47 protein-coding genes and 1 pseudogene (2 of these 48 cut by a window edge) are annotated in these 57,671 nt (G+C 62.1%); 17 read left to right on the top strand and 31 right to left on the bottom strand.

Annotation, left to right across the window (positions count from 1 at the left end):
• The 4 genes from CJD35_RS16750 to CJD35_RS16735 all read right to left on the bottom strand — a co-directional run.
• A protein-coding gene (locus CJD35_RS16750; protein ID WP_017181911.1) for a replication initiator protein A crosses the window boundary here: on the bottom strand, positions 1-1,111 show its 5' portion. It extends 170 nt beyond the left edge of the window; the window shows 1,111 of its 1,281 coding nt (coding positions 1-1,111); its start codon is at positions 1,109-1,111; its stop codon lies off the left edge, out of view.
• An 80-nt stretch (positions 1,112-1,191) separates the two neighbouring features.
• Positions 1,192-2,211, bottom strand: a complete 1,020-nt coding sequence (locus tag CJD35_RS16745) for a ParB/RepB/Spo0J family partition protein (RefSeq protein WP_017181910.1) — start codon at positions 2,209-2,211, stop codon at positions 1,192-1,194.
• Complete coding sequence (locus CJD35_RS16740) at positions 2,208-3,398, bottom strand: AAA family ATPase (protein WP_019053290.1); 1,191 nt, start codon at positions 3,396-3,398, stop codon at positions 2,208-2,210. The genes CJD35_RS16745 and CJD35_RS16740 overlap by 4 nt, the downstream gene beginning before the upstream one ends.
• Before the next feature lie 581 nt (positions 3,399-3,979).
• Positions 3,980-4,693, bottom strand: coding sequence for an arylesterase (locus CJD35_RS16735; RefSeq protein ID WP_017181908.1), 714 nt, complete (start codon positions 4,691-4,693; stop codon positions 3,980-3,982).
• On the opposite strand from CJD35_RS16735, the gene CJD35_RS16730 reads away from it, so the two are divergent.
• The 3 genes from CJD35_RS16730 to CJD35_RS16720 all read left to right on the top strand — a co-directional run bounded on the left by CJD35_RS16730 (position 4,692) and on the right by CJD35_RS16720 (position 8,721).
• A complete protein-coding gene (locus CJD35_RS16730; RefSeq protein WP_017181907.1) occupies positions 4,692-5,393 on the top strand; it encodes an ABC transporter ATP-binding protein in 702 nt (233 codons plus the stop codon). The two genes, CJD35_RS16735 and CJD35_RS16730, sit on opposite strands and share 2 nt — an antisense overlap.
• On the top strand, positions 5,390-7,903 hold the full coding sequence (locus CJD35_RS16725; RefSeq protein WP_017181906.1) for an ABC transporter permease: 2,514 nt from the start codon (positions 5,390-5,392) through the stop codon (positions 7,901-7,903). The genes CJD35_RS16730 and CJD35_RS16725 overlap by 4 nt, the downstream gene beginning before the upstream one ends.
• 110 nt (positions 7,904-8,013) lie before the next feature.
• Positions 8,014-8,721: a cupin domain-containing protein gene (locus CJD35_RS16720; protein WP_017181905.1), complete on the top strand. Its 708-nt coding sequence runs from the start codon at positions 8,014-8,016 to the stop codon at positions 8,719-8,721.
• A gap of 4 nt (positions 8,722-8,725) precedes the next feature.
• Here CJD35_RS16720 and copD read toward each other — a convergent pair whose 3' ends face one another.
• Both copD and copC read right to left on the bottom strand, forming a co-directional pair.
• The gene (copD, locus tag CJD35_RS16715; protein ID WP_244917310.1) at positions 8,726-9,586 is read right to left on the bottom strand and encodes a copper homeostasis membrane protein CopD; all 861 of its coding nucleotides are present in this window, start codon (positions 9,584-9,586) and stop codon (positions 8,726-8,728) included.
• A gap of 6 nt (positions 9,587-9,592) precedes the next feature.
• Positions 9,593-9,973: a copper homeostasis periplasmic binding protein CopC gene (copC, locus tag CJD35_RS16710; RefSeq protein ID WP_017181903.1), complete on the bottom strand. Its 381-nt coding sequence runs from the start codon at positions 9,971-9,973 to the stop codon at positions 9,593-9,595.
• Between the two features lie 144 nt (positions 9,974-10,117).
• Between copC and CJD35_RS16705 the strand changes: the two genes are divergently transcribed.
• Genes CJD35_RS16705 through CJD35_RS16685 form a run of 5 tightly spaced genes read left to right on the top strand, consistent with a single transcriptional unit; the run spans position 10,118 to position 14,047 of the window.
• On the top strand, positions 10,118-10,378 hold the full coding sequence (locus tag CJD35_RS16705) for a hypothetical protein (RefSeq protein ID WP_017181902.1): 261 nt from the start codon (positions 10,118-10,120) through the stop codon (positions 10,376-10,378).
• The gene (locus tag CJD35_RS16700; RefSeq protein ID WP_017181901.1) at positions 10,375-10,815 is read left to right on the top strand and encodes a periplasmic heavy metal sensor; all 441 of its coding nucleotides are present in this window, start codon (positions 10,375-10,377) and stop codon (positions 10,813-10,815) included. The genes CJD35_RS16705 and CJD35_RS16700 overlap by 4 nt, the downstream gene beginning before the upstream one ends.
• The gene (locus tag CJD35_RS16695) at positions 10,812-11,387 is read left to right on the top strand and encodes an RNA polymerase sigma factor (RefSeq protein WP_017181900.1); all 576 of its coding nucleotides are present in this window, start codon (positions 10,812-10,814) and stop codon (positions 11,385-11,387) included. The genes CJD35_RS16700 and CJD35_RS16695 overlap by 4 nt, the downstream gene beginning before the upstream one ends.
• Positions 11,388-11,393: 6 nt before the next feature.
• On the top strand, positions 11,394-13,133 hold the full coding sequence (locus tag CJD35_RS16690; RefSeq protein ID WP_095687270.1) for a copper resistance system multicopper oxidase: 1,740 nt from the start codon (positions 11,394-11,396) through the stop codon (positions 13,131-13,133).
• Entirely contained in the window at positions 13,130-14,047 is a 918-nt protein-coding gene (locus tag CJD35_RS16685; protein WP_017181898.1) for a copper resistance protein B, read from the top strand. The genes CJD35_RS16690 and CJD35_RS16685 overlap by 4 nt, the downstream gene beginning before the upstream one ends.
• 22 nt (positions 14,048-14,069) lie before the next feature.
• Here the strand turns inward: CJD35_RS16685 and CJD35_RS16680 are convergent, their stop codons facing one another.
• Genes CJD35_RS16680 through CJD35_RS16665 form a run of 4 tightly spaced genes read right to left on the bottom strand, consistent with a single transcriptional unit; the run spans position 14,070 to position 18,076 of the window.
• Positions 14,070-15,692: a GMC family oxidoreductase gene (locus CJD35_RS16680; RefSeq protein WP_017181897.1), complete on the bottom strand. Its 1,623-nt coding sequence runs from the start codon at positions 15,690-15,692 to the stop codon at positions 14,070-14,072.
• Entirely contained in the window at positions 15,692-16,144 is a 453-nt protein-coding gene (locus CJD35_RS16675; RefSeq protein ID WP_017181896.1) for a DUF3237 domain-containing protein, read from the bottom strand. Before CJD35_RS16675 ends, CJD35_RS16680 begins: the two co-directional genes overlap by 1 nt.
• A 12-nt stretch (positions 16,145-16,156) precedes the next feature.
• A complete protein-coding gene (locus tag CJD35_RS16670; RefSeq protein ID WP_017181895.1) occupies positions 16,157-16,615 on the bottom strand; it encodes a DUF3237 family protein in 459 nt (152 codons plus the stop codon).
• A gap of 9 nt (positions 16,616-16,624) precedes the next feature.
• Complete coding sequence (locus CJD35_RS16665) at positions 16,625-18,076, bottom strand: aldehyde dehydrogenase family protein (protein WP_244917256.1); 1,452 nt, start codon at positions 18,074-18,076, stop codon at positions 16,625-16,627.
• 236 nt (positions 18,077-18,312) lie between these two features.
• Here CJD35_RS16665 and CJD35_RS16660 point away from each other — a divergent pair, with 236 nt between their 5' ends.
• Both CJD35_RS16660 and CJD35_RS16655 read left to right on the top strand, forming a co-directional pair.
• Positions 18,313-19,242, top strand: a complete 930-nt coding sequence (locus tag CJD35_RS16660) for a helix-turn-helix domain-containing protein (RefSeq protein WP_017181893.1) — start codon at positions 18,313-18,315, stop codon at positions 19,240-19,242.
• A gap of 146 nt (positions 19,243-19,388) precedes the next feature.
• Positions 19,389-20,690: a spinster family MFS transporter gene (locus tag CJD35_RS16655; RefSeq protein ID WP_017181892.1), complete on the top strand. Its 1,302-nt coding sequence runs from the start codon at positions 19,389-19,391 to the stop codon at positions 20,688-20,690.
• Between the two features lie 215 nt (positions 20,691-20,905).
• On the opposite strand, the gene CJD35_RS16650 is transcribed toward CJD35_RS16655, so the two are convergent.
• The 4 genes from CJD35_RS16650 to CJD35_RS16635 all read right to left on the bottom strand — a co-directional run bounded on the left by CJD35_RS16650 (position 20,906) and on the right by CJD35_RS16635 (position 25,288).
• Positions 20,906-21,424, bottom strand: a complete 519-nt coding sequence (locus tag CJD35_RS16650; protein ID WP_095687268.1) for a nuclear transport factor 2 family protein — start codon at positions 21,422-21,424, stop codon at positions 20,906-20,908.
• A gap of 205 nt (positions 21,425-21,629) precedes the next feature.
• Positions 21,630-22,505, bottom strand: a complete 876-nt coding sequence (locus CJD35_RS16645; RefSeq protein WP_017181889.1) for a LysR family transcriptional regulator — start codon at positions 22,503-22,505, stop codon at positions 21,630-21,632.
• A gap of 19 nt (positions 22,506-22,524) precedes the next feature.
• Complete coding sequence (locus CJD35_RS16640; protein ID WP_017181888.1) at positions 22,525-23,142, bottom strand: nuclear transport factor 2 family protein; 618 nt, start codon at positions 23,140-23,142, stop codon at positions 22,525-22,527.
• Between the two features lie 43 nt (positions 23,143-23,185).
• On the bottom strand, positions 23,186-25,288 hold the full coding sequence (locus CJD35_RS16635) for a PQQ-dependent dehydrogenase, methanol/ethanol family (protein ID WP_017181887.1): 2,103 nt from the start codon (positions 25,286-25,288) through the stop codon (positions 23,186-23,188).
• Positions 25,289-25,663: 375 nt separating this feature from the next.
• Between CJD35_RS16635 and CJD35_RS16630 the strand changes: the two genes are divergently transcribed.
• From CJD35_RS16630 to CJD35_RS16610, 6 genes and pseudogenes are all read left to right on the top strand, one after another.
• Positions 25,664-26,953, top strand: coding sequence for an MFS transporter (locus tag CJD35_RS16630; RefSeq protein ID WP_017181886.1), 1,290 nt, complete (start codon positions 25,664-25,666; stop codon positions 26,951-26,953).
• Between the two features lie 37 nt (positions 26,954-26,990).
• Complete coding sequence (locus CJD35_RS16625) at positions 26,991-29,249, top strand: arylsulfatase (protein ID WP_095687267.1); 2,259 nt, start codon at positions 26,991-26,993, stop codon at positions 29,247-29,249.
• A 188-nt stretch (positions 29,250-29,437) separates the two neighbouring features.
• Positions 29,438-31,189 carry an arylsulfatase gene (locus CJD35_RS16620; protein WP_244917255.1) on the top strand — a complete coding sequence of 584 codons (1,752 nt, stop codon included), beginning with the start codon at positions 29,438-29,440 and terminating at the stop codon, positions 31,187-31,189.
• Positions 31,170-31,472 carry a hypothetical protein gene (locus tag CJD35_RS23140; RefSeq protein WP_244917254.1) on the top strand — a complete coding sequence of 101 codons (303 nt, stop codon included), beginning with the start codon at positions 31,170-31,172 and terminating at the stop codon, positions 31,470-31,472. The genes CJD35_RS16620 and CJD35_RS23140 overlap by 20 nt, the downstream gene beginning before the upstream one ends.
• A 103-nt stretch (positions 31,473-31,575) precedes the next feature.
• Positions 31,576-32,562, top strand: a complete 987-nt coding sequence (locus CJD35_RS16615; protein WP_017181883.1) for an MBL fold metallo-hydrolase — start codon at positions 31,576-31,578, stop codon at positions 32,560-32,562.
• A gap of 100 nt (positions 32,563-32,662) precedes the next feature.
• Positions 32,663-35,002, top strand: a pseudogene (locus tag CJD35_RS16610) (TonB-dependent receptor).
• Positions 35,003-35,209: 207 nt separating this feature from the next.
• Here CJD35_RS16610 and CJD35_RS16605 read toward each other — a convergent pair.
• From CJD35_RS16605 to CJD35_RS16580, 6 genes are all read right to left on the bottom strand, one after another.
• Complete coding sequence (locus CJD35_RS16605) at positions 35,210-36,358, bottom strand: M20 aminoacylase family protein (protein ID WP_017181881.1); 1,149 nt, start codon at positions 36,356-36,358, stop codon at positions 35,210-35,212.
• A 29-nt stretch (positions 36,359-36,387) separates the two neighbouring features.
• Complete coding sequence (locus CJD35_RS16600; RefSeq protein ID WP_017181880.1) at positions 36,388-36,882, bottom strand: Lrp/AsnC family transcriptional regulator; 495 nt, start codon at positions 36,880-36,882, stop codon at positions 36,388-36,390.
• Positions 36,883-36,902: 20 nt separating this feature from the next.
• Positions 36,903-38,315 carry an aspartate aminotransferase family protein gene (locus tag CJD35_RS16595; protein WP_017181879.1) on the bottom strand — a complete coding sequence of 471 codons (1,413 nt, stop codon included), beginning with the start codon at positions 38,313-38,315 and terminating at the stop codon, positions 36,903-36,905.
• A 113-nt stretch (positions 38,316-38,428) separates the two neighbouring features.
• Positions 38,429-39,496, bottom strand: a complete 1,068-nt coding sequence (locus tag CJD35_RS16590) for a tartrate dehydrogenase (RefSeq protein ID WP_017181878.1) — start codon at positions 39,494-39,496, stop codon at positions 38,429-38,431.
• Between the two features lie 70 nt (positions 39,497-39,566).
• Positions 39,567-41,030 (bottom strand): NAD-dependent succinate-semialdehyde dehydrogenase, encoded by a 1,464-nt coding sequence (locus tag CJD35_RS16585; RefSeq protein WP_017181877.1) that lies wholly within the window; start codon positions 41,028-41,030, stop codon positions 39,567-39,569.
• On the bottom strand, positions 41,027-41,884 hold the full coding sequence (locus tag CJD35_RS16580) for a GNAT family N-acetyltransferase (protein ID WP_037514131.1): 858 nt from the start codon (positions 41,882-41,884) through the stop codon (positions 41,027-41,029). Before CJD35_RS16580 ends, CJD35_RS16585 begins: the two co-directional genes overlap by 4 nt.
• 206 nt (positions 41,885-42,090) lie before the next feature.
• Here CJD35_RS16580 and CJD35_RS16575 point away from each other — a divergent pair, with 206 nt between their 5' ends.
• On the top strand, positions 42,091-43,563 hold the full coding sequence (locus CJD35_RS16575) for an aldehyde dehydrogenase family protein (RefSeq protein WP_026002177.1): 1,473 nt from the start codon (positions 42,091-42,093) through the stop codon (positions 43,561-43,563).
• Here the strand turns inward: CJD35_RS16575 and CJD35_RS16570 are convergent, their stop codons facing one another.
• From CJD35_RS16570 to CJD35_RS16520, 11 genes are all read right to left on the bottom strand, one after another.
• Complete coding sequence (locus CJD35_RS16570) at positions 43,564-46,215, bottom strand: carboxypeptidase-like regulatory domain-containing protein (protein ID WP_095687266.1); 2,652 nt, start codon at positions 46,213-46,215, stop codon at positions 43,564-43,566. It abuts the gene before it with no gap.
• Positions 46,216-46,239: 24 nt separating this feature from the next.
• The gene (locus CJD35_RS16565; RefSeq protein WP_026002175.1) at positions 46,240-47,058 is read right to left on the bottom strand and encodes a fimbrial biogenesis chaperone; all 819 of its coding nucleotides are present in this window, start codon (positions 47,056-47,058) and stop codon (positions 46,240-46,242) included.
• A 96-nt stretch (positions 47,059-47,154) separates the two neighbouring features.
• Positions 47,155-47,622 (bottom strand): DUF4402 domain-containing protein, encoded by a 468-nt coding sequence (locus tag CJD35_RS16560; RefSeq protein WP_086486117.1) that lies wholly within the window; start codon positions 47,620-47,622, stop codon positions 47,155-47,157.
• A gap of 66 nt (positions 47,623-47,688) precedes the next feature.
• Entirely contained in the window at positions 47,689-48,195 is a 507-nt protein-coding gene (locus CJD35_RS16555) for a DUF4402 domain-containing protein (protein WP_017181871.1), read from the bottom strand.
• 135 nt (positions 48,196-48,330) lie between these two features.
• Complete coding sequence (locus CJD35_RS16550) at positions 48,331-48,759, bottom strand: DUF4402 domain-containing protein (RefSeq protein WP_241763591.1); 429 nt, start codon at positions 48,757-48,759, stop codon at positions 48,331-48,333.
• Between the two features lie 139 nt (positions 48,760-48,898).
• Positions 48,899-49,549, bottom strand: a complete 651-nt coding sequence (locus tag CJD35_RS16545) for a response regulator transcription factor (protein WP_017181869.1) — start codon at positions 49,547-49,549, stop codon at positions 48,899-48,901.
• A 138-nt stretch (positions 49,550-49,687) separates the two neighbouring features.
• Positions 49,688-53,287: a CHASE domain-containing protein gene (locus tag CJD35_RS16540; protein ID WP_100215193.1), complete on the bottom strand. Its 3,600-nt coding sequence runs from the start codon at positions 53,285-53,287 to the stop codon at positions 49,688-49,690.
• A 48-nt stretch (positions 53,288-53,335) separates the two neighbouring features.
• Complete coding sequence (locus CJD35_RS16535; RefSeq protein ID WP_017181867.1) at positions 53,336-54,472, bottom strand: NAD(P)/FAD-dependent oxidoreductase; 1,137 nt, start codon at positions 54,470-54,472, stop codon at positions 53,336-53,338.
• Positions 54,469-55,839 (bottom strand): FAD/NAD(P)-dependent oxidoreductase, encoded by a 1,371-nt coding sequence (locus tag CJD35_RS16530; RefSeq protein WP_037514141.1) that lies wholly within the window; start codon positions 55,837-55,839, stop codon positions 54,469-54,471. The genes CJD35_RS16535 and CJD35_RS16530 overlap by 4 nt, the downstream gene beginning before the upstream one ends.
• Positions 55,836-56,141, bottom strand: a complete 306-nt coding sequence (locus CJD35_RS16525; protein ID WP_017181865.1) for a (2Fe-2S)-binding protein — start codon at positions 56,139-56,141, stop codon at positions 55,836-55,838. Before CJD35_RS16525 ends, CJD35_RS16530 begins: the two co-directional genes overlap by 4 nt.
• On the bottom strand, positions 56,138-57,671 hold the 3' portion of the coding sequence (locus CJD35_RS16520; RefSeq protein WP_095687265.1) for an ABC transporter ATP-binding protein. The gene runs 275 nt beyond the window's last position; 1,534 of the gene's 1,809 nt are visible here — the last part of the coding sequence; the start codon falls outside the window, past its right edge; it ends in the stop codon at positions 56,138-56,140. The genes CJD35_RS16525 and CJD35_RS16520 overlap by 4 nt, the downstream gene beginning before the upstream one ends.

Below are 57,671 nucleotides of genomic sequence, written 5' to 3'. Positions count from 1 at the left end.
CAGCATCGATCATTCGACTGGCTATAGCGCGACCGGTCGCCATGGTTCGGCGGGGCGCGGATGATCCGATCACACGTCGCGGCGTATCTTCTCCGCTGACCCGCATCCCCTTGGACAGACTAGAAATCATGCCCAGCGCCAGACGGGGATCGACCATATCCTCGTCATTTTCGACTGCGGGAGGAGGGGAGGGGAGGGCGTTGCGCCCCCGATTTCCAGCCCGTCTGCTCAAGTGGCGCCGCATCACCATCTTCATTTTGGGCCGCGGGCCATCGCCATCGATGACCTCCAGGCTGATATCGGGCAGATCATTCACCCGTGCCAGATCCAGCAACTTGCGCTTGAATACAGGGTATAGACTTTCGCTGCCACTCTTCTGATGGAGCGTCTCAAAGCCGATCGTAAAGCCTTCCGCGCCATTCCCCCCGGCATGCTTGCGTGAGGCCCGATACAGCCATTTGCCAAGGCCGCTCGTGATCTCAAAATAGAGCGGCGAAATCGATAGCACGTTGCGCTTGTCCATCACGCCATCGAAGAACCATTTGGAGAGGGTGATCTCCATACCGAGCGACCGCTGGGTGCGCTCGTCCACCAAATGGGTATAGCTGTCGATCCAGGAGAAAGTCGTCTCGCGGCTCTTGGCACTGGCCCGAATATTTGTCTTGATCGTTGTCGCCTGAAGCCTGTCGAGCGCACTGACCAACCGCTCATAGGCGCGGCCGCTGGTCCCCCAGCAAATGCGCTTGAGCAGATCGCCTGGCTGCAGCCGGATAACGGGAGACAGATCGTTAGCCCCACGTTCGCGCAACTCGTTGAGGTGGGACGCGAGATAGATCATGATGTCTGCGTCCCAGATCGTCGCCATGCCATAGGCAGGGTTGGGGGAGACATGGACGCTGACCGACTTATCGGGACTGGTATACTCTATCGGCTTTATGCGTTTGCGCTTCGACAGGCTGAAGAAGGGCCGTTGCATCGTTTCCTGATAATCACGCAACGAAATATCACTGAAATCGGGCAGGGTGAAGAACATTTCGAACTGGACCTTGCGCTCCTTAAGCGCCGTCTTTAGTTCGCCCTCAATCTCCACCCTATCTGCCTCGCCCTGCATTCCCCCCAGAGGGAAAACCAATATAACACTCTGAAATATAACGATAAAAGCTGATATTTCAGCTTTCTAATCTCACTTGCTCAGCGCCGACGCGCGCGCATAATCTTCGCCTGATCAATCACTGGCCGCAGCGCTTCCAATATCGCATCGGTGGACAGGTCCGATGGCATGAGCGTCAGCGTCAAAAGCTTCTGCTGGTCCTTCTCCACCTGTCCCACCGTCGCCCCGTCGGCACTCGCTATCGCGGCTTTTTGCACCCGGCCCTTGGTCGTTACCGACTTGAGCAGCCGGGCCAGCACTTCGGATCCGGCGATCGGCTGTTCGTCACCCGACCGACGAAAGCTTTGCTCCGATGCGATCTGGTCGGCGGCTGCCTCCAGCTTGCTGCGTGTGGTGGGATCACGCAGCAGGGGCAGAAGCTTCTCGGCATATTTGGCCTGCAGGTCCATCGGCGAATGAAAGGCGCTGACCAGCAAGGGCGGAATTTCGGTAAGGGCAATATAGCGGGACAATTGCGACTTGGAGATTTTGAGCCGTTCCGCCATGCGCAGTTGGACGCCACCATAAAAGCGATCAACCGCCGCCTTATAGTTGGCACCGCGTTCGAGATCGGAAATATCCTCCCGCTCGCGATTTTCAATGTCGGCCAGACGAAAGGCCGCCTCATCGTCCAGATCCTCGATGATCGCGATCAGTTCGATGTCGGGATAATGATTGGCGTTGAGCCAGGCGATGGCCCAGTGCCGCCGTGTTCCCGTGACCAGTTCATAGGGATGGTCACCCTGCGGCGTGCGTCGCACCACGGCAGGGATGCGATTGCCCCCCTCGGCCAGGATGGAATCGATCAGGCTGCGCAGTCGATGTTCGTCGAGCAGCGAATAGTCACGCGCGTTGCCCGGCCAGATCGAACATTCAGAAGGCTTCAACCGGATCGTCGGTCGCTTGACGATCCGCGCCGCCTCGCCAAAGGCTTCGAGCCGCTTGTTGGTGAAGTTCGACCGCTGAGCCGGAGCGCCCGCATCGCTCGCGACGACCGGCGCAGGTGCGGGATCGTTAAGCGAGGCGGCAAGAGCTTCGCTGATCAGGGAACGGCGGCTCATGCCGCGACACCCACACTGGCGTTGGCGGTCAGGCTTGTCGACGGCCATTGCTGACGGATCTGCTGCTCGACCTCGGCAAAGACGGCGTCCAGATTGTCGCGGCACCGCGTATATGTCTGGTGCGAGGCGGACGGCTTGGATTCATAAATTGAGCGGAATGCCTGGGTGGCGTTCTTGATCTCCTCGGACGCGAGGATCGGCTGGCCCAGCAGCAGGCCTGCATAGGTCGCCTGCATGATCCGCCACATATCATTTTCGCCCGGCTTGCTTGGCGAGAAGGCGGAACAGACCACGCGAATGAAGCCATAATCCACTGGCGTGCCATTTTCTTCGAGTATCTCGATATTATCTGCGATCGTCTCCATGAAATGGATGGTCGAAAGATAATCGAGCTGCCGCGCCGGCACGGGGATCAACATGCCCGTAGCCGCGGCCATGACGTTGAGGCCAAGGAAGCCCATGGCTGGCGGCGGATCGAGCAGGATCACGTCGAAATCCTTGGTCACACTGGCAATGCCGATGCGCAGCGCCTGCAGCCCTTCACGCACCGCCTGCCCGCCTTCGCGCAAGGTAGAGGTCAGATCCCATTCGGCGTCCTGCAGGCCAAGGCTGGATGGCACGATCTTGATCGTCGGCCAGGGCGTGTCGCGGATCGTCTGCGAAAAATCACTGAAGGTGCTGCGCGGCGAGAGGAAGGCGCCAAGTGTCTGTTCGTCGTCGATCAGCGTTTCGGGCTGGATGTCGAACATCGTCGTCGTTGAAGCCTGCGGATCGCAGTCGATCACCAGCACGCTGTAGCCATGCAGGGCGAGATAGTCGGCGAGATGCTTGGTGATGGTGCTCTTGCCAACGCCGCCCTTGAAATTCTGCACCGCCAGCACGACTGCATCTTCGTCCGGCTGCTTGCCGACCTGTATGCCAAGTGCGGCGCGAATCTGGGTGAGATCCTCCAGCGTGTAATAGCGGCGGCCATTGGGCAGTTGCTTGGGCTGGGGCAGGCGGCCTTTCGCTTCGGCCTTGGCCAGCGCTTCGGGCGTGCGACCGATCAGCTCGGCTGCAACCGTGGGGCCAAAAGTGATGTCGAGCGTCTTATGATTTTCCGGCCTGAACACGATCGTCTTGATATGATCGCGCATCTGTTGGCAAGCTGTGGTGACGTTACGCAGTGTGTTGACTGTAAACGACATGGTGCCTCGCATGGCCGAATCATGGGCCGTAAAATAGTTTGTGTTTAATGCTCCTATTTTACCCTGAAAGTCAAACCGATGGAGCAGGGTGCCGGTGATCCCAACTTGCTGCGCTGCATCAACGTCAAACCATAACCATGATCCTGCTAGATGCCGGATGGGCTTGGTGCTGCCTGATAGCCCGCGAACTTCAATCCTGTGCTGAGAGTTGCGTTGGGTAGCGAACCTGGAGCCATCCTCTTCTGCCGTGCCAAACCATCCGCTTAGAGATTTATTCTGGGATTAGCAGGGTTACGGTCCAGAGTTCTGATGATTTTCGCTTTAATTTCCGTCAGTTGGATAGGCTTAGCCAAATTCGATCGCACGTCCGATCCGGTTTGAAAACACGATGCCACGATTCTGAAATCACGTTGGATTGTCACTGATAACACGTCGGATTATCGGTATCGATCGGGCGCTGCGACGTCATCGGCATGGCCGGTGCTGATGCTCGTCAACGCCAAAGCCGAAACGGCGCGCAGCAATGGCACAGGCATATCCGTCCGGTGGGGGCATAGCCGACCAATCCGGCATGGATACCGTCAGCCACGCAACGCATCCTCGACCATTGGTTCCAGCCTGCCCACGATGACCCCAACGCCCTTGTCATTGGGATGAATGCCGTCGGGCAGTTGCAGCGCGCGATTGCCGATGACCCCGTCCAGCATGAAGGGGTAGAACGTTGTACCATATTTCTTCGCCAGTGCCGGGAAGATAGGATTGAATGAAGCGGCATAATCTGGCCCCATATTGGGTGAGGCTAACATGCCTGTCAGCAGCACGGGAATATCCCGCTTCTTCAGTTCAGCCAGGATCGCGTCGAGATTGTCGCGCGTGGTTTTCGGGCTCAAGCCGCGCAGCATGTCATTGCCGCCCAGTCCGACCAGCATCAGGTCGGGCTTGCGCGCGAGGCCGTCCAGCGTGAAGGCCAGCCGCGCCAGTCCCGCTGCGCTTGTATCGCCGGATACACCGGCATTGACGACCTGCGCGTTGACGCCGCGCGCGGCCAGGGCCCGCTCCAGCACCGGGGCAAGCCCCTTGCCCTGGTCCAGATTATAACCGGCATAAAGACTGTCACCAAATGCGACGATCAGCTTGGCATCGGCGGTTGGCGCAGTTGATGGCGTTGCCTGCGCGCTATTGGCGGCAGGGGGTGGGGGAGGGGCCTTGTCTGAACATGCCGAGCCCAGTTGGATAATGAGCGCCAGCGCCCCATATTGCCAATATCTGCCCGCCAAGGAGCGCTCCTTCTTCATGCACATGCCCATCGATCCGGCCACTATCGCGATCCGCGCGCATAATGTCACCCTCTCGCTTGGCACCCGCGATGCGCCGGTCGAGATTTTGAAGGGGGTCGACCTTGTTATGCTGCGTGGCGAAAGCATCGCGATCCTGGGCGCATCGGGATCGGGCAAAAGTTCGCTGATGGCCGTGCTGTGCGGGCTGGAGCGGGCCAGCGGCGGGGATGTGCATATCGGCGGGGTCGATTTCGGCGCACTGGATGAAGATGCGCTGGCCCGCGCCCGGCGCGGTCGCATCGGCATCGTCCTGCAAAGTTTCCACCTGCTCCCGACCATGACCGCTCTTGAAAATGTCGCCGTGCCGCTGGAACTGGCGGGCGATGTCGATGCCTTCGCCCGGGCCGCGGATGAATTGCGGGCAGTTGGCCTTGGCCACCGCCTCGACCATTATCCCGCCCAATTGTCGGGTGGTGAACAGCAGCGCGTCGCCATCGCCCGCGCCGTCGCGCCACGGCCGACCATCCTGTTCGCCGACGAACCGACCGGCAATCTTGACGCGACGACAGGCATCACCATCATGGACTTGCTGTTCGATCGGCAGCGCGCGGCTGGTGCAACCCTTGTTATCATCACGCACGATCCTTCACTGGCTGAACGATGCGGCCGGATCGTCGAAATGCGCGATGGCCAGATCGTCTCGGATCGCACCGCATGAACGCGCTGGATTGGGCGACAAGCTGGCGCATCGCCCGGCGTGATCTTGTGGGCCGTTTCCGGGGATTGCGGCTGCTCTTTCTTTGCCTGTTCCTGGGCGTCGCCACGCTGGCCGCAATCGGCAGCCTGACCTCCGCGATCACGCAGGAATTGAGCCTGCGCGGGCAGGGATTGCTTGGCGGCGACGTGGAAATCGCCATGACACAGCGCGAAGCAGGCGATGGCGACAAAGCTGTCTTTCGTGGTTTGGGCACAATGAGCGAAACGATCCGCTTGCGCGCCATGGCGCGGGGCGACCGGCCAGACGCGCTCGCCGTTCTGACCGAACTCAAGGGCGTCGATAATGCCTATCCGCTCTACGGCACGCTGGCGTTGCGGCAGGGCGATTATCGCGCGCCGCTTGCGCCCGACCGCATATTGATCGGCCCCGCCCTTGCCGATCGGCTGAATGTCGGTCCGGGCGACCGGCTGGTCTATGGCACAGCCACTTTCACCATCGCCGCGATCATTGCCGATGAGCCCGACCGGCTGGGCGAAGGCTTCACGCTTGGCCCGGTCGCGATCGTCTTGCTTGATGGATTGCGCCGTACCGGGCTGATCCAGCCGGGCAGTCTTTATGAAAGCAAATATCGTCTGCGCCTGCCTGCCGGCGTGGATGCGCAGGCCGTGCGGGAGCGCCTCGAACAGCAATATCCCTCGGCTGGCTGGGAGTTCAAGGACCGCGATCGGGCGGCGCCCGGTGCCAGCCGCTTCATCATCCGCATGGGCCAATTTCTCTCGCTGATCGGCCTTGCCGCACTCGTGATCGCGGGCATCGGCGTCAGCAACGGCGTTGCCTCCTATCTCGCCCTCAAACGGCCCGGCATCGCGACGTTCAAGGTGCTGGGCGCAACGTCGCGCGATATTGCGCGCATCTACCTGCTGCAGATCGGCTGCGTCGCACTGATCGGTATCGGCTGCGGGCTTGTCGTGGGCGCTCTTCTGCCTTCCGTCATCGTCGTACTGGCCGGCGATGTGCTGCCGGTCAGTCCTGGCTTTCGGCTTCATCCTCTGCCGCTCGTCACCAGTGCCGCCTATGGCTTGCTGATCGCCTTCCTCTTCACCCTGCCGCCGCTGGCGCGCGCGCGGACCCAGCCTGCCGCATTGATCTTTCGCGGCGTCGTAGATCCGCGCCACGGCATTGATCGGCGCACTATCCTTGCCATGGCGGCGGCAGGCCTGCTGCTTGTTGGGCTGGCGCTCGGCACGGCGCGCGAGCCGCTCTTTTCCGCGGCGGTCCTTGGCGCGACGGCGGCGGTCCTGCTGCATTTGCTTGGTATCGGCTGGGGCGTGCGCCAGATCGCCCAGCGTGCGCCGCGGCCGCGTCGGCCGTTGCTCCGGCTGGCGCTGGCCAATCTTCACCGCCCCGGCGCGCAGACTGCCGCGCTGATCGTCGCGCTTGGCCTCGCGCTCACCCTGTTTGTGACGCTAGCTGGTATCCAGACCAGCCTTGACAGCGAAATCCGCAATGTCGTGCCCAAAACAGCCCCGGCCCAGTTCGTGCTCGACATCCCCTCGGATCAGGCGGACCGTTTTCGATCCATCGTGCGCAAACAAGCCCCCGACGCTCAGTTCAACATCGTCCCCGCGCTCCGCGGCACGATTGTCGCCTATGGCGATCAGCGCGTCACTGACCTGAAGGAGCTGCCCGAAGGTGCCTGGTTCCTGCGCGGCGAACGTGGCGTGACCTATAGCGCGGCCCTGCCGGCGGGCAGCGAACTGGTCGCGGGCCAATGGTGGCCGCGCGACTATGACGGGCCGCCGCTCGTTTCCTTTGACGCTGAAGCGGCCAGGATATTGGGTGTTGGCCTTGGCGATACGCTGACGGTCAGCGTGCTGGGGCGCGAAATTACCGCCCGCATCGCCTCGCTGCGCAAGATCAACTGGGACACGATGGGCCTCAACTATATCCTCGTCTTTTCCCCCGGCATCGTCTCCGCCGCACCGCACAGCCTGGCTGCGACCATCACCATGGACACGCGCAAGGATGGCGCCGTCACGCGCGACCTGCTGGCGGCCTTTCCCGGTATATCGGTGATCGCCGTGGGACAGATCATTGCGCAGGTGGGCGAGATCATGACGCAGATGTCCGCGGCGATCGTTTCAGCAGCGTCGGTCGCGATTCTGGCGGGCATAGCCGTGCTGGTCGGCGCCATCGCCGCGTCGCGACAGGCGCGCAGCTATGATAGCGTGATATTGAAGACGCTGGGCGCGACCCGCGCGCAGCTGCTGGGCGGACAGGCGCTCGAATATGGCCTGCTCGCCATCATGCTCGCGCTGGTCGCGCTGGCGCTGGGGTCGATTGCCGCCTGGTTCGTGATCGTCCGGATCTTCGAATTCAGCTGGTCGCCCGACTGGCTGGTGGTTCTGGCGACGCTGGGCGGTGGCGCGCTGCTGACGCTGGGCATCGGCCTGGCCGGGTCGATCCCGCTGCTGTCGGTGCGTCCGGCCAGCGCGCTGCGGCAGCTTTGAACGTCCCGGCAGATGCAAACGGCACCATTTGCGCGTCGCTGATGCGCGCTTGGTGCAACCTGCCGTCAGCATCACGCTAGCTTGCCGCAAATTTCTTGAGGGAAGCCAAAATGACGACCAGCCAGACCGCAACCCGCTCCTTTGTCGACCTGCGCGCCTGGGCGGCGGGGGTAACGGCCCAGCCAGGGGAGGGCGAGACCTTCCTGTCTGCCCGCGCCGAACTGCCCCAGCCTGAAGGCCCCGTTTCGATAGGGCTGATCGCCCTGCCGCAAGGGAGTGGCACGGTCGCGGCAATGCCCGCCGATGAATTCGTGATCGTTGAATCGGGCAGCGTGCAGATCGATGATCGCACGCTCAACGAAGGCGACAGCATCGTCCTGTGTGAAGGCGCAACCTTTGGCTGGACTGTCGCCGCCGATGCGCGCCTGCTGTTCGTGCGCCGCACTGGCGGGTCTGCCGCCGACGGTGCGATCATCCCGATCGACACCAATGCGACGCTCGAACCGTCCGGTGCGCCGCTGGCTGAATTGCTTGTCGGGCCGACCCCGTCCTGCCGCAACTTTACCGACTATCGCTCAGCCGATGGCGAATTTGTCTGCGGCACCTGGGATTCCACCCCCTATCACCGCCGCGCCATGTTCTATCGCCATTATGAATTGATGTATCTGCTGGAAGGCAGCGTCACCTTTGTCGATGGGGCAGATGCAACCGCGACATTTGGCAAGGGCGACATTTTCCTGGTCGAACAGGGCGCTTCGTGCAGCTGGGACAGCCAGGTGCACGTCAAGAAAATATATGCGATCTACCGTCCGGCCTGATGGCTCAGGCCAGGGGATCGAGCGTCCCCAGCCAGGCCACCAGCGCCAAAATGCCGATTGCCGCGCTCGTCTCCACACAGAGTGAGAGACGTAGCGCGGCAATTGCATGTTCGCCCCGTTCCAGCGCCGGTGTCAGCCGCCAGCGATTAATCCCCGCCAGCGCCAGCATCCCGCAGAACAGGACCAGCTTTGCGCCCAGCAGCCAGCCATAGCGGCTGCCCGTCAGCATGCCCATGTCAGCCACGCCCACGATCATGGCGGCGTTGACCGCGCCGGTCACGATCAACGTGGCGACGAATATGGTGCCCAGCAGCGAAAATTTCGCCAGCATCCCGGCGATCCGGTCGACCGGGGGACGCCGCCTCGTCACGGCATATAGCAGTGCGGCGAGCGCACCGATCCAGCCCGACGCCGCCCAGATATGCGCGACATCGGCCATTCGGTGGATCGCGCCTGCGCCATGCTCGCTCGCGCCGGTATGGCCGGTCCAGGCCATGGTTGCAGCGGCGATGGCCGCCGGGACCAGTACCCAGCGATCCCGCCCCGCCATAGCCAGGCCCAGCGCGGCAAGAAGGGCGCCGCCCCGCACCGCCAGCACCGGGCCGATCGGGGTCATCGTCAGCACTATCTTCGCCGTCGCCCAGTCGGGCGGCAGCATCGGGGTGCCCGCCATGCTGGCCGCGCTCGCCAGCAGCCAGAGCGCAGACAATAGCATGCCCCCCAATGCCAGCCCTGCCAGCAGCACGCGCTGCCCCGCCATGCCCATGGCCCACCAGAAGAGCGGCAGGCCCATGAGCAGGGCAAGGTCGGCCATCAGGCCAAAGCGCGCCAGGAGCAGCATGGGTGCCTCTATCCCCCCGGCCATCACGGCTTATTTGACCTTGAAGCTGTAGCCGCCTTCCATCTTATGTTGGTCGGCGCCGACAATATGCCATTTCAGGTCATAGCTGCCGGCGGGCAGCGCGCGGGGCAGGGTGACGACCATCGTCTTGCCGTCAGGCGCAACCGTCGTCTTGAATCCCTTGATCGGCATCGGCGGATGGTCGCTCATGCCCGGCATTCCGGTCATCACCAGATCGACGCCGGAAAGCGGGCCCAGGAACGTCTCGGAAAAGGTCAGCGTCAGCTTGGTCGGCTTGGCGACCGTCGCATTTGCAGCGGGACTGGACGACAGCAGCTTGGAATGGGCGAACGCCGCGCCCGGTAGGATCGCGATCGACAGGGCAAGGGCGGCGGACAGGAAACGGGACATGCTCACTTCTCCATGATGGGTATTACGCAACATTACGCATGGACTTGCCCGATCCCTCATCACAGGTGCATGATTTTTGTCCTCACCCAATGAGGGATCGGCGCCTGATGCGCGTATGCCGTGGTGAGGATGGAGTATGTAGAGATGAGTGATCTCGATCAGATGCTGGCGCAAATACGGGCCATGCCGGTCGATAACCGGCTGGAGCAGATGGACGGTGCGGTGATGCAGGGGCTTACCCGCCGCCGCGAACAGGGCGTGGCGCGGCGCAGCCTGATGCTCGCCGGGTTGCTGGCGGTCGGCATCGGCTGGGCGGGCAGTATCGTGCCGTCGGCCCCAGCGCAGGCGGCGCCCGCGCCGATCGGCATGTCCGATTACGCGCCATCGCGCCTGCTGGGCCAATGACGACCCGGCGCTATCTGCTCGTCGCGCTCGTCGCCTTCGCCGCGGCGCTGGCGGCGGTGCTGTTTGCGCGCATGTGGATCGCGCCGCAGCCCCGCGTCGAAAGCGAAATCCATGCGCTGCTGCATGAAAAGCTGACGCTCGATGCGGCGCAGGAACAACGCATCCACACGCTCGAAGCTGCCTTCGCCATCCGGCGTGAAGCCCTGGAAGCGGAAATGCGCGCCGACAATGCGCGGCTGGCGCAGGCAATTGCCGCGGAACATGGCTATGGGCCGCAGGTCGCGCAGGCGGTGGATCGTACCCATCATGTCATGGGCGCCCTGCAAAAGGAAACGCTGCAACATATTTTCGCCATGCGCGCTGTGCTGCGTCCCGATCAGGCAGCGCAATTTGACAGCGCGGTCGTCAAGGCACTGACCCAGCCCGACCGCCGGTGACGCCCGGCGAACCCGATGACAGGACGCTGGCGGCGCATGCGCTGGCCGGGCATCAGGACGCCTATGCCGCGCTGATGCGCCGACATCGGGATGCCGTGTGGCGACTGGCGCGCGGCCATGTGGGCGATAATGACGAAGCGCTCGACATCACGCAGGAGGTGTTCATCGCCGCCTTTGCCGCGCTGGCCCGCTATGACGGCGCGCGTCCTTTCCGCGCCTGGATCGCGCGGATCACGCTCAACAAATGTCGCGACTGGGGCCGCCGCCGTGCCGTGCGGCGCTTCTTCGCTTTTGCCCGCCCCATCGACGAAGCAGGGGACATCGCCGATGTTGCGCCCGATCCTGAAGCCGCGCTGCAATCGCAGCGTGAGCTCGCCCGTATCAACGCCGCCATCGCCGCGCTGCCCGCTCCACTCAAGGATGTGCTGCTGCTGCGCACGATAGAGGCGATGAGCCAGGCTGACACCGCCGCCACGCTGGGTCTCAGCGAAAAAGCGGTCGAAACCCGCCTTTACCGTGCGCGTGCAAAATTGTCGGAAAGTTTGAGGGATGACGCTGCCCCCCGCGTATGAAGGGGCATGACCCATCTGACCCTCGACCGCCGCGCCTTGTTAAAGGGCGCGGCTGCCCTCAGCCTCAGCAACGTCTTTCCAGCCTGGGCGCAAAGCGGCACCCACGGGCTGCATCCGGCGCCCGGCGTCCTGTCGGGTGACAGTATCGCGCTAACCGTCGCCAACAGCCATTTTGCGACCGGGGGACGCTCTGCCCATGCCATCACGATTAACGGTACTGTCCCCGCGCCGCTGATCCGCCTGCGCGAAGGACAAAGTGTCCGCCTGTCCGTCACCAATCAGTTGAAGGAAGATACGTCGATCCATTGGCATGGCCTGATCGTCCCCTTTCAGATGGACGGCGTGCCGGGCATCAGCTTCCCCGGCATCGCGCCGGGCGAAACCTTCCATTATGAATTTCCGATCCGCCAGTCGGGCACCTACTGGTATCACAGCCATTCGGGAATGCAGGAAGCGATGGGTCATTACGGCCCCATCGTCATCGACCCCGCGGGCGTTGATCCGGTGCAGGCGACCCGCGAGCATGTGATCGTCCTGTCCGACTGGTCGCCCGTTCATCCCCATGTTCAATTGAAGCGGCTCAAACAATCGGGCGGCTATTATAACATGCAGCGGCAGACGCTCGCAGGGCTGCTCAAGGGGAAGGACCAGCCGCTCCGCGAACGGATCGACTGGGGCAAGATGCGGATGGACCCGACCGATATTTCGGACGTGACCGGCTCCACCTACAGCTTTCTGGTCAATGGCCATGGCACGGCGGAAAACTGGACCGGCCTGTTCACGCCGGGCGAACGGGTCCGCCTGCGCATCATCAATGCGTCGGCCATGACCAATTTCAACCTGCGCCTGCCGGGTCTGGCGATGACTGTGGTGCAGTGCGATGGCCAGCATGTCCAGCCGGTCGAAACCGACGAATTCCAGATCGGCATCGCCGAAACCTATGACGTGATCGTCCAGCCGACCGACGCACGGGCCTATGCCCTGATCGCCGAAGCCATCGACCGCTCCGGTCTGGTCCGTGCGACCCTGGCGCCGCAGATCGGCATGGTCGCGGCCATCCCGCCGCTGCGCGCCCGTCCGTTGCTGACCATGAAGGATATGGGGATGGACATGTCCGGCATGGACATGGGGCAGGGGGGCGTGATCGACCTTAGCCAGCCCGCCAATGACAGCATGGCCGGCCACAGCATGAAGATGCTCGACCCGTCGGTGGCGCCAGAGGTGCCGATGGGACCGGGGGTGGCGACGCTGTCCTCCATGCCGGCCGATCGCACGGCGGACCGGCCAACGGGCCTTGAGGATGTCGATCATCGCGTCCTGACCTATGCGGACCTGCGCGCGCTGGAGCCGAACGAGGACGTTCGAACGCCCACGCGCGCGCTCGACATCCACCTGACTGCGAACATGGAACGCTATATGTGGTCGTTTGATGGGGTGAAGCTGTCCGACGGCGCGGACCCTATTGCCTTCCGCCATATGGAACGGGTGCGCGTCACGCTCATCAACGACACGATGATGCCGCATCCCATCCATATTCACGGCCATTTCTTTCAGCTCATCACAGGTGAAGATGCGGCCCACAACCCGCGCAAACATACAGTCAACGTGCTGCCGGGCGGCAAGGTCAGTTTCGACCTGACCGCCGACGCGCTGGGCGACTGGGCATTTCACTGCCACATGCTGATGCACATGCATGCGGGGATGATGCGGGTCGTGACCGTTCGCCACGGGGAGGGCGGGGCATGAAGCAACTGATCGCCGCCGCGACCCTGCTACTCGCGGTGCCCGCCGTAGGACAAGAGATTCACGCCCATCAACATATTGATAATAAAGAACAAAATGAGAAGCCCATGCGTTCTGTGGGCGAAGTTCCACCCGACCCCCATGCCGGTCACACCATACCCACGACAGACGACAGCGTGCCGCAGGGCGTCGCCCCGCCAATCCCGACCGATCACGCGGCTGAAGCTTTCTACCCCGCCGCCACCATGGCCCGCGCCCGCGCCGCCATGATCCGGGAAAGCGGCGGCATGACCTTCTCGCAACTGATGCTCGACCGCCTGGAATATCGCGCACACAAGGGCGCGAATGGCTATGCCTGGGAAGGCGAAGGCTGGATCGGGGGCGACATCAACCGCTTCGCGTTCAAGACGGAAGGGGAAGGCGAAGTCGGTGGCCCGCTCGAAAGCGCCGAAGTGCAGGCGCTCTACAGCCGCGCCCTCAATCCATGGTTCAATGTCGAAGCAGGCGTGCGGCAGGATTTTCGCCCGCAACCCCAACGCACTTATGCCGTGGTCGGTATCGAAGGGCTCGCCCCCTATTGGTTCGAAGTCGGCGCGCAGGCTTTCCTGTCGAACAAGGGCGACGCCCATCTGCGCCTGGAAGGAAGCTATGATCAGCGCATCACCCAGCGCCTGATCCTGCAACCTGCGGCGGAAATGAACCTCGCCGCGCAGGACGTGCCGGAACTCGGTATTGGCTCTGGCATCTCCGACATCGAACTGGGCCTGCGCCTGCGCTACGAATTTGCCCGCGAATTCGCTCCCTATGTCGGCGTCCATTGGGAACGAAAACTGGGCGACACGGCGCGGTACGCGCGCGCTGCAGGGGAGGGGGCTTCTGTCACCAGTCTGGTACTGGGCGCGCGTTTCTGGTTCTGACCCTATAGCAGGATATTAGCGGTCAACCCGGCCCATCTCCCCTGCGGATCATGTCGGCGGCTTTTTCCGCCGTCATGATCACGGGCAGGTTGGTGTTGCCGCCCGGAAGGCGAGGGAAAATGGACGCGTCGACCACCCGCAGACCACTAACGCCGCGTACCTTGAGGGCGCCATCGACCACTGACTGCGCGTCACCACCCATGCGGCACGTGCCCGAAGGATGATAGGCGGTCATCGCGGTGTCCCGGACATGCGCCAGAATCTCGGCATCACTTCGCGGCTCGCGCGAGGGCCGGGTCATGGCTCCCGTAGCGGCCGCCAGTGCGGGCTGCGCCACCAGATCACGCAAAGTGCGATAACCATGGATCATCGCCGCCCGATCGCGCGGGTCGGACAGCAGGTTGAAATGGATTAACGGGTGGGCTTTTGGATCGGCACTGGCGATTGTCAGCCGTCCTCTGCTGTGCGGATAGTTGAGCGACCACATGGCGCCAAGCCTGGAGCCATGGCGCGGCGCGATACCAGGGAACCAGACTCGCGTTTCCATCGCCAGCGGGACCAGCAGGAAATGGAGGTCAATTTCCGGGTTGCCTGGCTGAGTCGCGACATTGGCGGAAATGGCGAGGGGCGGAGCGCCCATGACGCCTTTCCCGGTTGTGAACCAGCGCAGCAGGGACGTCGCCAACCTGTCGAAGCGCACTTCTTCCTCGAACGCCCAGCGGCGATCCAGTTCGAATTCCATCGCCGCGCCGGGGTGGTCCTGAAGATTGCCGCCGACTTCAGCGCTGTCGACAAGTGGAGTGATCCCGAGCCCGCGCAGGTCGGCTGCGGGACCGATGCCCGACAACATCAGCAATTGCGGCGAATTGATTGCTCCACCGCACAGCAATACCTCAGCGTTGGCCCGCGCGATGCGTTCTTGATCGCCGACGCAGAACAGGACACCGCCTGCCCGCCCATCCTCGATCAATATTCGGTGCACTGGCGCATCGGTCATCACCGTGAGGTTGGGACGGCGCCGGGCAGGGTCCAGATAGGCCTGTGCCGTGCTGGCGCGACGACCGCGTCGCGTAATGGTGAAATCCGGCATGCCGAAGCCGTCGGTCCGTTCGCCGTTAAAATCGTTTGTAAGATTGTATCCCAGCGACACTGCGGCCTGTTGCGCCAGCGGATAGAGTGGACTTGGCGAAGGGTGCGGCTGCACCGACACCGGACCAGCGCCACCGTGCAACGGTGTATCGCCGCGCCAGTGATTTTCCAGCTTGCGGAAATAAGGTAGAACGTCGTCAAAGCCCCAGCCCGGCAGGCCCATGTCGCGCCAACCGTCATAATCGGCCGGGTGGCCACGCACTGCCATCATTCCGTTCAGCGAAGAAGTGCCACCCAGCATCCTGCCGCGCGCCACTGGCAGGCGGCGACCATTAAGTTCCGCCTCTGGTTCCGAAAGAAACCCCCAGGTAATGTCGGGATTGGGCCAAAGCTTCGACACGGCCAGCGGCAATGACACATCCAGCCGCTTGCCGGTGCCGCCCGCTTCCAGGAGGAGGACGCGGGTCCGCCCATCTTCCGTCAGACGGTTGGCGAGGGTGCAGCCCGCAGAGCCTGCGCCGACGATCACATAATCGAACTGCAATTCGTCCTGCATCACACGACCTTCCAGAATCGAAAGACAGACCCCGTCGGGTTGCGTCGGCCAACACCCACGAAGATGGTCCGGTTCATCCAGTCATAAGGGCCAGATGGCGCTTCGAACCGCGGGGTCATGCGCATATAATAGCTGTGCGGATCAACAGGTTCGCCTGCCAGCAGCTGTTTCACGACTTCAGGCGGCGCATGGCGAACGCCGGTGCTGCGCTTGAGGATCACTGCGCCATCGTCCGTCTGTAACAGATATTGGGATTCAAAGCGGCCGCCGCCATCCGCGCGCACCATCGGGAAATCGCCACCGCTTGACGGCACGATCTTGCCCGACAGCCCAGGCCCGACGAAGTGGCCACTTTCGATGAGAACCGCGCCGCGTTTATAATCGTCGGCCACTTGGATATGGATCCGCTGGCCCAGGGAAATCTGCATCTCCAGCGCGAATTCGAGTTTCATGGCGCTCTTCTTTCAAACGATCTGCATGATGATGCTGGTGTCGCTGTCGCGTGGCCGTTCGGCGATGAATGCCCGCGTCGCCAGCCAAGCATGGGACGACTGTTCGTCAACTTCGAACATGATCGTCATTCGCATGCCATCGAAGCTTTGATCGTCGGCCCTCCGACAATCGCTCGTCACGCCCATGCCCGTCATGCGGACGATCGCGCCGTCTTCAGTCTGGATCAAATAGGAGAGCTCGGCGGTGGTGACGCCATCCAGCCGCGTCAGGCTGGTTTCGCTGCCGCTAACGATCATACCCCGAAGCCGCGCACCATCGATGCGACCGCCAGTCACGGGCCGGACGGTACGCGTGCCGCCGGTCGCCAGTCGACCGACATCAGCCGTCGCGCCAAAGACGAGCGTTACCCGAAACGCTTGCTCAAGGTCAGGCGAGGGCATGTCTTGCGTTGAACAATCCATCATCATCATCCCTGCTCCTCAGAGCGCGATCGTCACGGCTTTGACTTCGGTATAGGCTTCGACGCCCATTCGGCCATTTTCGCGTCCGTTGCCGGAAAGGCGCACCCCGCCTGCCGGCATGGCGAAATCATTGCCGCCACTGGTGTTGACGCGCACCGTGCCCGAACGGATGCGTTTCACAAGGCCCAGCGCGTGGCTGATATTGCGCGTCCAGATATAGGCGCTCAGCCCGTAATCATTGTCGTTGGCCAAGCCAGCGATCTCGTCAAGGTCGGTGGTTTCGAAGGGCAGGACCGCGAGCACCGGCCCGAATACTTCCTCGCGCACGATTTCCATGTCCGCACGCACGTCGGTCATGATCGTAGGGGGCACGAAAAAGCCTGGACCTTCAGGCCGTACGCCACCCGTGTAGCAGCGACCGCCAGAAGCTGTCGCGCGTTCGACAAACCCCATTATGCGATCGCGCTGTACGTCGGAAATGACCGGGCCGAGCAGGGTGGCGGGGTCGGCCGGGTCGCCTGTTGCCATGCGTGACGTGATTTTCGCGATCCGCTCCACCAACCTGTCCGCGACCGAGGCATGGACAAGAAGCCGTGAGCCCGCTGAACAGGTCTGGCCTGAATTGAAGAAGATGCCCATCGCAATACTCTGCGCGGCCGCATCCAGATCTGCGTCTGGCAGTACGATCACCGGCGACTTGCCGCCAAGTTCCACCGTCACTCGCTTCATCTGGTCCGAAGCGGCGCGAAGGATCTGCCTGCCGGTCATCGTCGATCCAGTGAAGGCGATCTTCGCGACACCGGGATGATCGACCAGCGCCGCACCAGCCTCTCCACCCCGACCCGGTACGATGTTGACCATCCCCGGCGGGACGCCGCATTCATTCAGCAGATCCGCCAGTCGCAGAGCAGATAGGGATGTCAGTTCGGCCGGTTTGAGCACCACCGCGCAACCCGCCGCCAGAGCGGGGCCGATCTTCATCGCCGCGCCCATCAGGGGATAGTTCCAGGGAATGATCTGGCCGACCACTCCTACAGGTTCGCGCAGGGTGCAGGCGTGCCAGTTGCCAGGCACCGACAGATCCATCGTCTCGCCCGCCAATTTCGTCGCCCAGCCGGCGAAATAGCGCAGCCCGGCCGCCGATTGGGGAACGTCGACCCGCCGGACATTACTTATCGGCTTTCCCGTATCGTGCATTTCGAGTTGCGCGAATTCCTCACCATGCGCCTCGATCGCGCGGGCCAGCGCCAGCAGAGCATCCTGCCGCGCGGCTGGTGCCCAGCGCAGGCGCGCGTCGTGCAGCGCATTGGTTGCGGCGGTGACGGCTCGATCCACATCGACCCTGCCGCCTGCCGCGATCGCACCGATGGACGCACCGGTTGCGGGATTAATGACGTCTATGGTCGTGCCGCTTGCACAATCCTGCCATTCGCCTCCGACAAAGATGCTGGATGCGCGCCTGTCTGCCATCCATTGCACACCCATGATAGCCAAAGCATCCCCACCTTTAATCTGTCTTTGTATCGCGGCTCTTTAGCGCGGGGATGGAGCACCGACTTGTTCAAGCGCGCCCGCATGAGGGGCGTTCGGGCCGGATAAGATTGCTATGCAGACGGGGGAGTGTACGCTATGGATACAATATAGAAGCGGCATGGCGCTGTTCACAGCGAAGAGCCGCCCGATAGCCGGAGGAGAAGGATGATTCGATGGATTATCTGAGCTTTGCGACTAAGGCGGCGACCCGTCAGGAGCGCAGTGCGCAATGGCGCAATATCACGCAGGCCCCTCATGCCGAACTCGGCGACGACCAGGAAGCGTCGATACGCGGATGCGACCTGGGGGACTTGCGTATCTGCGCCGTGTCCATGGGCGAACATCAAATCGACAGTGTGGGCCAACATTGCGGGCCGGACAGGCATAATCTGATCAAGATCCTGTTCATGGAGGAAGGTCATTGCGACATCGTCCAGAGCGGGCAGACTATTCGGCTCGACTCTGGCCAATGGTGCGCCTTTGACAAGGCGGTCTCCTATTCGATGATAGCGCCTCAGGCGACCCGGTTGCTTGCGCTGGCGCTGCCACGCCACCGCTTCGCAGCATGGGACAAGGGCGCGCGGCAACCAATCCTGCCGCAGAGTTTTCTGCAAGGTGCGGCCAGCATTCTGCACAGCAGCACCAGTGCGGCGGTCAATGCCGCAACTGCCATGGGGCGACGCGATCGTGGCCAGATGGGCAATGCGCTGATCCAGATGCTCAACACGGTATGGGATGCCGATCCTGTCGCGCAGAGCGCCAATAGCACGCGCGCTCGTCGCCTCGCGGTGATCGACTTCGTCGATCGCAACCTGGCCGACCGCGATCTGGATGTGGCCCGGATCGCGCAGGAAATGGGTTACGCCAAACGGACCCTGCATAAACTGTTCGCCGATGACGCCGAAACGCTGGGCCGGATGATCTGGCATCGGCGGCTGGACCGGTGCAGGCAGGACTTGCTGGACCCTGCGCAGGCCCACCGCTCCATCACTGACATCGCGCATTATTGGGGTTTCAACGATTCCCAACACTTCAGCCGTTCGTTCAAGGGGCGTTTCGGCGAAACGCCCAGAGCCTTTCGCAGCAGTCGCCTGTTTCACTGAAACCGGCCGGGGAAGGGAGCTTCACCGTGGCGACGAAAGCCGCCGCGCGTTTTGATGTGCCGTCTGCTGCCCTTCCCCCAATCACCCAGAGGATCGACCATGCAATCCATCTTTCCGACTTGCCCGCCGGTAACAGGGGGGCGACCATGACGCCCGGCGCACGCAGGATCGCGCTGTTCCTGCTCACCGCCATCTACGGCTTTGGGTTCATTGACCGGATTGTCATTGCGCTGGTCGCGCAGCAGATCAAGGCCGATTTCAGCCTGAGCGATTTTCAGATCGGCCTTCTTGGCGGCACCGCATTCGCGGTGATCAACACCTTTGCGTCGCTGCCGCTCGCCTGGCTGGCGGATCGCTATCCGCGCAAATGGGTAGCGGCTGGATCGCTCATGTTCGCATCGGCATTCACCATGCTCTGCGGCGCGACGAGCAGTTTCATGCAGTTGATTGCGGCGCGGTTCGGGATGGCTGGTGGCAGTGCGGGGACAGAAGCGCCACCCCATTCGATGATTTCGGACATGTATCCTCCTGAAAAGCGAGCATCGGCCATATCATTGTTCATGCTGGGCGTTCCCGTCGCGGCTTTCCTGGGCTCCTCCATTGGCGGGTCGATCGCCGCCTCGCACGGCTGGCGTGCTACCTTCTACGTGATCGGTGGCATCGGGTTACTGGTATCGATCCTGGCGTTGCTCGTGATGCGTGAGCCTCCACGCCAGGATGTAGCGATCAATGCCGAACGGATGCGTTTGAAGGATGTTTTCCTCATCCTGGTGCGCGATCGTTGCATGCGGCATATCCTGATCGGCGTATCTGTCGTCAGCCTGGGTGCCTTTGGCATCAACACCTTCCTCCCTGCCTTCTTTGCCCGCAGCTTCAATCTGGACGTAGGACAGGCGGGGCTAGCCTTCGGCCTGTTGAGCGGCATAGCGTCCGCCATCGGAACGATTGCAGGCGGCTATGGCGCTGAATGGCTGGCTCGGCGCGATGCGCGAATGTTGATCGCGGTGCCCGGCATAGGTGCGATCGTTGGCGCGCCGATCTTCATTATAGGGGTTATGCAGAAGGATCTGGTTCCCGCCTTTTGTCTGATGCTGGCGGGTTCGCTATTTTTCTACATGGCGATGGGACCGGCCATCGCCGCGCTCCATGGACTGCTCGATTCGCGTAGTCGCGCGACCGGATCGGCGCTGTTCTTGCTGATCATGTATTTGACGGGGCAGGGCTTTGGTCCGCCGATTGCCGGCCTCGCCAGCGATCATCTTTCTGCCTGGGCCTATGGATCAGCCAATTTCGCGGCCCAGTGCGCTGGCGCTGTAGGGCAAGTGTCCGGATCGGCTTGTGCGCAAGCCGGCGCGACTGGCATCCGCCTGGCAATCGCATGCTTTGGGGCCTTTTATATATGGAGCGGCCTGCATCTTATCTGGGCGGCGAGATACCGACGCGTCTAGGGTCGGCTAGGGTCGGCCAGGGGCGGCTCGTCCTGCCTAGTGCAGCACGGGCGGCCCTTTCGTCCATCACGCGCCTCGCTTGGACGATGGACAGCTACCTATATTTCAACAGGCGCATTCCGCTGTGCGGCCAGACCTTTGCCTGTTGCATCGACCAACGGCATGCGACCCAGGCATTGCCCTGATCGTCGCACTGCCGTGAAATCGAGCAGGAATCAGGGATCGACCCGCTTCTTGTTCGGGTCCAGTTTCAGCATCTCCGCGCTCTTCATTGCCGGGTCCCAATGTTCGACGATCAGGCCGTTTTCGACCCGGAAAACGTCGAACCAGCTGGTGTAATAGGTATCACCTGCCTCGTCCTTTTCCTGGCGCACGAACACGAACGTTACCATGTCTCGTTCCGCAATGATTGCGGTCAAGGGTAACGCAATGCGATCCTCAATCGGTCGTTCGGGCCGCGAATTGCGAATGAACTCTTCCAGCGCGGCGGCACCGCTGACGACATTGGGGTTGTGCTGAATATAGTGGGGACCGATGAATTCACGTACGCGGTCGGCGCGACCGGCTTGCAACAACGTCCGATACATATCGTAGCATAACTGCTTGTTGGCACGCAGGCGCGGATCGTCGCTGGCCAGCAGCGCATCATGATCGGCTGCGATCATAGGCGGAGTCTGGCCTTCGGGCACCTGCGCCGCCGGGATCAGGATCGTGACGGGCGTTTGATCTCGCATCTGAAAATCCTCTTCCTCGTTTCGCTCACGCCGACGGGGCAAAGCGTGTTTGGTTGTTTAGATAACAGTAACATTCGTTAGGGATACCGCAAGGCCCGATACGGCTCCGGTCTTAAGGCTTTGGAGCGAGGGACCTGTCAGACCAGAATGGCATGAAGACCGATTTCGGCATGTTCCGTCGCGGCTCGTACATCCTTGCGGACGTCTATCCGCAAAAACTGTCGCGAAGGGCGATCAGATTGGGGTCATGCCGCGCTGAGGGGCGTGAGAGCAGCCGGATCTCGACAGGCGGCAACGGCGTGGCAAGGTCCACGCGTACAAGCCCGGGAATCATGTCATCTACCGAATCCTGAAACAAGCATATCCAGGCGCGGTTGCGACGCACATTATTGAGCATCAGCGCGAGCGCGTCCGTTTCCAATATGATCTTGCCCGGAACAGCGCCGATGCGGTCCAACGCCAGATCGGTCAGACGGCGTTGCGGATTTTCATGCCGGAGCATGATGGCCGGATGACGGCCGAGCTCTGCGCCGGTCACACCTTTTGCACTGGCCAGTGGATGGTCCGGTCCGACGTAGATGGCTAGCTGCTCGTGCCCGACATGTACGCTGCCAGGAACTTCATCCTGATCCATTGTATAAAAACAGGCGAGATCGACCTCGCCCCGATGCACCTGCATAGCCAGCGTCCGATTATCCGGCGGATCAAGCCGAATGTGCAGCTCGATCTGCGGCCTTGCGTCCTCGAAGGCGTCGATCCTGTCCTGCAACTTCAGCATGATGAAGCCATAGGTCGTAAGGTTCAGTGTCCTACGGGTCTGTTCGCCCGTCAGTTCGCGTTGCAGATCGTTCAGGTCGGCCAGGATCGCGGAGATGCGTTCGAACGCATGCTGCCCTTTCGTGGTCAATGCGGCGGCATGGCCGGGGCGCCGCTCAAAGAGCGACACGCCCAGCCTGCTTTCGAGTTCGCGGATATGCGCACTCACGACCACCTGGGTGAGGCCGGCCTGTTCCGCGCAGGCACGGAAACTGCCATGCCTGACCACGGCGGCAAAGATGATCATCTGCCGGATCGTCAACATCGCGACACGCGCTTCCTCCTCACTCCCTCCCGCTCACGGGATTGGTGTAGTGATAGGGCGGAACAAAGACATCGGGAAAGACCGGATAGGGTTCGCTATATTCGTCCGGCTCCAGGTCGTCGAAATGGGTAACGAGGGGCAGGGCTTCCTTACCCCAGCCGCCTTCGTAGGGAACGTAGAAAGTCTGGTATGCGCGCAGCGATGCGATTTTCCAGACACCATCCTCCTTGATATAGCGATTTTCGTAGATCGCTTCGCCGAGGCGGGCGACACCGCCCAATTCGCCGACCTGCATCATAGCGCGCCAGCGGCCATGCGCGGTCTCGCCATCCTCGTCGATGTGGATGACTGGCTGCAACTGGATATGGTTCATCAGCACGCCGCGCTGCGCCGGCCCGAAATGGCGCATATATTCGCGAATACGCTCATGCCCCTTGAACTTGCCGCGCGCATTGATTTCGATGATCGCGTCGCGGGCGAACAGGTCGGCGACCTGTTCCCATTGGAACTTGTCGACATAATAGCCATAGGTCCGCTGGAGATTGGAAATGGCGATATAGTCTTCTGCCGCCTGCGCGCGCTTTTCAACACGTGCCAGGGCTTCGGTGAGAGCTTGTAACTTGGCCTCGATGGTCATGGAAAATCCTCTACTGCACTGATTAACATTGACGTACGTCGCGTTACCGGGTGCCAGACCCGTTGTTTTTCGCATCCTGATTGGCGCGATGGATGAGATAGGCGCGGATCGCCTCAAGGTCGGATGCGGTGATCTGCGTCCTGAAACCGGGCATTCCCTGGTCCTTGAGCGCGCCGCCTATCACTATCTGGTTGAAGGCGTCGGCACTGTGGATCGCGCCGCTGTGCCGCAGGTCGGGCACCATGCTGGCGCTAACCGCCGCCATGCCATGACAGCGCAGGCAGTTTTCTCCATAGAGACCGTTACCGCGCGCAATCAGGTCTGCAGATGCCGTTTCGGTCGGCGGATCGAGCTGCCGAGGCGCTGCATTCGGGAGGGGTGGCAGGATACCCTTGCCGTCGAGGCGGAACACCAGCAGCCGGTTTGGTCCCACCCCGTTTACCGGCTGTTCCGCCAGTTGCCCGCCCAGCATCGGCCATGCGCCGCCCCATCCGGCCATGACCGCGACATATTGAATGCCATCGATCGCGTAGGTGATCGGCGCGGCGGCGATGCCGGTCTGCGCATCGAACTGCCAGAGCAATTCCCCACTCTTGGCATCATAAGCGGCGAATTTCCGCTCAGCGTTACCTTGGAACACCAGGCCGCCCCCCGTCGAAAGCACGCCGCCGTTAAAATTGGCGGCCAGCTCGCGCTTCCATGCGACCTTTCGCCGTACGGGGTCCCACGCCATCAGGAACCCTTTTGTATCCTGGCGGATGGATTTCAGTTGTTCTGCGTTCCAGGCGGTTCCGCCCTGCATGTCGGTGCCGGTGTTATAGACCCCGGGGACCGGCGTCGGACTGCCACCCTGGCTGAGCGGGATGCCCATTTCCATGACCGGAAGATAGACCAGCCCGGTTTGTGGGCTGTAGGACATGGGCTGCCAATTGTGGGCGCCGCCGGAACTTGGATACAGGATCGTCGTCTTGCCAGTGCGATAGTAGCGGGCATCCGGATTTTCCACCGGGCGCCCGGTTTTGAGATCGATGTGGCTGGCCCATGTCGTCTTGGCGATGGGGTCGGCGGACAGCAATTCGCCGGTCGCGCGGTCCAGAATGTAGAAGAACCCGTTTTTCGGTGCCTGCATCAGCACCTTGCGCATTTTTCCGCCTATTTCGAGGTCCGCAAGGATGATCGGCTGCGTCGCAGTATAGTCCCAGCTTTCGGCCGGTGTTTCCTGATAATGCCAGACATATTCGCCGGTATCGGGACGGACAGCGACAATTGAGGCCAGGAACAGGTTATCGCCCTTGCCGTCGCTGCGCAGCCCATGATTTGTCGGGCTGCCATTTCCGACGCCGAAATAGAGCAGGTCAAGTTCGCGATCATATTCGATCACGTCCCACACAGTGCCACCGCCGCCCCAGCGCCACCATTGCCCGTTCCATGTCGATTGCACCTTGCCAAGCATCGCATCGGATGCGGCATTGTCCCTAGTCCCCGGTTTGCCCGGCACCGTGTAGAAGCGCCACTCTTTCTTCCCGCTTTGGGCGTCATAGGCGGTAATGAAACCGCGCGCGCCGAATTCCGCGCCACCGTTGCCGATGATGACGCGCCCCTTGATGACGCGGGGCGCACCCGTGATCGAATAGTTGACAGCGGGCGGCCAGGCGTCGTCCAGCGTCTGCACTTGCCAGCGCACTGTGCCGTCCTGCGCATTGAGTGCGATCAGGCGACCGTCCAGCGCTCCCACATAGACAAGCCCGTTTTCCACCGCTACGCCGCGAGACACTGGACCGCAACATGAGCGGGCGGCCGCCGCACGCACCTGCGGGTCATAGGTCCAGCGCACCTCGCCCGTCCGCGCGTCCACCGCGCGCACCACGTCATAAGCACTGATGATGTAAAGGGTGCCGTCCCGCATGATCGGCGTGGCTTCTTGACCGGCATTGGTGTCGAGATCAACCGACCAGGCAAGGCCCAGTCGGCCCACCGTGTCCCGGTTGATGCTGTTGAGCGGACTGAAGCGCTGGGCGTCAAGCGTCCCGCCGGTCGTCGGCCAGTCGGCACCATCGCGGGTGGCGGAATGTCGATCCGTCCCGCCACAGGCGCTCAGCAAGGCGATCATGCCTGCCATCCACGCCAGTCTTGCGATGCCCTTCATGTAACGACCTCTCAGCCCATCAGGCGAACAGGTGCGACAAGGCGCGTCAGGATGAAATCGGAAGCGGATTGCGCCAGCCGCCAACGCCAGCGGCCTTTGATCCGCGCCTGTTATCACCCCTCTTGCCGTTCTTCGCCATCCTCTTTCGTCCGCGCTTTCCCCTGTTCTCTGGAGACAGCTTATAGCCCTCAATGGCCCTTCAGAGGGGGCTAGGGGAACCCCAAAAAGCGAAAGGTCGCGATAGGTAAAATGCTATCACTCCCTATCGATTTAACACGTTCTCTCCCGTCTTAGGTGGGCCTATGCGTTGCACCATAGACGCAGTGCCAGCGGCGGCGGCGCATAAAGCCAGAAGGCTGGCCAGGAGAGGTGGGAATGATGCTTGACCAGGCGATCAACGCCTCTGGCACGGTTCATGACCGGCTAACAGCGCGAACCGTCGCAATCCTGTTCTTCTGCGCTTTCTTCATGCTGATCGAAGGGCTGGACCTCGCTGCAATGCCGCTCGCCGTGCCGCGCGTGAGCGCGCAATGGGGCCAGCCTCCCTCTGCCTTCGCCCTCAGCCTGTCCGCCGTCCTGATAGGCATCGGTCTCGCGTCGGTGTTGCTCGCCCCGCTGGGGGAAAGGTTCGGCCGCAAGCGCATGATCGTCTGGACGGGCATGCTGGCGGCGGGGGCTACTTTCGGCACCGCCACAGCAGACAATGTCTCGGCGTTCGTCGTCTGGCGCTTGCTGACCGGCATCGGCCTTGGCGCGTGCCTGCCCAATGTCACGGCCAGCGTGGCCCACATCGCGCCCGTGCATATGCGCGCCAGAATTCTGGCGATCGTCAATACGGCGATCCCCGTGGGGTCGGTGATGGCCGCACTGATTGTTGCGCCGGTGGTGAGAATAGGCAATTGGCAGGCGCTGTTCGTGATAGCGGGGCTGCTGACGCTGATCGCAATAGCCGGTCTGGTGATCCTGATGCCGTCGCATCAGCAGGCGATCCCGTCTTCGTCCACCACAACCAGGCGGCAGCCTTCAGCCTCTCCGCTTTTTGAGCTATTCTTGCCTGCCCACCGGATCAAGACATTGCTGCTCCTGGGGTTGGCGACGACCAATACGTTTCTCATCTATATGATGATAAATTGGCTGCCGACCCTGTTGCCTCGTGGTGGCATGCCGGTAGACACGGCCGCGCGGCTCAGCGGATTGTTTCAGTTTGGCGGCATCGTGGGCGGCTTTTTTTTCGCCTATCAGTTGGATCGGGGTCGCGCGGTCAGGACGTTCGTTGGCGGATATCTTTGCGCAGCCGCCGGACTAATCGGCATCGCCGTCACTGCCTATAGCGGGACGCTCTGGGCACTGTTGCTACTGGCCATAGGCGTAGGAATTTCCGGGGCCCATATCGCCATCACCATTTTTGGGATGATTTTCTATCCGCAGCATCTGCTGTCCAGCTTTGTCGGCCTGTCAATCGCCGTCACGCGATCGGGTGCGATCTGCGGGCCGTTGGCCGGCGGCTGGCTGGTCGCTCATGTAGCAGGTGTCGGCGGCTTCATGCTCGCCGCTCTTATCCCTGTCGCCCTGTGCATCGCATGGGTGTTGATCATCGGCAGGGCAGAGCGAACCGGCATCATGGCGTTGCCGACAATTACCAAGGAGAATTGCGACCGTGCGTAACTGGATCAAGCTGATAGCTGCAACCACAGCAATGGTTATGCCGGCAACTGCAGTTCTTGCTAGCGACGGTAGCGTCGCCGCTCCGCAGCCGGCATTCAAGACCTATCCCGCCCGCCCGCAGGCTCCCGCCCAGGCACCCAATATCCTCATCGTCCTGACCGACGACGTCGGTTTCGGGGCAAGCAGCACCTTTGGCGGACTCATTCCCATGCCAAATTACGACGCACTGGCGGCGCAGGGTGTTCGATACAATAATTTCCACACGACCGCGATGTGCTCCCCGACGCGCGCCGCGCTGCTGACCGGCCGCAATCATCACCGGGTGGGGTTTGGCGCCATATCCGAGGTGTCGATAGATGCGCCCGGCTATAACGCGTCCATTCCGAAAACTGCCGCGACGATTGGTCAGGTGTTAAAGGCCCATGGATATGACACCTCCTGGTTTGGCAAGAATCACAATACGCCTCCCTGGGATTTGACGCCCTACGGGCCGTTCGACCGATGGCCACTAGGGCTGGGCTTTGACTATTTTTACGGTTTCAATGGACCGGCAACCAGCCAGTTCGCGCCGATCCTGACCGAAAATCTCAACACCATCCGTCCCTATATCGGCAAGCCTGACTATATTCTGGATCGCGATACGGCCGATCATGCGATCCAGTGGCTGGGCGGGCAGAAGTCGTTGCGCCCAGATGCGCCTTTCCTGATGTATTGGTCGCCCGGTACAGCGCATGGCCCTCAGCAGGCACCCAAGGAGTGGATCGCCAAGTTTCGCGGCAAGTTCGATATGGGCTGGGACAAGCTGCGCGTCGAGATATTCAAGCGGCAAAAGGCAATGGGCGTCATTCCCAAGAATGCGCGCCTCAATCCGCGTGAAGCCGCTCTCCCGGCATGGGATTCCCTTACGCCCGAGCAGCAGAAAGTGTCGGCGCGGATGATGGAGGTTTACGCCGCCCAGCTCGCCTTCTTCGACGATCAATTCGGCCGGGTAATTGGCGAACTCAAGCGGCTTGGCGAATATGACAATACGCTGATCATCTACGTTCAGGGCGACAATGGCTCGTCGGAAGAGGCCGGGCCGCGGGGTACGAACAATGAATATGCCTCAATGAACAACAATGATCCTGAATGGGATCAGATGATTGGCAAGGAAGACAGTCTGGGCGGGCCGCACAGCGCGGGCGTGTATCAGGCGGGATGGGCTTATGCGATGAACACGCCCTTCCAATATTCCAAGCAGGTTGCGTCACACCTTGGCGGCACGATGAACGGCATGGTGGTATCCTGGCCGGGCCATGTCGCCGACCAGCGGCAGACCCGTGGGCAGTTCACCCATGTTATCGATATTGCGCCGACCGTCTACGAAGCGATCGGCATTACTCCGCCCACGCAGATGAACGGGGTCGATCAGATGCCGATCGACGGCGTGAGTTTTGCCTACACCTTTCGTGAGGCAAAGGCCGCGAACCGCCATACTGAGCAATATTTCGAACTGATGGGCAATCGCGGTTTTTATAAGGACGGTTGGCTCGCCAATACGGTCCCGGCACGCCCGACATGGGATCATAGTCCGACGCATGTCGACCCGCTCGCATTCAAGTGGGAATTATACGATCTCAATCGGGATTATTCGCAGTCCGTCAATCTGGCGGCCAGACATCCCGAAAAGCTCGCCGCGTTGCAGGCCGATTTCGAAACGGCTGCGAAGGCGAACAACGTCTTCCCTTTGACCTCCGATTTCTTCAGCCGTCTCGATGCCCGTTTCCGTCCGTCGATCTTGGGGGGACGCAACAGCGTGACATATTATCCCAGCACGGCGCGGTTCAACTATGGGGCCTTCCCCAGCCTGATGCGGACCGGATGGTCAGCCAGCGCACAAGTAGATGTTCCATCGGCAGGAGGGGACGGAACCCTGGTCGCGCAAGGCGGCTGGGCGATGGGCTGGGGGCTTTTCGTGATCAACGGCAAGCCGGTTTTTCTCTACGATCCTTCCGATCACGATACCGCCATCCGGCTGAGCGGGTCTGAGTCACTCTCCCCAGGCACGCATAGCATTATGGGGCGTTTCGTCCCGGACGCCATGCCGGGCCGGGGAGGGACATTGGAACTGTCGGTCGATGGCAAGGAAGTGGCTCGCCAGACTACACCCATGTCGTCCTCTTTCCTCGGCCTTGCCGGCTCCGTTGGGCAACTGGGTGATGAATCTGTCGCCGACGATATGGAACTGCCCTTTGCCTATCAAGGGCGGCTGCTGTCCGTAACCATCAGCCAGGAGAAGGAAACCGGCGCGCGATAGAAATATCCGGCCCGGTTGCCCCCTGTGGGTGCACACAGGAACAAGTCGCCAAGCGTATGAGCCAATATGCACTGCGCTCAAGTTGGCCGGATACCCCCTCTGGCACGACGGCGCGCTTGATTACCGACTAACGGCGGAAAGCAAAGGCCTTCGCAAGCAGGGTCGACAAGAAGATTGGGAAAGGACTGATGATGCGGCAAGGGTATCTGAAGCGGGTGCGTGCGCGATTGGCGAAGGATATGGCGCGTGTGATTGCCGCCGGCCTCGTCGCCTCCCTCAGTGGGCAGGCTTTGGCACAGGCTGGTGGCGACGCGGCATCTGCGCAGCAGCAGCAGCAACCGCTGCGCACACAGGCTGACGGGAGCTGGCGCTATTATCCCAATATTCCCAAGGCACCCAAAGGCGCTCCCAATGTCCTGCTGGTGTTGACCGACGATGTCGGTTTTGGCGCGTCGAGCACGTTTGGCGGGCCGATCCCGACGCCCAATTTCGACATGCTCGCGCGCAATGGACTAAAATACACGCAGTTTCACACGACGGCCATGTGTTCGCCCACGCGGGCGTCGCTGCTGACCGGACGCAACCATCATGCGGTCGGATCCGGATCGATCAGCAACGTGTCCGTGGATGAGCCGGGCTATACATCTGTCATTCCCGACAGCGCGGCAACTCTGGGCCAGGTGCTGAAAAATAACGGTTACGACACCGCCTGGTTCGGCAAGAACCACAATACGCCAGACTGGGAACTGGGGCCGATGGGACCGTTCACGCACTGGCCGAGCGGCATGGGCTTCGATTATTTCTATGGCTTCAACGCCGCCGGGACGGATCAGGCCAATCCGCCGTTGCTTGAAAATCATATCGGCGTCCGCCGTGATCCCAACGATCCCAACTATATCTTTGAAAAGGACATGGCCGACCATTTGCTCGCCTGGATGAGCGCGCAAAATGGCTCCAACCCCGACAAACCCTTCTTTGCCTATTATGCGCCAGGTGCCATGCACGGGCCGCAGCAGGCGCCCAAGGAGTGGATCGACAAGTTCAAAGGCAAGTTCGACATGGGATGGGATGTCGTCCGCGAACAGATACTTGCTCGCCAAAAGAAAATGGGTGTGGTCGCGCCCGATACGAAGCTGGCGCCGCCGTTGCCGGGTGTGCCCGCGTGGAGCAGCCTGTCTTCCGACCAGAAGCGTCTTTATGCGCGCATGATGGAGGTCGCTGCCGCCCAGCTTGCCTATACCGACGATCAGTTCGGCCGGATCATCGCGCGGCTGAAGGATACCGGACAACTCGACAACACGCTGATCATCTTCATCCAGGGCGACAATGGCGCGGCGCTGCACAATCTTCGCGGCACGAACAATGTCTATTCGCTGTTCGCAGGAATCGAGCCTTCGGACGAAGACATGTTGAAAGACATCGACCGACTTGGCAGCGAGCATGTGCTGAGCAACTATCCGGTCGGCTGGGGTTATGCCACCAACACGCCCTTCCCCTGGGGCAAGACGGTCGCGTCCAAATTGGGCGGACTGCGCGATGGCATGGTCATTTCATGGCCCAAGGGCATCGCCGACAAGGGCGGCGTTCGCACCCAATTCAGTCATGTGATCGATATCGCCCCCACCATCTATGAGGCCATCGGCATCGCACCTCCGGAAAAGGTGAATGGCGTTGTCCAGCAACCGATTGACGGCGTGGCATTAAATTATACTTTCAAGGATGCCAAAGCCCCGACCCGCCATCGCGAGCAATATTTCGAAATGCTCGGCAGCCGCGCCTATTACAAGGACGGCTGCCTTCCCCGAACTGACGCCGGGCTGGGAAGCCGTTGCGAAGGTAACCGTTCAGGGCATGGAGAACGGGCCGATCCTCAACCAGGGGGGCGTGCCGTCGGGCTATGCGCTATCGCTGGAAAACGGGGTGCCGGTCTTTACGTATAATCCGTCAGGCCGGGCACAGGAGCGCCGGACAGTGAAGGGCGGCGGCGCGCTCGCTCCCGGCACTCATGAGATTTCGGTCGCATTCGTTCCTGCGGACAAGGGCTTCACGCTGACCATGAAGGTCGACGGTAAGGTGACCCAGACTGCACCTGTCGATCGCATCATTCGCATCCTTGCCGGCGAAGCGATTATCGGGCGGCCAGCGCTGGACGATCGCACCGGGCCGCGGACCTGCGGGTGTGAGATAGAGAAAGTGACGGTCGGCACGGCCAAATCATCGTGATGCTCCACTGGAACAAGGCCGGGCCCGCATGTGATGGCCCGGTCCGGTTCCGACCATCAGGGGGCCCGCGCCCCAACCAGGGATTTCGTCCGGAGATCAAGGAATGACACGCTTTTTGTTGCTCGCGGCTACTGCCTTTGCCGCAATGTCAGGGGCCGCGACGGCTCAGCCCTCCGCTGCAACGCCGACCAAGCAGGACAGGATCATCCTGTTGGGAACTAAGGGTGGTCCGGTGGTCGACCTTGAGCGGTCGGAGCCTGCTTCCCTGCTCGTCATCGGCGGCACGCCCTACCTGATCGACGCGGGCGCGGGTACCGCGCATCAGTTTGTAGCGGCCGGATTTCCAATTGGCGCGCTGCGAACAATCTTCATCACGCATCATCACCTCGACCATACGGCGGGACTGGAACCGCTGATGTCGCTCAACTGGATCGGTACGGGGCTTCGCGGCGCCAAAGGGCCGCCGGTCGAAATCTATGGTCCGCCCGCGACCGAATTCCTGGTCGACGCAGCGCTGCGCTATCTAAGCGTGTCGGAGCGGATTTTTCGCGCCGGCATCCCTAGCCTGCCACAGGCCAAGACGCGCTTTGTCGGTCACGACAAACAGCCGGGCCTGATCTATTCTGACGACAAGGTCAGGGTTACGGCGGTCGAGAACTCGCATTTCGGGCACAAGTCCGTCGGGCCTGACGGCAAGGTCGACAAAAGCTATTCCTATCGGTTCGATACGCTCAGCGGATCAGTGGTGTTCACTGGCGATACAGGACCAAGTGACGCCGTCGCTGCCTTGGCGAAAGGTGCCGACATTCTGGTCAGCGAAGTCCTGCCGCCGCGCGTCGACGCGGCGCCTGTGGACAACAGCGGATCAGTTCGCACCGAACTTGCCGCGCACATGACGCTCGAACATCTGACGCCGCAGGAAGTTGGCAAGCTCGCCGCCAAGGCTGGGGTCAAGAAGCTGGTTCTGATGCACATCGCGGGCTTCCTGACCCCTCAATCCACGCAGGTTGTCGAACAAGAAATAAGGGCGAATTACAGCGGCCCTCTCATAATCGGCAAAGATCTTCAATCGATAGATCTAGCCAAATAGAATTATAAATCGCAATACATATAATAATAATAATCTTATGAGTCATATTATATAATTTTAATAATAGACATTATATCCAAATAAATATTGGGAGGGAGTGATGAAAATTATCTCACAAAGCCATCTGCTTTTGGGAACTGCCATCTGTGCTTTGCTAACGACGCCAGCGTTTGCGCAGGCAGATGCGGCAGGGCAAAATGCCGACGGCGAAATCGTCGTAACGGCCCAGCGCCGCGAACAGCGACTGCAGGACGTGCCAGTCGCCGTTTCGGTCGTCGGCGGCGAGACGCTGCAACGCCAGAACATCACCAGCCTGAATGACATGGCGGTACGCCTGCCCAACGTACGGATTTCGACCGGCACCATCGCCAATGCGATCACGATCCGGGGCGTCGGGTCAGGGCCCAATCCCGGCTTCGAACAGTCGGTCGCAACCTTTGTCGACGGCGTCTATCGCAGCCGTTCGCGCTCCACTCGCGCAGCCTTGTTTGACCTTGAACGGGTCGAGGTGCTCAAGGGACCGCAGACAACCTTCTTCGGGGCGAACGCGATTGCCGGTGCGCTGAACATCGTCACGCGAAAGCCAGGCGAAGAATTGAATTACAATGCGGTTGCGACCTATGTTCCCTCGACCCAGGAATATGATGTGCAGATGGGGGTGGACGCGCCGCTCAGCCCATCGCTCAGCGCCCGCATTGCTGGTCGCGTGTCGGGTAGCGACGGATATATCAAAAGCAGCAATACCGGCGAAGATGGGCCGCATGACCGCACGGCCCAGGGACGTATCGCTCTCAAATGGGAGCCGGACAGCGACTTCCGGTCGGACTTGCGGATAGACGGCGCGCGCTCGCGCACCCGTGGTTCAGGGATGTACCAAGTCATCAACTGTCCTCCTCCGCCGGGCTTCGCGCTCGCCCCGATCAATGTCTGCAATCGCTATCTCAATCAGAATGGCGGCAACATTGACGACACGCTCGATTATCATTCTGCGACCGGCCCTACTCAAACCAACTATGACTTCATTGAAGGTGCATGGACGAACAGTGTCGACGTCGGCAGCGGATCGATCAACATGATCTCCGGCTATTTCTGGCATCACACCACGAACTTGGGGCAGGGCATTCCATTCCCGCTGACCGATGCGATTGGCGGGACCAATGGCTATCCCACGCGTCAGGACGAACGTTATCGCCAAGTGAGCCAGGAAATTCGCTATCAGTCTGCCACCGGCGGCACATTGGAATATATGATTGGCGGCTATGCCTCGCATGGTCGGTTGAGCACGCGAACAGTTGTTGGTTTTTCGTTCCAGCCCTTTGGCGCGCGCGACACCACGGGCACTTTCAATGCCTCCACATTATTCGCCGGTAACAATATCATTACGCAAAATGATACGACCTGGTCGGGTTTCGCGTCCGCGACCATCCGTCCGATCGAGCATTTCCGGATCAATCTGGGCGCTCGTTACTCCAGCATCCAGAAGCGTGCCCATCGTACGGCCGCGCCAGGACTGGGCGACAATCTCGCCTCGTTCGAGGGATTTCAGAGCCTTTCCCCCGCCCAGACAGCAATTGTGGCGCGGCTCTTGGCCACCAATACCGCGGACTTTGCGCGCCCGGAGCGGACCGACAATAAATTCATGCCGTCCGCAAGCATTCAATATGATCTGTCGCGCGACGTCATGATATACGCAAGCTATGCCAACGGCTTTAAGGCTGGCGGCTAAAGCTTTGGGGCGCAGAACGAGGATTTCGGGCCGGAAACGGTCAACGCCTATGAACTGGGTATAAAGGGCAGCTTCCTTGACCGGCGGCTGAACATGGACCTGACATTCTATCGCAGCGACTATAAGGACCTGCAGGAAACCAGTCTTCAACTTCAGCCCAACGGGACCATCACCTCGCTGGTGCAGAATGTCGGCGCATCGCGCTCGCAAGGTGTCGAGTTCAATGCCAGTCTGCGCACAACCTCCTGGCTCACGCTCAATACCAGTGTTGCCTATCTCGACGCCAAATATACCGATTATCCCAACGGTGCCTGCACTATCCAGGCACTGGCGCAAGTCGGCGGGGGCTGTACTCAGGATCTGTCGGGCAAACGGCGCACCAACGCGCCGGAATGGAGCGGAAATGTCGGCGCACGGGCGTCTATCCCGGTCGGCAATTACAGTCTGACGGTCGATCCCTTGGTCTATTTCACGTCACGCTATTTCATGGCGGCTACCGCCGACCCGCTGCTGGAGCAGCGCGGCTATACCAAGGTCGACCTGCGCATTGGGTTCGGGCCGCAGGATGGTCGTTGGGAAGTGGCGCTGGTCGGCAAGAACCTGACCGACAAGCTGACTACGCAATATAAGCAGTCGATCCCGCTCGCACCCGGCAGCATCAGTGCCCTGGTTGACGCGCCACGAACGGTCGGCGTGCAATTGACGATCCGGTAAGCGCAACGCATCCCGGCTCATACAAGGCCGGCGCGTCCTGGCGTGCCGACACGATATGGGCCGGGAGTCGTGCCGGCCTGAGGGAATTCAAAGAGGCTTTCAGCCCAACGGACTGGCTACCAACCGCCAGTCATTTCGCGATAGGGCAGGCCCTCTTCGTCCGCTGCTCCTATCGTTTCGATCGAAGGCTGATATGTTACTACAGCCCTAAATCGCCAAATGCCGTTCGACCAGGGCGACATGCAGCCGGATACCCAGCCCCAGCACATCATCGTTGAAATCATAATGGGGGTTATGGAGTGGCGCGCCACCCTCAGGCTTTGCCTGACCCAGCCAGATATAGGCACCCTTGCAGGCTTTCAGCATGAAGGCGAAATCCTCCGATGTGAAGGCGGGGTCGGGTGCGAGCTGCGCGACGCCGACGGTCGCTGCCGCGTCGAGCGCTTCCTGCGCCGCCTGCGCATCATTGATCGTCGCGGGATAGTAACGCTGATAATCGACGCTCGCGCTCAATCCGTTGGCCAGTGCCACGCCTGCCGCAATCTCGCGGATAGATGCTTCGATCCTGTCCTGCACTTGCTCATCGAACGTCCGCACAGTGCCGCCGATACGGACTTCGGCGGGGATCACATTATGGGTATGCCCCCCATGGATTTGCGTGATCGACAGCACGGCCGACGCGGTCGGCGCGATCCGGCGCGATATGATCGCGTTCAATTGCGTCACCAGCGTCGCTGCGGCCAATATGGCATCGGGCGTATCCTGCGGGATCGCGGCATGGCCGCCGCGTCCTTCAAGCAGGATTTCGAACTTGTCGGCCGCGCCCATGATCGGGCCCGGCCGGGTCGCGATCGTGCCGGCAGGCAGATCGGGCCAGTTATGCAGACCGAACACGCGCTCGCACGGGAAACGCTCGAACAGTCCCTCCTGCACCATTTCGCGCGCACCGCCTTGTCCTTCTTCGGCTGGCTGGAAGAAGAAATGGACCGTCCCGTCGAAATTGCGGCTGCGCGTCAGCTGCTGGGCCGCGCCCAGTAGCATCGCGACATGCCCGTCATGGCCGCAACCATGGAAGGTTCCAGGCGTCTTGCTGGCCCAGGGCAGGTTGGTCTGCTCCTCGATCGGCAGTGCGTCCATATCCGCCCGCAGCCCGATACTGCGTCCCGACGTGCCGTTGCGCAGCACGCCGACCACGCCCGTACGCCCGATCCCTTCATGCACTTCGAGCCCCAGCGCGCGCAACTGCTCGGCTATCCGTCCCGCCGTGCGATGCTCGCAAAAGCCGAGTTCAGGGTGCGCGTGAATGTCGCGGCGGAACGCAACGAGCGGTTCGATCAGGTCGGTGATGTCATGCATAATCAATCAACAAGCTTCCGCTTCCAATCCTAGCGTTGCTCGCCAAACAGATGCTGGATCGGGTAATGATGTTTGATGAAGGGCGATTTGATCACGACATAGCTGAAATATTTTTCGATGCCATAATCGCTTTCCAGCATACCTTCGATGATCGACTGATAATGGCCGACCCCGCGGGTCACGAATTTCAACAGATAATCATATCCGCCGCTGACCAGATGACATTCGACAATCTCGTCCAGTTTGCGGATGCGGGTTTCAAACCGGGAAAAGTCGCCCGACCGATGTTCGGTTAGCGTCACCTCGGTAAAGACGGTCAGAAATTCGCCCAGCTTGTGCAAATTGATATGTGCGCCATAGCCGGTGATATAGCCCGCTTTCTCCAGTCGCTTGACGCGGGTCAGGCATGGGCTGGGGGACAGGCCGACGGCATCGGCCAGCTCGACATTGGTGATCCGGCCCGACTGCTGTAGCTGCGTCAGGATTTTCAGGTCGATCCTGTCCAGTCTGGGTCCGCCCAACATGTCCTTGTTCCCCCTTATATTTATCCCAGCGTCGCGCGAATATCTGCCTGTTCGAGCAAGCCGTCGAGCGTTTTCCTGATACGCGCGAATATCTCGTCCATCTCGGCATCGGTTGCGCACAGCGCCGGAGCCAGGCCGATGATATTGTCGGCAAAAGCGCGGAAGATGACGCCATTGGCATATCCATCGTTGAACAGGCGGTCGGCGACCTTGAGCGCCGGGTCAAACCGCGCTTTCGTGCCTTTGTCCGCCACCAGCTCGATCGCACCTAGCAGGCCGCGTCCACGCGTATCGCCCACCAGCGGATGGTCAGCCAGCCCGGCCAGCCCGGCATCGAATCGCGCTGCGACCTTCTGGCCGTTCGCCAATATCCCGCCTTCGGTATAAAGCCGCAACACTTCCAGCCCTACCGCCGCGCTCACCGGATGGCCCGAATAGGTCGCGCCATGGCCGATCACGACATCGGCGGCCGCGCCATCGGCAATGCCTTGATAGACTTTGTCGGACATCAGCACCGCGCCCATCGGCACATAGCCGGAGGTCAAACCCTTGGCGACGGTCATAAGGTCTGGCGTCACGCCCTCCGCTTCGCAGGCGAACATTGGCCCGGTGCGGCCAAAGGCGGTGATCACTTCGTCGGCGACCAGCAAAATATCCAGTTCGTCGCACGCCTGACGCATGGCTTTGAGCCAGCCGACTGGCGGCACGATGACGCCGCCAGAGCCCTGTATCGGCTCGCAGAAGAAGGCAGCGACATTGTCCGCGCCCAGTTCTGCGACCCTGTCCTTCAACTGCTGAACCGACCGGGCGATAATCGCTGCATCGTCCCCTTCCAGATCGCTGCGATAGGGGTAGGGCGAGCTGATATGATGCTGCCAGCGCAGCGGCAGATCGAAGTTACGATGGAAGTTGGCGAGCGCCGTCAGGCCCGCGCCGGTGCTGCTAGATCCATGATAGCCCCGCTCCAGCGCGATGCACTGTTTCTTGGCGGGCTTGCCGATGGCATTGTAATAATGGGTGATATAGCGGATCGCCGAGTCCACCGCATCCGACCCGCCCAGCGTAAAATAGACATGCTCCAGCCCCTCCGGCGACAGAGCGACGAGACGCTCGGCCAGCCGCGCGGCAGGCTCGCAACCGAAATGGAAATAGCCGGTCGCGTAGGGCAGGCGTCGCATCTGCTCTGCTGCCGCCTCGACGATGCTGTCCTGGCCATAGCCGACATTGACGCACCACAGCCCGGCAAAGGCATCTAGCACTTCGCGGCCGTCCATATCGGTCAGCCACATGCCCTTGCCGCTTTGCAACATGGTCGCGCCGCGCGCTTCATGGGCGCGGAAGGAAGTGACCGAATGAATCAGATGATCGCGGTCGATGTCCAGCAGGTTACGGTTGGATTGGTGCATCTTGGGGGTGCTCGCCATGGTGGTCATGGGACGCAGCCTATCCTTGTGACGCAGCGGGAAAGTCTCAATCGACCCGTTTACAAGCCTGCCGGGGCCGTATTGGCGAAACGGCGCGGCATATTGTGCCGCGCCGGTCCCGCTCAGGCCAGCGCGTCGGCAATGGCCTTGCCACATTCCTCGGTACTGGCCTTGCCCTTCAGGTCGCCTGTCCGCAGGGCAGGTTCGGCCAATACCGTTTCGACCGCGCGCATGATGGCAGCAGCGGCATCCGCCTCGCCCAGATGCTCCAGCATCATCGCCGCCGACCAGATCTGGCCTACGGGATTGGCAATGCCCTTGCCGGCGATGTCGGGCGCCGAGCCATGGACCGGTTCGAACAGCGACGGGTGGGTGCCATCCGGGTTGATATTGCCCGACGGTGCCACGCCGATCGTTCCGGTGCAGGCCGGGCCAAGGTCCGACAATATGTCGCCAAACAGGTTGGACGCCACCACGACGTCGAAACGATCGGGGTTCAGCACGAATTGCGCCGTCAGAATGTCGATATGATATTTATCATGGGTGACGGTCGGGTAATTTTTGGCCATCTCCTCCACCCGCTCGTCCCACCAGGGCATGGTGATGGCGATGCCGTTCGACTTTGTGGCGGACGTCACATGCTTGCGCTCGCGCGTGGTGGCCAGATCGAAAGCATAGCGCAATACCCGGTCGGTGCCGTGACGGGTCATCACCGTCTCCTGGATCACGATCTCACGATCGGTGCCTGGAAACATCTTGCCGCCGACCGAGCTATATTCGCCCTCGGTATTTTCGCGCACCACCCAGAAATCAATGTCACCCGGCTCGCGGCCGGCCAGCGGACAGGGGACGCCGGGCATCAACCGAACAGGGCGCAGATTGACATATTGATCATATTCCCGCCGGAACTGGAGCAAGGATCCCCACAGCGAAATATGATCTGGCACCGTGTTTGGCCAGCCGACCGCGCCAAAGAAGATCGCGTCAGGCTTGCCGATCTGCTCCTTCCAGTCGTCCGGCATCATCTGGCCATGTTTGGCGTAATAATCGCAGCAGGCAAAATCCTGCCATTTCTGGCCGATCGTGAAGCCATAGAGGCTCGCCGCCCGCTCCAGTACGCGGATGCCTTCGGGCATGACTTCCTTGCCAATGCCGTCGCCGGGGATGACGGAGATGTTATAGTTGCGCATGATGCCTCCTTTACGAGGGACGTGTGCCAGCGACGGCGGGAACTGGGCTAAGCGGGCGGGACGGGTGGCTCTAGATCTTCAGCCCGCCGATATGGAACGCTTTTGTCTCCAGATATTCCTCAATCCCCGCATGGGCCCCCTCTCGGCCCAGACCCGACATCTTGACCCCGCCGAACGGCGCGACTTCCATAGCGATCGAACCGGTATTGAGCGCAACCATGCCCGCCTCCAGCCGCTCGGCAACGCGGAAGGCGCGATGCAGATTTTCGGTATAGAAATAGCTGGCAAGGCCATAGCTGGTGGCGTTGGCCAGTTCGATCCCTTCATCCTCATGGGTGAAGCGGAACAGCGGCGCGACCGGGCCGAACGTCTCTTCTTCCGCCAGCCGCATGTCCCGTGTCGCGCCTGTCAGGACGACGGGGCGGGCAAAGCGCTCACCTGTCGCACCTTCGGGCGCTTGCGCAAACAGGGTCGCGCCGTGCGACAGCGCGTCGTCGACATGCGCCTTCACCTTCTCGGCGGCGGCAGTGTTGATCAGCGGCCCGATGGTGCTACCCTGCATGTCGCCCGGTGCGACCTTCAGCGCCGACACGGCCTTGGCCAGCTTCTCGGCAAACTGGTCATAAACGCCGTCCTGCACCAGAATGCGATTGGCGCAGACGCAGGTCTGGCCGGCATTGCGGAATTTGCTGACCATCGCGCTGGCAACGGCCAGATCGATGTCGGCATCATCGAATATGATCAACGGCGCATTGCCACCCAGTTCGAAGCTGACCCGCTTGATCGTGTCGGCGCACTGCCGCATCAGCAAAGCGCCTACGCGGGTCGATCCGGTGAAGGACAATTTGCGCACTACAGGACTGGCGGTCAGCGCACCGCCGATCGCTGTCGGAAGGCCGGTGACGACGTTGAACACGCCTGCCGGGAAACCTGCTTCTTCCGCCAGCTTTGCCATGGCCAGCGCGCTATAGGGCGTCAGTTCCGACGGCTTGACCACCACCGGGCAACCGGCCGCCAGTGCAGGCGCACATTTGCGCGTGATCATGGCAGAGGGGAAATTCCATGGCGTGATCGCCGCCGATACCCCAACCGGCTCCTTCATCACCAATATGCGGCGATTGGCTTCGGGGGCGGGGATGATGCCGCCGTCAATCCGCCGGGCTTCTTCGGCGAACCATTTGATAAAGCTTGCAGCGTAGCGAATTTCGCCCTCGGCTTCCGCGGTCGGCTTGCCTTGTTCGGCGGTCATGATCCGGCCCAGATCGACCAGATTGTCCATCACCAGCGCATGCCAACGCTCCAGCATCGCCGCGCGATCGCTTGCCGTCCGCGCCTTCCACGCCGGGAAGGCGGCCTCTGCCGCATCTATCGCCGCCTGGGTATCAGCCGCGCTGCAATCGGGCACGGTGCCGATGATCGCGCCGGTCGCGGGATTGTCCACCGGCACGGTCGCACCGGACGCTGTGCCGACCCACGCGCCGCCAATATAGGCGCGTTCGACGAAAAGGGCGGGGTTGGAAAGGGAAAGAGTCATCCGAGCGCCTGTGTCGTGAGAGAGAAGACTTTGATCAAGGGGTCTGTCTGCGGCATCGGCCCGCGCACCATGCGCATCACCCGGCCGACGCAGGGCAGGCCCAATTCATCGAGCCAGTTGCTCAGCGCGCTTTCTTCCGGCACGTCGAGCCGACAGAAAATCCCGCTGTTCGATCCGAGCCAGTGGGAAATCAGCGCCTTTGCGCCGCCAGTGTCCGGGGCCACCGTCGGCCCGACGACATAGCCGCGGCCAAAACGGCGGAACAGGGCAAAGCCCACCGGTTCATTGGCGCGCGTCAGCACCACGCCTTGCGCGCCTGGCACCAGAGCATCCAGCAGCGTGTCCCGGTTCATGCCGCTCGCCTGCCGCGCCAGATCATGGAGCGTCGGCATATCCTTCGCCCCCAATGGCCGCACCCGTTCGTCGGGGATGAGTTCGGCGACCGGCACGGCAAAGGCAGCCCCTTGATGCTGGAACACCGGGCCGACCGGTTCAAAGCCAAGCTTGCGATAGAGCGGCGCGCCCTCATCCGTGGCGTTGAGCAGGATCGTACGGTCGCCAAGATCGGCCATCACCGCCTCCATCAACCGGCGACCAAGCCCCATGCCCTGCGCTGCCGGCGATACGATCACCATCCCCAGCGTCGCCGCGTCGGTCCCGTACAACCACGCCATGGCCGTGCCGATAACCTCTCCGTCACGTTCCGCCACATAACCAAAGCCAAGGCTGAGCAGCATGTCCCAATCCTCGATCCGGTGCGGCCACTTCTGTTCGCTGGAAAGCGCGTGCGCAGCGGGCAGATCGTCCACGGTCATCGCCCGCAGGTCCACCATCGCCTCTATGTCTGTCGCCATGCATCTTGCTCCCCGGCGGAAATGGGTCGTCCGCCTGCCCAGATAAGGAATCACTTGGATCGGTATTAATCGGCGTGTCCAAGCATTGGCTGCTGCCTTCGGCCCGTTTTTGGAAGATTATCGCGCAGATTTTCCCCCGCAACTGCAACACATGCCGCGCGCGATCCATATTCTCTCGTCCAGCCTGCATGAAGGAAAGCTGCGCTGTGGACATTTTCAACCCCGATCTCATCGTCTTGCCGCAGGGCAGCAATTTTATCGGGGGACGGCGTGTTGTCGGGCGCGGACAGGCGATTCCCGTGCGGCGCCCCTCGGACGGGCGGATCTATGCCGATCTCGACAGTGTCGATGATGCGCAGTTGGCGCAGGCGGTCGAGGACGCGCAGCGCGCCTATAAAAGCAGCGGCTGGGCGCAGACTGACCCGCGCGGTCGGATGCGGGTGCTGCGCCGCTGGGCTGACCTTATTGATGGCGACATGGAAACGCTCGCACCGCTGGAGGCGCTTGGCTCCACGCGCATGATGCACGAAATTCGCGCCTGGGACGTGAGCTATACCGCTGAAACCGTCCGCTTCTTTGCCGAATGGGCGGACAAGATTGGCGGCGAAGTCGCATCGACCACACCGGACAAGCTGGGCCTTACCATCCACGAACCCTATGGCGTGGTCGCTGCGATCGCGCCGTGGAACCTGCCGCTGGTCATGGCCGCATGGAAAATCGCGCCCGCCATCGCGGCAGGCAACAGCATCGTGCTGAAGCCGTCGGAAATGACGCCGTTCAGCATCGTGCGGCTGGCGGAACTGGCGATCGAGGCTGGCTTGCCCGCCGGCATTTTCAACATCGTTCAGGGTGACGGACGAAGCGTTGGCGATCCGCTGGTGCGGCGTCCTGAGATCGCCAAGGTCACCTTCACCGGGTCAACCGCGACGGGCGCGGCGATCATGACCGCCTGCGCCCAGACCGGCCCCAAGCCGGTGACGCTGGAACTGGGCGGCAAAAGCCCGCAGATCATCTTCGCCGATGCAGGCTTGGACAAGGCATCCGCCATCGTCGCGCGCGCGATCACGCTCAATGCCGGGCAGGTCTGCGTCGCAGGGTCGCGCCTGCTGGTGCAGGACAAGGTTGCCGATCAGGTCATCGATCGCATCATGGCGGCCTTTGCGGCGCACAAGCCGGGACCAACCTGGGCCAGCTACAGTACGCTTGGCCCGATCATCTCCGATGGCCAGCTCGATCGGATCGACGGTATCGTTCAGCGCGCCGTCACTGATGGCGCACAGGTGCTTGCGGGCGGTACACGCGCCACGGCGCCGCAGGATGGCAGCTATTTCCTGCCCACGTTGCTGCAAAATGCTGCGCAGCATAGTGAGGCGGTGCAGAGTGAGATTTTCGGACCGGTGCTGACCGTCCAGACCTTCGCCGACGAAGGGGAAGCCTATGCGTTGGCCAATGACAGCAATTATGGGCTGGCCGCGGGCGTCCATACCGGCGACCTCAGCCGCGCCCTGCGCGCCACCCGCGCGCTGGAGGCCGGCACTGTCTGGGTCAACCGCTATGGCCGCAGCAACGACTTCATCCTGCCGACGGGCGGCTTCAAGCAATCTGGCATCGGCAAGGATCTGGGCCGCGAAGCCTATGTCGCCAATCTCAAGACCAAGGTGGCGCTCGTCGAATTCTGATCAGCGCGCCGCCATGCGCTGCACAGTGCCGACATCGATGACGCCCAGCCGCGCCATGCTGCGGGCTTGGCCCAGTTCGACGATCTGCTCGACCTGTGGGTGGCGGCCCTGCGCCACCTTCAGCCGATAGCGGCCGTACCGAACCCGCTCGAAACTGAACATGCCGTCAAACTCCGTGCGCGCGCGATAGGCGCTTGTACCATCCATCGTCAGCAACTCGATCGTCTCGCCCGCCAGCGCCCGCCCGTTCATCGCCAGCGTCCCTTCGACCGAGGCTGAAGGCGATACGCCCAGTTCGACCACTTCGTGCAGCCCAGCGCGCGGGGTCACAAGGACGCCCGGATTGCTTGGTATATCGAACGGATCGGACAATGATGCTTCGTCCAGCGCAATCTTGATCGGGGTAGCGGGGCTTAGCCCGTCCAGCTCGATGTCCCGTGCCTCTTCCCCGCGCAACCGGGCGGGTAACGGCAGATCGTTCACCAGTACCCCGACCGGGTCGGCAAAGGGCGGTTCGCCCGCATCGCGCCGTCCATTGCCGTCCAGATCGCGAAAGGCTCGCACCAGCAATCCGCCGCCTCGCGCCTGCGACGCGGAACGTACCCGGCCAAACCGTCCGTTCGCGCCTGGGCCTACGCTGAACGTCAGTCCCAGGCCGATCGCCACCGCCCGGCGGCTGTCGCCCGACAGGTTCAGCGTCAGCGCCGCCGGGCCGAAATCGCGCGCATAGGCCGCATCGATCGCGACCTTTTTCTCGCCCGCCGCATAATTGGCGGAAATCTGCACCATGTCGGTTGCCCCCAGCGCCCGGTTCGCGGTCAGCTGGACCCCCATCAACGTGGGATCGGGCTTCAGTCGCCAATGGACCTCGCCCCGCAACCTCACCTTGCCGGCCCGCCCGCTGACCAGCAGCCCGGCTGTCGCACTCTCGCGGGCCATGCCGTCGCTCGACTGGAACCGGCTCCATCCACCCACCAGACTGGCTGCCACGCTGCGCGTCGCAACCGACAGGCGGCCATTCGCCTCTACCCCCTGTCCGCTCTGCTGCCGGGTCGAGCGCAGGTCGAAATGCAGTGGCAGGATCAGACCGGCTGCATGGACCGGCCGGTCGAGCGCTACCCCGACATAGGACCGCAGTGCAGGGTCCATCCGTTCGGATCGCAACCCGCGATTATGGACAGCCTCTACCGCTATGCTGGTCTTGAACAGATCGCCCACGACAGAAGCGCGCATGGCCGATCCGCCGCCCCTGCGGCCTGCCCAGGACACTTCGCCCAGCATTCCACCCAACCCGCCGCGCAGGTTTAGATGGCCATAATCGGCGCTGCCATCTGATGAGGGCGCACGTACGATCGCGGCGCCGATCGACGTTCCCCGGCCCAGTCCATGGTCGACGGCCATGCTGCCGCGCCATCCCGATGCCGGGGTTTGCCGACTCGTGCCGAAACGCAGCAGATCATGATTGCCCTGCACGATATTGGTGGACCACCAGGTCTCGCCCGGCCCCGGCGATTGCGCCGCGATATTATAGACTCGCCGTTCACGTCTGACCTGCCCTTGCGGGCCATAGCGGACGACTTCCAGCACATTGACGCCATGGCGCAACGCAATATCGCGAAAGGCATAGCGTCCATCCGCATCCGCCGGGACCACGCGGAGCAATTCGCCGTTGCGATAGAGTTCCGCGTCCCACCCCTGCGGTAGCAGGCCAGTCAGCGCCACCTTGTCAAATTCGCCAATGGCATCGAGCGGCCGGTTGGTCAGCGCCACGCCGCGTCCACTGGCTGATCCGGCAACAAGGTGGATGGCAAAACTGTCCACATCCCCGATGGCCGCCTGAGTCGCGGCCAACGGCCCCAGCAATTGCCCGTCGGGATCGGCCCGGTAGAGACGCAGCCGCAAACTGTCCGGCATGGCGTTCGCATCGGACGCCAGCCGCGCTTCGGCAGACGCATAGGCCAGTTCGCCCGACGCCAGCATTTCATATCGTGTCGTTCGCACCTGCGCGCCCTTCGCGTCGCGCTGCCACCCGGCGGCCAATGATGCATCGAGCGCGGGCATGCGCCATAGCCGATAGGGGAAGCGGTGCTTCTCCAGCCCCGCTGTCTGTGGTTGCGTTTTCGTCGCCAGCCGCTCGGCCGCCGCTGTCCGGCGCAACGCGGCTTCGATGGGCAGCGGCGCGGGGGACGTGATGGTCAGGATCGCGTTGGTCGTGTCGGCATCAAATGTAACGCCCAGCCATCGGCCCAGCGCCTGGGTATCAACGCACCATCCCGACCGGCTGTCATGAATGTCATTTGCGCCCAGCCGCATATATTCCGTCCCGAACCGCGCCTCGCCAGTATCGCGGTCGATGGCGATATGCCGCGCCTCGTCAAAAGCCCAACCTTGTGCCCGGCGCTTGTCCTCGCTCGGCACCACGGCAATCTTCAGTGCCTCGATCACATCGCCCATATCCAGGCAGATGGCATCCTCGACCGTGAAGCCGCGAATGCCGTTGCCGACGGACAATGACCCGACCCGCGCATCGAACAACAGCGCGTCGTCGGCGGACAGCAGGGCGGCCGCTGCCATCGCCGGCCCCGCGCGCAACAGCAGCAGGACCAGCAGGCATGACAGCAAAACACGCCACAGCCGGGGCCGCGCGTTCATGGGATATGGACCTGTGGTCTGGTGTCAGGGTCGCGCCACGGCTGTTTCGCTCACTGCGCCGCCCGCCGCGGGGTCCGTCTCGACGAACCGCACCTTGAGCGGCCCGCTCACGCGTGCCAGCGCAGCCCGGTCCACCGGCAGCATGATGTGCCGCTGCGCCACTTCCGGATAGGCGGCGATCCCCTTGATCGTGGCGATCGGCGTTTTACCGTCGGCCTGCATCAATTCCAGCGTCCCATAGACGGATCGTTCGCCCGCACGCATCAGGTCGACGTCCAGTTGCGCCTGTCCCTCCTGTACGCTCAGACGGGCGTTGTTCAGGCTGGCGCTGCCTTTCGGCTCGCCCACGCGCACGATGACGGGAATGGTGACGCCGTAAATTGGCGTCAGGCTAATCGACATACCGTCAGCGGCAGGTTGCGGCGCGGCGGCATCGGCGACGTCAGGCACCGCGCGGAACAGCAGGTGCGCGCGATATTCGCCACCCGGCATGGTCGGCGGCACCCGCACGCCGATCCGAACCGTCTGCGACTGTTGCGGCGCCAGCGTGATTTTGCGCGGTGCATAAGTGATCAGGTCCAGCGCTGCGGCATCGCGCTGCGACGCAGTGGCCTCATCGACCGATTCGATCGTGCCTTGTTCGGTCATCTTCCGCAGCACCAGCGATATGCGATATGTCGTCGCCTTGTCGCCGGTATTGTTGACCACGACCTCGCCGCCGCTATTGGCGCCCATGATCAGGCGGGTCGGCGCGACCAGCAGGTCGCCGGCGGCAGCCTGCGCCATGGTCGGCGCAAGCGCATGGCTGGCGACAATCGCCGCCATCATCATTGTGCATTTCATATCATTACCCCATGTCAGCGGCTTCGTGTCCAGCGGGCCGCAATGGGCAAAGATGACGAAAATAGGTTAGCAACTCGCTAACCATGCGGAGTGGGGTCAGAAATATTCGACCATCACTTCATAACTGCCGGTGTACGCGCCTTCGGGCTGCGCCGCCGACAGGGTCAGCTTGCCGCCGACGCTAAACTTGTTTTTGCGCTTGCCAGGATCCAGCACCATCGTCGATTGCGACGCTTTGGGAAGGGCCGTCATGCTTTCGCCACGGCCGTTGGTCAGTTGCGCAGGGGCCAGCATGATGCCGACCATATAATCTTTGGGACCGGTGACATAGAATAGCCCGGCCCGCTCACCGCCCAGGCATTGCAGCCCTGCTGAGCAGCGCACAGTGCCAGATGGCGTCAGCTCTATCGTGCCGCCGGCAGCGCTGGCGGCGATCGTCCCGAAACTGATGTCTGTGGCCGCCTCGACAATCGGCGCCTGCTTGCGCGTGTCGGCATGGGCCATATGGCCGGGCAGGGGGGACAGGCTCAGGGCAATCGCCGCCATGGCGGATATTGCACGCATTGCCCCGTCCTCCCTTCGGCATCGGCGTGGGTGCGGCGCTTATGCGCCGCCCCCGCCGACCGTGATTTACTGATAGGAAACCGAAACCGCATATTGGCCCGAATAGGTGCCGGCGGCCTGATTGGCGCCGACATTGAGCGTGCCGGCAACCTTGAAGCTGCCATCGCCCGTGCCGGACAGGGTCATTGCCGACGTCGTCGTGGCAAGCAACACCGCCATGCTGTTCGATCCGCCATCGGTCAGCGTGATCGACGGATTGTCGATCGCCACGGTCACGGTCTCATTCGCGGCGCCGACGACGGCAAAGGCGCCCGCGGTGGTGGTGCCGAAGCAGGACAGGCCGCTGCCGCACACGCGGCTATTGTCTTCGGCGATGGCGACGGTCGCAGCAGCGGCCGACGGCACGATCTTGCCAAAGTCCAGGTCCGACGATTTGGTGACGGTGATGGCGCGCAGGATCTTAACCGTCGCATCGCCCGTGGCGGATGCAGCGTGGGCCGGTTCGATCGAGAGCGCAGCGCCCGCAAACAGCATGGCAGTCAGGCCCAGGGCCTGAACGGATTTATTGGTCATGTGATATACCCCTTGGTCAGCGTCGGCATTCCAGCTCCGACAGAGGCATGGATAGGAAATGTCCGTCTATCTAAGGCTAATGGGCATGGTAAAGCCGCCATTAACCATCGAAATGACCAGGGAATATATCCTAAATTACTGATATTCAAAGCTAATATTATATTGCCCGGCATAGCTGCCCGGCGGCGTCCCCGCCGTCACGATCATCTGTCCACCCACCGCATAGGATGCCCCAGCGCGACTCGCCGTCGCCACAGGCCCGGATGGCAACAGGGTCACCATCAGACTCGCGGCATCCGGTCCCATCATCGCGACTGCCGGGTCGATCGATACGAACAATGACGAGTCTGAGCCCGTCAACCGGAACAGGGCAGGCTTCCCTTTGCCCAGGCACAGCATTGCGGCGCTGCAATCGGTCCCGCCATCAGGCCGCACCGTCACGATCCCGTCCTGCGCCGCAGGAAGAATACGCCCGAAATCGAGCGATTCTTCCTGGGTCGCCGATAGCGATCGCAAGATCGTCACCGCCGCGCCGCCGGAGGCGGCATTCGCTGTTTGACCCATGGCAAGGCTGGAACAAGCCATGACTCCGGCGAACAGGATGACCCGCATCAAGGGGTATGAAATGATGCTGCCATCCCGCATTACGCCGTTATGCCCGCGAATTGGTATAAATACGTAAGCACAAATGCTTACCGCAACGTTAAGCCTGTTGTAGCACGGGCGGCGGGCCGTTGTCCGGGCTCAGCGTGGCAAAGCCCGACGCATAGGCCAGCCGCATGACTTCGGTGAAATTGTCCGCGCCCAGCTTCAGCATGATCTTGGCGCGATGGGCTTCCGCCGTCCTCACGCTTATCGCCATCTGCTCGGCAGCATCCTTGTTGGTCATACCGCTGACCAGCAGGCGCAGCAGTTCGCTTTCCCGCTCGGTCAGGCTGGCAATGCGCTGCTGCGCTTCGGTATTGGCGCTTTGGTCATCAAGCACCGTTTTCAATTGGCCCAGGCCAGCCTTGACCGCTGCATAAAGCGTCTGCGGCTGACACGGCTTTTCCAGATAATCGATCGCGCCCATCTTCATCGCCTGCACCGCCTGACGGATTTCGCCCCGGCCCGACATCATGATGGTGGGAAATTGGCTGCGCCTCGCTCCCAGCTTCGCGACTGTCTCAAACCCGTCCAGGCCGGGCATATAGACGTCCATCAGCAAAAGCCCGCCAGCAACCGGCATGGCGTCGAGGAAATCCTGGCCCGACGCAAACATCTCGACATCGACCCCCGGCACGATTTCGAGCAGGTCGCGCAACGCGACGCATGTTAGTTCGTCGTCATCGACGACATAAACCTTATGTATCACGTCGACCCCAGCTTGTTAAACATTTGTTATACATGCGCGCTAACCCAACTATATCCCGCCATCAAGCGCCGTGATGGGTAAATGCGGCGGCAGGTGTTCCGCAGAGGGACTAAATAGCTCTAGCCAGCATTTGTAGCGTTACAAAGCCCTTTCTGGCTGGCCTGTGATCAGCGTGAATCGTTCGGCTGCCCCGCGAATCAGGTCTCGCCATTGCTCGTCGGACCACGCTTCCAGCGCCTCATAAATCTCGCGTAGCGCGCTGCTGGTCGTTGCGCTCTCAAACAGGCCGGCCGTCCCGGCCAACTGGTGCATGGCGTTGCGCAACTGCGCCTTTGTCTCGCTCGTCAGTCCATCGGGCGCGGCGGCATCGGCGAATAGTGCGGCGATATTATCCAGCCGCTGGCGATACATGCGCGCCAGTTCGGGGGACGGCGCCGATCCTGTCAGCATCCGATGGTCGTTTTCCACGCGCAACCACGGCTTCAGTGCCGCCTGCAAATCGCTCATCCTGACCGGCTTGGCCACATGGCCCTGCATGCCCGCATCGAGACAGGCCGTAATATCGTCCGCATAGGCATTCGCGCTGATCGCGATGATCGGCAGCCGGTCTGGACCATAGCCACGCCTGCGCAACGTGCGCGTCGCTGTCATCCCGTCCATGTGCGGCATGCGCAGGTCCATCAACACCAGCGCGTAGGGCAAACCCCGCGCATGGGCGTCATCGACCATGGCGATCGCTTCGGCACCGTTGGAGGCAATGGCGACTTCATGGCCCAGCCGCTCCAGCATCTCCGACACCAGCAACTGATTGATGTCATGGTCCTCGACCAGCAGGATGCGGCGCGCGATGGTGGCCCTGACCGGTGGATCCATCATGGTGGGCGCGGGCGCCATCGCTTCGCCCTCTGCGGCTACCAGCGGTATCTGAAGCGCGACGATCGTGCCCTCGCCCGGATTGCTGCGCAGCACGACCTGTCCGCCCATCAACCGCGCCAGCTTGTCGCAGATCGCCAGGCCAAGGCCCGAACCCCCATGGCGCTGTGCCGCCGCCCCATGCGCCTGGACAAATTCCCGAAATATCGCGGTCTGCCGGTCATGGGCGATGCCGATGCCGGTATCCTCCACCTCTATGCGCAACACGGCATCGGGCAGCCTGATCGCCCGGATGATGATATGCCCTTCATGGGTGAATTTGATCGCGTTGGCCAACAGGTTGACGATGATCTGGCGCAATCGCAACCGGTCGCACAGGATCATCTGCGGCAAGGCCGGGTCGACGATGACGGACACGGGCAGCCCCTTGCGTTCGGCCAGCGCATGGAGTGCGGCAACGCTCGACTGCAACTTCTTCTGAAGGTTCACAGGTTCGGGTTCCAGCACCATCTGTCCCGCCTCGATCCGTGAAAAATCCAATATGTCGTTCAGCAATTCCATCATCGACTGGCTGGATTCCAGGATGAGCTCCAGCTTGGTGCGCTGCGCATGGCGCGGCTCATCATGCAACAGCAATTCGGTAAAGCCGATAACGCCGTTCATCGGCGTGCGGATCTCATGGCTCATATTCGCCAGGAAAACGGCCTTGGCATTGGCCGCCTGTTCAGCGCGCACCAGCGCTGCCTCATTCTCCTGTTCCAGATCCTTGCGCCGCGTGATGTCGGTGCCAACCCCGATCAGGCCGATCAACTGCCCTTGCGTATCGACCTCCGGGCCGCAGATCAGGTCGACCCAGCAAATGCCGCCATCGCTGTGGCAGAAGCGCAATTCCACTCGCCATGTCCGCCCTTGCGACATGGCGGTCCGCCATTGCGCCCGTATCTTCTCACGATCATGGGGGTGGATCGCCGCCATCCAGCCAACGCCCATGACCGCGTCGGGCGACAGGCCAGTGGTTTTCAGCCAGGCGTCATTGGCGAAATTGCAAAAGCCCAGATCATCCGTGCGGAAAATTCCGGCAGGTGACAGGCTGGCCAGCGCGGAAAAATGCCGTTCGCTTTCCTCCAGCGCGCTCACCGCCTGCTGGAGCACCGTTTCGCGCTCCATCAATTCGCTGGTCTTGATCTCCACCTGCTGCAACGCATAGGCTTCGCGCCGGATGTAGGACAGCGTCAATATGCCGAATATCCAGCTGATCGCCAGCCCGCAAAGCAGCACCAGCCAGCCTTCGCTCGTCGATACGCTTTGCTCAAACTGGGGCGTGCTGGTCCAGCGCACCGTCCATCTCTGCTCCATCAGCAACAGCGTGCGGGTTACGCTATATTTGGGTCGATGGTTCCCCTTGGCAGCGCTGGCATAAATAGTGTCATCATCGGCCGTCACAGGACCATCGAAAATATGGATGTCCAGCGACCGTCCCTGACTTTGCGTCAAGCCCTCCATCAGGCGGTTGGCGATGAACGGCGCATAGATCCACGCGACCAGGGCCTTGCGTCGCTCCTCCACGGTCACATGGGGCAGGCCGGGCTGATAGAGAGGCCGCAACAGCAGGAATCCGGGGCGCTTTTGCGCATCCTGCACCAATATGATGCGCCGGGTGATCGTCGCCTTGCCGGTGTCGCGCGCGTGCAGCGCGGCGGATCGCCGCCGGGCTTCGGCCAATATGTCCAGCCCCATGGCGGCGCGGTTGGTGGCTATCGGTTCGATCTGGGCGATCACGCCGCGCAGGGGGGCGTTGCTGTCGGGATGGATGCGATAGCCGGGGAAACGCTGCGTCTGCGCGCGCATAAACGCGGGCAGCGTCGCAGGTGTCACGGGACGGATATAGCCCATGCCGTTCAGACCGGGCAGGAATGTGCCCATGTTCAGCGCCGCGACATAGGCGCGCCAATCGTCCGGGGTTATCTCGTCCGACGCGGCAAATAGCGCCGCGGCGCCGTCCAGGCTGCGGGAATAGGCTTCCAGCCGGTATCGCAATGCCCGCTCATTTTCATGCGCCAGCACGGCAAAGCTTGCCTGGTTGCGGTCATGGACGAATTCGGACGTGACCTTCCATGCGGTCAACGTGCCACCGATCATGACCATCATGACCGCGCTCATCGTCGCGGTATAATGCGCGATCGGCTCGCCGCGCCACAATATGCGCCATCCCTTCCAGGGACCGAGCATGATGACCGGGGTGACGATCAACACCCCCAGCAGATCACATGTCCACCATGTCGCCCAGCTTTCGGCAATGGCGGTCGCAGGGATGGAGTGGTTCAGGTACAAAATGGTGACGCCGATGCTGGGCGCGATGACGCAGGCCAGCGGACAGATCAGCGCCGCCATCAGCGCTACATCCCATGCCGACGTCAACTGGATTGGCCTCCCGAAGCGCTTACGTACGATGCAGGCGGCGACCAATGCCTGCAAGGTCGATCCGATTGCAATACACAGCGCGTTGGACAGGATCAGCGGCAGGCCTGCCGTTTCCAGTCGCATCATGCCGATCGCGACATTGACAAGAAACGCGCCGATCGCAACGCCCGGCCATAGCGTACGTCCGAAAACCAGGATAGCGGACACGGCGATACCCGACGCCGGCCAGATTACTGTCGCATAGCCGGGCGGGATCGCCATTTTCAGGCCCAGCCACCCGACGACGCAATAGGCCAGCGCCAACGCGGCATTCAGCGCCGCGATGCGCTGCGCGAAAAGACCCGCGCGCAAAGTTTCGTCACTACCGGTCGATGCCCGGCTGTCCTGTTGTTCCATCCTGCCCCCGGCGCAGGCAGGGCGGCGCGCTTCTGCCCTGTCTGACATCGCGCTTATAGGGCGTGGCGCGCAATCGGCAATGTCAGCCTGTCTATGTCAGGCCTGGGTAGCGAACCGTTCGACGCGATAGGGTTCGGTCGGGATGTCGGTCGCGCCCTTCGCGATGATCTCCGCCATCGTCTCGCCCACGCCCGGCCCGATCTGGAAACCCGATCCTGAAAAGCCGAACGCATAATATAGCCCGCTGGTTGTCGCGCTCGGTCCCATCACCGGCTGACTGTCGGGCATATAGCCCTCGATCCCGGACCAGACGCGGATGATGTTGAGCCTGCCCAGCGACGGGGCGAGCCGCCTTATATGCTTCAACTGACTCACCGTATTTTGCGGCTCGACATAGGCGCGATACTGGTCGGGGAAGGATGGTCCGCGCGTGCTGCCGCCTAGTACGATATTGCCCCGCGCTACCTGACGGAAATAGACCGTCTCCTGCTCCAACGGGGTCATCACGCCGACCGTCGGCAAAATGGCGTAAGGTACCGGCTCTGTCACGCTCATGGTCGGGCCTTTGGGGACGATCGGCACCGGCTCGCCAAATTGCGATGACAACGCATTGCCCCATGCGCCCGCCGTCACCAGCAATATAGGCGCGCGGAATGTCCGCCCGTCCGCTGCCGTGACGATGAAATCCTCCCCGACCTTCTGCGCATCGACAATCTGGGTATTTTCATGGATCACCGCGCCCAGTCGTGCCGCTGCCCGCGCAAAGGCAGGCGCGGCGAGGCGCGGATTGGCGTGACCATCCGTTGGCGAATAGGAACCGGCCAGCACGTCAGGCCCGAAAAAGGGAAATTTGTCGCGCAGCACATTGCCGCTCACCAATTCCAGATCCAGCCCTTCCATGCGCGCATTTGCCGCATAATCCTCCATCGAACCGACCAGTTCGGGTCGGTCGCGATAACAGACGCGGATATGTCCGGACTGGAGATATTCGACATCGGCTCCCAATAATTCTCGCGATTTCCGCCAGATGGCAATGGCGCGATTGGCCAGCGGCAATTGATGGATGGGGCGCCCCTGTCGCCTCACATTGCCGAAATTGGTGCCGCTTGCCTGCCGACCGATCAGGTCGGTTTCCAGCAAGGTTACTGACAGGCCATGGCCGCGCAGGAAAAGTGCTGCCGATGACCCCATCAGCCCGCCGCCCACGATGATGACATCGCTGGCCCCGCTCATTGATCGTCTCCAATCGCTATGGTCAGCGGCTTGACCGGCGCCTGACCGCGCAATCGGCCGACCTGCTCAATGGGAATGTCCGCTTCCGCCGCGATCAGCTCGGCCGCCGCCAGCCCGCAATAACGGCCCTGGCAACGCCCCATGCCGACCCGGCTGAACGCCTTGGCCCGGTTTGCCTCCTTGGCGCCCGTCTCGCGCATGATGCCGCGCAGGTCGCCAGCGGTCACCCCCTCGCACCGGCACAAGATCGCATCGTCGGGCAATTGCGATGCTTGATGCGAGGGCCATGGAAAAGCCTTCGCCAATCCCCGCGCAAATTTCGCATAGGTGCCGACATCGCCGCGCAGCGACGCCATCTCGCCCTTGTCCACCGGCAGCCCCAGATCGGCCAGTGCCGCCAGCGCCGCCAGCCGCCCACTGGCTTCCGCTGATCGCGCGCCCAATATCTTGGCCCCGTCGCCCGCCAAATAAACGCCCGCCACGCTCGACCGTCCATCGCTGTCCCGCTCCGGCAGCCATTGCCGCGTGCCTGGATCAAATGCGAAGGCGCAGCGCGCCAGATCGGCCAGTTGCGTTTCCGGGCGCAAATGATGCCCCATCGCCACCGCGTCGCAGACAATGTCCTGTTCGGTCCCCGCTCCGGTGCGAAAACGCACGGCGCTCACGCCGCTATCGGCGTTGCCGATGATTTCCAGCGGCGTGATGCCATTATGCACGGCTACGCCCGCGCGCTTCAATTTCATCGTCAGCGTGACGCCGTTCCACAGCACAGACGGCACCGCCAGCAGGTCAGGCAAAGCCTTGATCCGCGCGCTGTAGGGGGCTGTATCGAGCACAGCGACGACATTCGCGCCTGCCTCGACATATTGGCTTGCAACCAGATAGAGCAGCGGCCCCGATCCCATGAACACGACATTGTGCCCGATCGATACCGCCTGGCTCTTGAGCGCCACCTGCGACCCGCCCAGGCTGTAGCTGCCGGCAAACTGCCATCCCTTGACCGGCATCAGCCGATCGGTCGCCCCAGTGCACAGCAATAATGCGTCAAACGGAATTGCGTCCGCATATGTCGCACTCGCTGTCCAGACTTGCCCGCCAGCAATGTTCCACACCAGCGTTTCCGGGCGATAATCGATCGCGCTCTTCAGCCCATCGAATGTTTCATGCAACGCTTGGGCCCGACCGGCCTCGCTGCCGTACAGCTTGGCATAGGGCCGGGTGAAATTATCCGGCTGACGGCGATAGATCTGGCCGCCGTCGCGGCGTCCCTCGTCCAGCAGGATCGGGCGCACGCCTGCCTGCACGCAGGCTTGCGCCGCGCGTGTCCCGGCTGGCCCTGCACCAACGATAATGACCCTTGGGCTCATGCGTTGTTCGGCCATGATGCCTCCGGCTGGCTGGTCAGGATGCGCTGGCCCGATGCGGCCAGGGTCGAACAGGCGCGCAGGCGGTCGCCGCTTTCGGTCCACACCCAGCAATCCTGGCAGGCGCCCATCAGGCAGAAACCGGCCCGTTTCTCCGGCCCGAACTCTGACTGGCGCAGCACGCTGCCCTGGTTCAACAATGCGACCATCAGCGTGTCACCCTCCAGCGCCCCGACGGGGGCGCCATCGACATGCACGGTGATAGCGGGGCGATCGATTTCACCCAGACGAACGAAGCGGCTCATGACGGACGCAAGCTTTCATCTCCAAGATGGCACAATATCTGGCTGCCCTTGCTGAGCGGGCGGCGGGGTGGGGGCGTGGTATTGCAAAGCCCATCCACCCGCGCGGGGCACCGCGGCAGGAAACGGCAAAGGTCAGGATGATCGCCCTGTCCTCCAACCGGCGGCGGCGCGATCCCGGCATGACTCTCCTCCAGCCATCCCGCCCGCATTTCCGGCACCGATCCGATCAGCAGGTCCGTATAGGGATGGAACGGCGCGACGCCGAACGCTTCACGCGGCCCGGTCTCGACCATCGTACCGGCGTAAAGCACCAATATGTCGTCGCAAATCGCCCGGACTGTTGAAATGTCATGGCTGATGAACATGGTCGCAATGCCCAGTTCCCGGCGCAACTCGGCCATTAGCTCCAGTATCGCCGCGCCCACGACAGTATCGAGCGCGGACGTCACCTCGTCGCACAGGATCAGTTGCGGATCGGCCGCCAGCGCCCGTGCCAGGTTGATCCGCTGCTTCTGGCCGCCCGAAAGGCCGCCGATCGGCTGGTCGATCAGCGTGGCGGGCAGGCGGATCAGATCGAGCAACTCCAGCACGCGCATCCGCGCCGCATTGCCCTTGAGCCCATGGTAAAAGGCCAGCGGTCGCGTCAATATCCGGCCGACGCTGTGCGCGGGATTGAGCGCTGTATCGGCATTCTGGAACACCAGTTGCACCCGGCGAAACTGGTCGCGACTACGCCCGTGCAAGCCTGGCGGCAGAGTTTCGCCATCCAGCAGCACCTGCCCGCTGGCGGGTGGCAGCAGCCCGGCGATGACCCGCGCGATAGTGGATTTGCCCGATCCGCTTTCGCCGATCACGCCCAAAGTCGCGCCCCGCTCGATCGTCAGGTTGATGTCGCGCAGTACCGGAATACGCGGACGACCATCCTTGCCGATCTTGCCATAGCCCGCCGTCATGCCGCGTATTTCCAGCAGCGGCGCGGCGGGCAGGGCAATTTTTGGGGGTGCCGGGCGGATAGCGGGCCGGGCGGCGGCCATCAGTGTCCTGGTATAGTCATCCGCGGGGGCGTGGAGGATCTGCGCAGCCGCGCCCGCCTCCCGGATGCGCCCCTGGCTCAGCACGACAATCTGGTCGGCCATCTGTGCGACGACGGCCAGGTCATGCGACACGTAGATGGCGGTTGCGCCCCGTTCCAGCACTACTGTCTTGAACGCGCGGAGCACCTCGATCTGGGTGGTCACGTCCAGCGCAGTCGTCGGTTCGTCCAATATGACCAGTTCCGGATCCGTGATCAGCGCCATCGCGGCCATCAACCGCTGCAACTGTCCGCCCGACAATTGATGCGGATAGCGCGCGCCGATCGTTTCGGGAAAGGGCATTGCGAGCGCGCGGAACAGGTCGACCGCCTTGGCCTCGGCCTCCGCGCGCGGCATCAGATTGTGGATCAGCGCAGGCTCGACCACCTGATCCATGATGGTGCGCGATGGATTGAAGGCGGATGCCGCGCTTTGTGCGATATAGGCGATGCGATTG

This window comes from Sphingobium xenophagum, from assembly GCF_002288285.1.
Taxonomy (GTDB): domain Bacteria; phylum Pseudomonadota; class Alphaproteobacteria; order Sphingomonadales; family Sphingomonadaceae; genus Sphingobium; species Sphingobium xenophagum.
Note: the sequence above shows the minus strand (reverse complement) of the source record. Positions and strands in the feature narration are given on the sequence as shown.

Excerpts from the sequence above, each read along its gene's own strand:
- CJD35_RS16570 (WP_095687266.1), bottom strand. The coding sequence starts at position 46,215 with ATGAACGCGCGGCCCCGGCTGTGGCGTGTTTTGCTGTCATGCCTGCTG.
- CJD35_RS16645 (WP_017181889.1), bottom strand. The coding sequence starts at position 22,505 with ATGTTGACGATCCGGCAGATGATCATCTTTGCCGCCGTGGTCAGGCAT.
- CJD35_RS16665 (WP_244917256.1), bottom strand. The coding sequence starts at position 18,076 with ATGGCAGACAGGCGCGCATCCAGCATCTTTGTCGGAGGCGAATGGCAG.
- CJD35_RS16615 (WP_017181883.1), top strand. The coding sequence starts at position 31,576 with ATGACACGCTTTTTGTTGCTCGCGGCTACTGCCTTTGCCGCAATGTCA.
- CJD35_RS16680 (WP_017181897.1), bottom strand. The coding sequence starts at position 15,692 with ATGCAGGACGAATTGCAGTTCGATTATGTGATCGTCGGCGCAGGCTCT.
- CJD35_RS16635 (WP_017181887.1), bottom strand. The coding sequence starts at position 25,288 with ATGAAGGGCATCGCAAGACTGGCGTGGATGGCAGGCATGATCGCCTTG.
- CJD35_RS16700 (WP_017181901.1), top strand. The coding sequence starts at position 10,375 with ATGACGACCCGGCGCTATCTGCTCGTCGCGCTCGTCGCCTTCGCCGCG.
- CJD35_RS16640 (WP_017181888.1), bottom strand. The coding sequence starts at position 23,142 with ATGACCATCGAGGCCAAGTTACAAGCTCTCACCGAAGCCCTGGCACGT.
- CJD35_RS16550 (WP_241763591.1), bottom strand. The coding sequence starts at position 48,759 with ATGGGTCAAACAGCGAATGCCGCCTCCGGCGGCGCGGCGGTGACGATC.
- CJD35_RS16620 (WP_244917255.1), top strand. The coding sequence starts at position 29,438 with ATGATGCGGCAAGGGTATCTGAAGCGGGTGCGTGCGCGATTGGCGAAG.
- CJD35_RS16675 (WP_017181896.1), bottom strand. The coding sequence starts at position 16,144 with ATGAAACTCGAATTCGCGCTGGAGATGCAGATTTCCCTGGGCCAGCGG.
- CJD35_RS16580 (WP_037514131.1), bottom strand. The coding sequence starts at position 41,884 with ATGGCGACAGACATAGAGGCGATGGTGGACCTGCGGGCGATGACCGTG.
- CJD35_RS16720 (WP_017181905.1), top strand. The coding sequence starts at position 8,014 with ATGACGACCAGCCAGACCGCAACCCGCTCCTTTGTCGACCTGCGCGCC.
- CJD35_RS16650 (WP_095687268.1), bottom strand. The coding sequence starts at position 21,424 with ATGCGAGATCAAACGCCCGTCACGATCCTGATCCCGGCGGCGCAGGTG.
- CJD35_RS16590 (WP_017181878.1), bottom strand. The coding sequence starts at position 39,496 with ATGCGCAACTATAACATCTCCGTCATCCCCGGCGACGGCATTGGCAAG.
- CJD35_RS16630 (WP_017181886.1), top strand. The coding sequence starts at position 25,664 with ATGATGCTTGACCAGGCGATCAACGCCTCTGGCACGGTTCATGACCGG.
- CJD35_RS16585 (WP_017181877.1), bottom strand. The coding sequence starts at position 41,030 with ATGACTCTTTCCCTTTCCAACCCCGCCCTTTTCGTCGAACGCGCCTAT.
- CJD35_RS16725 (WP_017181906.1), top strand. The coding sequence starts at position 5,390 with ATGAACGCGCTGGATTGGGCGACAAGCTGGCGCATCGCCCGGCGTGAT.
- CJD35_RS16660 (WP_017181893.1), top strand. The coding sequence starts at position 18,313 with ATGGATTATCTGAGCTTTGCGACTAAGGCGGCGACCCGTCAGGAGCGC.
- CJD35_RS16555 (WP_017181871.1), bottom strand. The coding sequence starts at position 48,195 with ATGACCAATAAATCCGTTCAGGCCCTGGGCCTGACTGCCATGCTGTTT.
- CJD35_RS16735 (WP_017181908.1), bottom strand. The coding sequence starts at position 4,693 with ATGAAGAAGGAGCGCTCCTTGGCGGGCAGATATTGGCAATATGGGGCG.
- CJD35_RS16670 (WP_017181895.1), bottom strand. The coding sequence starts at position 16,615 with ATGATGATGATGGATTGTTCAACGCAAGACATGCCCTCGCCTGACCTT.
- CJD35_RS16685 (WP_017181898.1), top strand. The coding sequence starts at position 13,130 with ATGAAGCAACTGATCGCCGCCGCGACCCTGCTACTCGCGGTGCCCGCC.
- CJD35_RS16530 (WP_037514141.1), bottom strand. The coding sequence starts at position 55,839 with ATGAGCCCAAGGGTCATTATCGTTGGTGCAGGGCCAGCCGGGACACGC.
- CJD35_RS16625 (WP_095687267.1), top strand. The coding sequence starts at position 26,991 with ATGCCGGCAACTGCAGTTCTTGCTAGCGACGGTAGCGTCGCCGCTCCG.
- copD (WP_244917310.1), bottom strand. The coding sequence starts at position 9,586 with ATGGCCGGGGGGATAGAGGCACCCATGCTGCTCCTGGCGCGCTTTGGC.
- CJD35_RS16600 (WP_017181880.1), bottom strand. The coding sequence starts at position 36,882 with ATGTTGGGCGGACCCAGACTGGACAGGATCGACCTGAAAATCCTGACG.
- copC (WP_017181903.1), bottom strand. The coding sequence starts at position 9,973 with ATGTCCCGTTTCCTGTCCGCCGCCCTTGCCCTGTCGATCGCGATCCTA.
- CJD35_RS16745 (WP_017181910.1), bottom strand. The coding sequence starts at position 2,211 with ATGAGCCGCCGTTCCCTGATCAGCGAAGCTCTTGCCGCCTCGCTTAAC.
- CJD35_RS16560 (WP_086486117.1), bottom strand. The coding sequence starts at position 47,622 with ATGCGTGCAATATCCGCCATGGCGGCGATTGCCCTGAGCCTGTCCCCC.
- CJD35_RS16705 (WP_017181902.1), top strand. The coding sequence starts at position 10,118 with ATGAGTGATCTCGATCAGATGCTGGCGCAAATACGGGCCATGCCGGTC.
- CJD35_RS16730 (WP_017181907.1), top strand. The coding sequence starts at position 4,692 with ATGCACATGCCCATCGATCCGGCCACTATCGCGATCCGCGCGCATAAT.
- CJD35_RS16655 (WP_017181892.1), top strand. The coding sequence starts at position 19,389 with ATGACGCCCGGCGCACGCAGGATCGCGCTGTTCCTGCTCACCGCCATC.
- CJD35_RS16565 (WP_026002175.1), bottom strand. The coding sequence starts at position 47,058 with ATGAAATGCACAATGATGATGGCGGCGATTGTCGCCAGCCATGCGCTT.
- CJD35_RS16540 (WP_100215193.1), bottom strand. The coding sequence starts at position 53,287 with ATGTCAGACAGGGCAGAAGCGCGCCGCCCTGCCTGCGCCGGGGGCAGG.
- CJD35_RS16525 (WP_017181865.1), bottom strand. The coding sequence starts at position 56,141 with ATGAGCCGCTTCGTTCGTCTGGGTGAAATCGATCGCCCCGCTATCACC.
- CJD35_RS16690 (WP_095687270.1), top strand. The coding sequence starts at position 11,394 with ATGACCCATCTGACCCTCGACCGCCGCGCCTTGTTAAAGGGCGCGGCT.
- CJD35_RS16595 (WP_017181879.1), bottom strand. The coding sequence starts at position 38,315 with ATGACCACCATGGCGAGCACCCCCAAGATGCACCAATCCAACCGTAAC.
- CJD35_RS16740 (WP_019053290.1), bottom strand. The coding sequence starts at position 3,398 with ATGTCGTTTACAGTCAACACACTGCGTAACGTCACCACAGCTTGCCAA.
- CJD35_RS16535 (WP_017181867.1), bottom strand. The coding sequence starts at position 54,472 with ATGAGCGGGGCCAGCGATGTCATCATCGTGGGCGGCGGGCTGATGGGG.
- CJD35_RS16605 (WP_017181881.1), bottom strand. The coding sequence starts at position 36,358 with ATGCATGACATCACCGACCTGATCGAACCGCTCGTTGCGTTCCGCCGC.